The organism is Arenibaculum pallidiluteum, from assembly GCF_017355985.1.
In the GTDB taxonomy this organism is placed as follows: Bacteria; Pseudomonadota; Alphaproteobacteria; order Azospirillales; family Azospirillaceae; genus Arenibaculum; species Arenibaculum pallidiluteum.
In genome coordinates this window covers 632,444-673,023 of sequence record NZ_JAFIQU010000002.1, presented here as the reverse complement: position 1 = coordinate 673,023, position 40,580 = coordinate 632,444, and the positions used below count along the sequence as shown (strand labels likewise).

Here is a 40,580-nt window from a genome sequence, read left to right as displayed (position 1 = left end):
CGAAGTCACGATGTCTTCCTCACTTGCCCGATCCCGCCCAACGCTCTCCGACTTGCGGGCCCCGCCCGCACGCGAACCCTTCCCGGCCCGCTGGGCTGGCTGCCGCGTTCCTGCCACGACGCCGGCGCCGCCCGTCGTCCCGGGGAGGCCCTTTTTCTTTCAGCGGGCCCGCGGGCCCGCCCAAGTTCCTCCCCGGCCGCGGCGGCCGGCAGCCTCGACGGCTTCACCTCCGTCCTGGCGCCGCAGGCCCGGACCGGGGAGGGCCAAACCCCATTGCGCATCGATCCGCGATGCACGCCTGCCCGGCAGCGTCGAATGCCGGCCATCGGAAAAGACGACAAATGAAATCCACCACCAGCCGTCGGCGCATGGCGCCGACGGGACGCGCCCGCTTAGAACGCGTTCCCTACACGCAGTCGCGCGCCCGGGCCATGGGCCCCGTCCCCGGCACGGACGAGGTTCTGTTCCTTCCGCTGGGCGGCTGTTCGCGCATTGGCATGAACATGACGCTCTACGGACACGCAGGAAAATGGCTGATTGTCGATGCGGGCGTCGCCTTCCTCGGCGACGAGGCACCTGGAATTGATGCCGTCATGGCTGATCCAAGCTTCGTCGAGGAGCGCATCGCCGACGTTGTCGGCATGGTCGTCACCCACGCCCATGAGGACCACATCGGCGCGATCCAGCATCTCTGGCCCCGTCTCGACTGCCCGATCTACGCCACCCCCTTCGCCGCCCACGTGATCCGCGAGCGGCAGAAGGAGGCAGGCACGGCTCGGCAGACCCGCATCCGCACCTTCGCGGTCGGCGAGGAGCTCGTCCTCGGTCCGTTCCGGATCGAAACGATCGCCATGACCCATTCTATCCCGGAGCCGGTCGCGCTTGCGATCCGGACGCATGCCGGGACCGTGCTGCACACCGGCGACTGGAAGTTCGATCCCGATCCGCTGGTCGGTCGGACGCCCGATATCGACGCTCTGCGGCGCCTCGGCGACGAGGGTGTGATGGCCATGGTGTGCGACAGCACGAACGCCATGGTCGAGGGCAGCACCGGCTCGGAGGCCTGTGCGCGCGACGGCCTGATCGAGGCCTTCCGCGGCCGGCGGGGCGCGATCGCGATCACCTGCTTTGCCAGCAATGTGGCGCGCATGAAGGCGGTCGCCGAAGCCGCAGCCGCCAATGACAGAAAGGTCGTCCTGGCCGGGCGCTCGCTGCTGCGCATGGAGCAGGCAGCGCGTACCTGCGGCTACCTGGACGGCGTTGCGCCGTTCCTCAGCCTGGACGAGGCCGCGGCGCTGCCGCGGCGTAACCTGGTGCTGATGTGCACGGGCAGCCAGGGCGAGGAGCGGGCCGCGCTCAGCCGCATCGCCCGCGGCGAGCACCGTTCGCTGCGGCTGTGGCACGGCGACACGGTGATCTTCTCGGCCCGGGCTATCCCCGGCAACGAGGAGGCCGTGAATGCGATCCGGCACCTGCTCGAGGGCAGGGGAGTGGAGGTCGTGACGCCGGGCGATGCCAAGGTGCACGTCTCCGGCCACCCTGCGCGCGAGGACCTGAAGCGGATGTATGGCCTGGTACGGCCCCGCATCGCGGTGCCGGTGCATGGCACCCTCGCTCACCTTGAGGCCCATGCGCGCCTCGCACGGGATTGTGGAGTCGAGCGGGCGGTCGTTCCGGAGGACGGCGACCTCGTCCGTATGGCTGCGGTCGGGACGCGGGTTGTCGGCCATGTCGAGCCGAAGCGGCTTGCCTTCGACGGACAGACGATCCTTCCTTGGGCGTTGCCTGCTGCGGAAGCGGATCCCGTCAACTCGGATAGCCGCCGGGCAGCCGCCTGAGCGGGCGCCGGGCAGGCCGCGAGGCTTTCCGATTGCCAGTCCAAAAAGAAGGCCGCCCCTTGGGGCGGCTTTTCTCTTTTGTCGGCCGGGGACTGCGTGCCGGCATCAGATCCGGCCAGCAGGAGTTCGCACCTCTCGCGGACGTGCGCGCACATTGCCCGAGGTCGCTCCGACCATCCCATAGGCACGCAGAAAAGCCTATGGGACAGCTCTGCCCCATAGGCTTCAGGAGAGGCTGCTGGGCCTCGCGGCCGAATGCGATCGCACCGGCTGGAACTGGAATGCGAAGGGCCGCCATCGGCCGGTGGCATGTGCCCAACCCTCATGACCTGCTCTTGCAGGTGGGAACCATGTTCCGGGACCTCGGTCCCGGAAGGGACAGCTCCCCGAGGAGATGATTATCGGCCAGGGGGTTCGTAGCGCCTATCGTACCAGGCAGCCCTCGCAGAGCAGGAAATGGCCCTCCCGGCGGCTCGTTTCAAGGTGCGGCGCGCACCCGGCAGGGGATGCTCTCCTCCGACGCGGCCTTGCAGATCCGATCGAAGACGATCGGATTGGTATTCGCGCCACAGGAGACGCTCGGCCCGTTCCCGATTTCGAGTTGGCCGAATGGGATCATGCTCTGTGAGCGGATCCGATGGAGCCGACATGCTTTCTGTTGGTTCCGATGGTCTTCTGGCGCCAAGAACTGGCGGCTGGTCAGGCACGTGATCCGCGGAGCTTCAGCGCGAGGATGGTTGAGCTCAGGATCAGGCTGAGCGCGCTGAAGACCAGGACGAAGGCTCCCTACGGCAAGTCCATAGCCCGTCCACAACAGAAGGCCGAAGGTTCGCACCGCGAACATGCGCAGGGAGATCGCCGCTGTCTCGCCCGTCCGCCAGCACTTCACGACCTGCGGGACGAAGCTGTAGGTGGAAAGGCAGCCAGCGATGAGCCCAATCAGCATGGGGACCACGGATTCCATGCCTCAGCGCCTCATCTCGTGACCCCGCCCCCGCAGCTTGAGCGCCAGGACGATCCCGGCGAACAGCAGGTTCAGCCCGTTAAAGAGGACGACCGGCATGCTGGCGATCATGAGGCCGTGGACGATCCAGAGGCCAAAGGCAACGAGCGAGACGAGGTACATGCGCCTTGAGATCGCTTCGGTGTCGCCGTCGTTCCACGCCTTGATCACCTGCGGGAGGAAGCTGAAGCTCGTGCAGATCCCCGCTATCACGCCCAGCGCCGTTGGCCACCACGCCTCCATGTCCGACCTCCGCACGATGGGAAACGTGAACAGCCGCTCGTCGTCACGGTTCCGACCGCCCGCCCGCGATATGCCCGCCGGGCGCACCCCCGTGGCGCTTGAGGGTCGCCAAGGCCTGCCCCGCGCCCCGGCCGGCCCTTTGCCACGACCTTGTTCTTCAAAGGCGATGGATCTGCAAAGGCGATGGATCTGCGGCTGAGCGGCTCGATATGACGCGCCGTGCCACGGCCCGTTTCCCGCCCCGCCATGCGGCTGCTCCAAGCCCGAGATGGGAGCGAAACCCGCCGCCCCGGCCTTGATCCTGGCGCATCTCGCGAGCTCAGCGGCCGGGTCGCCGTTTGTCTGCGATCCCGGCTGCGATCGTCCGGCAACCCCGGGCCGCCGAAGGCGGCGAAGCGCATCAGGCCATTTCTCCCGCCCACTTCAAATACTCGGGAAGCAGCCGGTGACGAACTTCACCTCGGACTGTTCCCGGTACAGCGGCCATGGACGAACTCGATCACGGCAGACGCCCGATCTCGACGGAACGAGCCGGAGGAGAGCAAGACCGGTCGCAGAACGGCAGCGGGAGCGGAAGGAGCGGCCGCCGCTGGGATCGAGAACCAGCGGAAGCCCAGTCGCCGTCGCCCGCTGCCACTTCGCCGGGGCCCCAGCCTCCAGCGGCCGGACGGCGTGCCATCACCTGGTTCCCCACTTCACGCCTGCCGAGCGGCATGTTCGGGTGGCGTATGCCAAGCGGGCCCTTCGGCTTCACGCCTGCGCGCCGTGTTGCCCGCCTGTCGCCCCCGGGCCTGCCGGAGCCGACGCAATGACAGCATTGGTGCCGGACGGACCCCGCCATGCCCTTCCTTCAGCTTGACCCGAGACTTCTTGAGACGCTCGAGAACCGCGGCTATGCGGAACCCACGCCCGTTCAGGACGCTGTGCTGAAACCGGAGACGGTCGGTCGCGACCTGCTGGTATCCGCCCAGACCGGATCGGGAAAAACGGTCGCATATGGGCTCGCCGCCGCGCCGGCACTCATGGATCCGGATGGCCGGACCGGCCGGCCGCGCCTGCTCGTCGTTGCCCCGACCCGCGAACTGGCGCTGCAGGTACGTGAGGAACTCGCCTGGCTCTATGCCGGATTCGGTGCGCGGGTGGTCGCCTGCGTCGGCGGCACGGACATGCGGCGCGAACGTCGAGCCCTCGGGATGGGGGTGGAGGTGGTCGTTGGCACTCCAGGGCGGTTGCGCGACCACATCGAACGCGGAAGCCTGGACATTGCTGCCCTGCGCACGGTCGTCCTCGACGAGGCCGACGAGATGCTCGACCTCGGCTTTCGCGAGGATCTGGAAGCCATCCTGGACGCAACTCCCACCGAGCGTCGCACATTGCTCTTTTCGGCGACAGTGCCACGCGGCATCGCGACGCTCGCGAAGCGTTACCAGCGCGGCGCGATGCGGATCGAAGCCACCGCGGGCGGCGAGCCCCACGGCGATATCGAATATCGTGCCATGCGAGTCGCCCCGCTGGAGGTGGAAAGGGCGCTCGTGAACGTGCTGCGCTACTTCGAGGCCAGGGGGGCCCTGGTCTTCTGCGCCACGCGCGAGACGGTGGCGCGCCTTCAGGGCAATCTGATGGAGCGCGGCTTTGCCGCCGTGGCTCTCTCCGGCGAGTTGAGCCAAGCCGAGCGGATCCGCGCGCTGCAGGCCCTGCGCGATGGGCGCGCGCGCGTCTGCGTGGCCACCGATGTCGCGGCTCGCGGCATCGACCTGCCGGACCTCGGCCTCGTCGTGCATGCGGATCTTCCGCGCGACGCGGCGACACTCCTGCACCGGAGCGGGCGGACGGGCCGTGCCGGTCGGAAGGGAACCTGTGTGCTGCTGGTGCCGCTTACGCGCCGGCGTGCCGCCGAGCGCCTGTTGGGCGAGGCGGGCGTCAAGGCTGCGTGGTCGAATCCGCCGACCGCCGACGAGGTCCGGGCGAAGGACCGCGAGCGGCTCGTGCATGAGGCCGCGACGCTGGCCGCAGAGGACGGTCTCGAGGAGGATCTCGCGACGGCCCGGATGCTGCTTGCCGCCTCGGGGCCGGAGGCGATTGCCGCCGCGCTGGTCCGCAGCCTGCGCGGGGCCCGCCCCGCACCGGAGGAGCTGTCATCCCTGGCCGACAGGTCTGCCGAGCGCAGCCGAATGGAACATCCCCGCGCCGCTGCCAGCTATGTCCTGTTCCGGGTGAACATCGGCCGATCCGCGAATGCCGACCCGCGATGGCTTCTGCCTTTCCTGTGCCGGCGCGGGCACGTCTCCCGGCACGAGATCGGCCGCATCCGGGTTCGTGCGCACGAGACCGAGTTCGAGGTCGCGGCCGCCGCGGCCCGGCGTTTCGCCGAGGCCGCCACCCGACCGCCTTCGCGGGACGACGGAGGAGACGGCGACGATGGCGATGTGCGGATCGCTCTTGTCGAAGCTGGACGCGCCTCCCCGCCGGGCGACATGCGCCCGCGCTTTCGTCCGCACCGGCCCCGCGACGGCCGGCAGCACGCGCCGGGATGACGGGGCGAGACTGGTGGGCCGTTCCGGATCCCTCCCGATCTTGGAACGGGCGTGAAGATCGGGCCGGCCCCGACGAAAGCGACCAGGGACGCCGGTTTCCGCGGCGAGGGACCCGAACCGCCGATCGGGTGCGGAAAAGGAGAAAGCCCCGGGGCGTTTCCGCACCGGGGCTTTCGTTCCTGCGGCTTTCAGGGCATCGCCCTGCGCCTTCAAGTGGTGGAGCCAAGCGGGATCGAACCGCTGACCTCTACAATGCCATTGTAGCGCTCTCCCAGCTGAGCTATGGCCCCGAAACTCTGTTGGGCCGGCCTGGGGTCCGGCGCCGTGGAGGCGGATATATCCCCAAACCCGCCCCCCTGTTCAAGAGGAAAATTCGGCCCCGGGCCGATTTTTCCGGGGAGCGCCGGCGGGCCCGCTCGGGAGCCCGCCTGCGGGAGGGGAAGGGCGCCCGGTGAACGGATCCCTTAGCGCTCCTCGTCCTCGCCGGGCTCGAGTTCGACATCGACCATGTCGTCCTCCTCGCCGAGCTCGGAGGCGTCCTCGAGCAGGACCTCGTCCTCCTCCTGGGCCTCGGCGTCGGCGTCCTCCTCCACGTCGAGATCGACGTCGGCATCCGCCTCCTCGGTCTCAGCCTCCTCGCGCTCCAGAACCTCCTCGTCCTCGGTGTCGACCGGGGTCTTGGCGCGGATCTCCTCGACCGGGGCCGGACGTGCGCGGCGAGAGCGCAGCAGCGCCTCGGGATCGAACTGCGTGCTGCAGTTCGGGCAGACCGGCGGGTCCTTGCGCATGTCGTAGTAGCGTGCCCCGCAATTCGGGCAGATGCGCTTGATGCCCCATTCAGCTTTGGCCACGGGGTTCCTCCGTCCGGCAGAAAAGCGGCAATTTCGAAGCGCCGTCCCATGCCACGACCCAAGGGAGATGTCAAACCAAACCGCGGCCGGCCAACGCGGCGGGGCAGGGCGCGTTCCTGCGCTCAGCCGGCCTCCGACGGGTCCGCGCCGCATCGGGCCATGGGCGCGCGGGCGGGCGCGTGGTAGAACCGCCGCGTACATGCCGGCGGCCCGACCCGCCGGCGGCCCCACGCCCAAGCCAACGCCCAAGCCCAGGTCCAGCGGCGCCGAAGGTCCAGCCATGAGCACCAGCACCGTCCCCCGGCCGCATCGCGCCCTGCGCTCCGGACCGGTCTCCGCGCCGCTCTCCGGCAGCGCCAGGGTGCCCGGCGACAAGTCGATCTCCCACCGCGCGCTGATGCTGGGCGCCGTCGCGTCCGGCGTGACCGAGATCCACGGCCTGCTGACGGGCGAGGACGTGCTGCGCACCGCCGCCGCCCTGCGCGCCCTGGGCGCCCGCATCGAAGCCGGCGCCGACGGGATCTGGCGCGTCGCGGGGGTCGGCGTCGGCGGGCTGGCCGAGCCCGAGGGCGTGCTGGACATGGGCAACAGCGGCACCGCCGCGCGCCTTCTGATGGGACTGCTGGCAACCCACCCCATGACGGCTTTCCTGACGGGCGATGCGAGCCTCGCGCGGCGGCCCATGGTCCGCGTCGCGGCGCCGCTGGAGCGCATGGGCGCGTCCTTCGTCGCAAGGGGCGGCGGGCGGCTGCCGCTGGCGGTGATCGGCACGGCACGGCCCATTCCCATCGCCTACCGGCTGCCGGTGCCCTCGGCCCAGGTGAAGTCGGCGGTGCTGCTGGCGGGCCTGAACACGCCCGGCCTCACCAGCGTGATCGAGGCCGAGCCCAGCCGCGACCACACCGAGCTGATGCTGCGCCATTTCGGTGCCACCGTGACGGCCGAGCGGATGGAGGACGGGGCGATGGCCGTCTCGGTCGCGGGCGAGGCCGAGCTGACGGGGCGGCCGGTGCGCGTGCCGGGCGATCCCAGCTCCGCCGCCTTTCCCGCGGTCGCGGCGGCGGTCCTGCCGGGATCCGAGGTGTTGCTGCCCGGCATCGGCGTGAACCCGCGGCGCACCGGGCTCTACGAGACGCTGCGCGAGATGGGCGCCGACATCGCCTTCGAGAACCTGCGCGAGGTGGGCGGCGAGCCCGTGGCCGACCTGCGCGTGCGCGGCGGCCGGCTGAGGGGCGTGGACGTGCCGGCCGGGCGCGCGCCCTCTATGATCGACGAGTACCCGATCCTCGCCGTCGCCGCGGCCTGTGCCGAGGGCGAGACGGTGATGCGCGGCCTGGCCGAGCTGCGCGTGAAGGAGAGCGACCGGCTCGCGACGATGGCCGCCGGGCTCGCGGCCTGCGGCGTTTCCTGCGAGGCCGGGGCGGAGACGCTGGTGGTGCGCGGGACGGGCAAGGTGCCCGGCGGCGCCACGGTCGCGACATCCATGGACCACCGCATCGCCATGAGCTTCCTGGTGCTGGGGCTGGGCGCGCAGGCACCGGTCGCGGTGGACGACGGGGCCTTCATCGAGACCAGCTTCCCGGGCTTCGCCGCCCTGATGAACGGCCTGGGGGCGCGTATCGGGCCGTCGGACACGGCGCCGCCCGCTTGACCCCCCGCTTGACCCCCCGCTTGACCCATGGCGGGGGCGCTCCCTAAATTCAGGGCATGATGCAGCGCCGCATGGGCCCAGGAAGGCGAATTATCGGCCCGGTCCTCTGAGGAGGGCCGGGAAATCCCGCGTCCACGCCGATGCTTCCCGATGATCCCCGGGGATGCGAAGCCTGGACGCGCCCGCCGCCGCGATGGTATCGCTGCCAGCCGCCCGCGACTCCGTCCTTCACCTCCGGGGCCGTCCCGGGGACATCCGCGCCTCTGATCCGCGCCGCATCGGACCCATCCCATGACCCGCGACTACAAGTCCACCGTCTTCCTCCCGCGCACCGACTTCCCCATGCGCGCCGGCCTCCCGCAGAAGGAGCCCGAGCTGATGAAGCGCTGGGACGCGCTGGACCTCTACGCGCGCCAGCGCGCCGACAGCGCCGGCCGTCCCCGCTTCGTCCTGCATGACGGCCCGCCCTATGCCAACGGCAACATCCATGTGGGCCACGCGGTCAACAAGATCCTCAAGGACGTGATCAACCGCTCGTACCAGATGCTGGGGCGCGATGCGCCCTACGTCCCGGGCTGGGACTGCCACGGCCTGCCGATCGAGTGGAAGATCGAGGAGAAGTACCGCGCCGAGGGCAAGGACAAGGACGAGGTGCCGATCCTCCAGTTCCGGGCCGAGTGCCGCGCCTTCGCCCAGCACTGGGTCAATGTCCAGACCGAGGAATTCCGGCGCCTGGGCGTGCTCGGCGACTGGAAGTCGCCGTATACGACCATGACCAACGCGGCCGAGGCGCAGATCGTCCGCGAGATCCACAAGTTCCTGATGAACGGCGGCCTCTACAAGGGCGCCAAGCCCGTGATGTGGTCGACCGTCGAGAAGACGGCGCTGGCCGAGGCCGAGGTCGAGTACCACGACCACACCTCGACCACGGTCTGGGTGCGCTTCCCCGTGGCGCAGGCCTCCGACCCGGCGCTGGCCGGCGCCGAGGTGGTGATCTGGACGACCACCCCCTGGACCCTGCCGGCCAACCGCGCCATCGCCTATGGCGAGGGGATCGAGTACGGCGTCTACGAGGTGACCGCCGCCGCCGAGGGCGCCCTGGCGAAGCCCGGCGACCGGCTGGTCGTCGCGGTGGAGACCTGGCCCGCCACTGCCGCCCAGGCCAAGGTCGAAGGGCGCGAGACCGCGCGCCTGCCGGGCGCGCGCCTTGCAGGAACCGTCGCCGCCCACCCGCTGGCAGGCTCCGGCTACGACTTCGCGGTGCCGCTGCTGCCGGCCGAGTTCGTCGAGGTCGAGACCGGCACGGGCTTCGTGCACACGGCCCCCAGCCACGGCGCCGACGACTTCGAGCTCGGCCGCCGCCACGGGATCGAGCCCACACAGATGGTCGGCGACGACGGCGCGTATCTCGAGCACGTCCCGCTCTTCGCGGGGCGACGCATCTTCACGCCCGAGGGCAAGCCGGGCGACGCGAACGAGGCGGTGATCGCGGCGATCCGGGAGCGCGGCAGGCTGCTCTCGCGCGGCAAGCTCGTGCACAGCTATCCCCATTCCTGGCGCTCCAAGGCGCCGCTGATCTTCCGCGCGACGCCCCAGTGGTTCATCTCCATGGAGACGAACGGGCTGCGGCAGACCGCGCTGGACGCCATCGAGGCCACTACCTGGGTGCCGCCCCAGGGCCGCAATCGCATCCATGCGATGATCGAGAGCCGGCCCGACTGGTGCATCAGCCGCCAGCGCGCCTGGGGCGTGCCAATCGCGCTCTTCGTGTCCAAGCGCGACGGCCAGCCGCTGCGCGACCAGGCGGTGCTCGACCGCATCGCCGACGCCTTCGAGGCGGAGGGCTCGGATGCCTGGTACGCCCGCGAACCGCAGTTCTTCCTGGGCGAGTCCTACCGCGCCGAGGAGTACGAGCAGGTCTTCGACATCGTCGACGTCTGGTTCGAGAGCGGGTCGACCCACGCCTTCGTCCTGGAGAAGCGGGACGAGCTCGGAACGCCGGCATCCCTGTACCTCGAGGGATCCGACCAGCACCGCGGCTGGTTCCACTCCTCGCTGCTGGAAAGCTGCGGGACACGCGGCCGCGCGCCCTATGACGCGGTGCTGACCCACGGCTTCACGCTCGACGAGCAGGGCCGCAAGATGTCCAAGTCCCTGGGCAACGTGGTGGCGCCCCAGGACGTGGTGGCCCAGTACGGGGCGGACATCCTGCGCCTGTGGGTCCTCGGCTCCGACTTCACCGAGGACATGCGGGTCGGGCCCGAGATCCTGAAGTTCCAGGCCGACCTCTACCGCCGGCTGCGCAACACCCTGCGCTACCTGCTGGGCGCGCTCGCCGAATGGCGGGACGAGGAGCGGCTCGGCCATGCCGAGATGCCCGAGCTGGAGCGCTGGGTCCTTCACCGGCTGGCCGAGCTGGATGCCGAGGTCCGCGGCCGGATCCAGGCCTACGACTTCAACGGGTTGTTCACGGGGCTGCACAATTTCTGCGCCACCGACCTGTCGGCCTTCTATTTCGACATCCGCAAGGACAGCCTCTATTGCGACCGCCCCGACGACGTCCGGCGCCGGGCGACGCGGACGGTCATGGACTATCTCTTCAACTGCCTGACCGCCTGGCTGGCCCCGGTGCTGTGCTTCACCGCCGAGGAGGCGTGGCTCGCGCGCTACGGCAACGATCCCGAGGCCCTGCCCAGCGTGCATCTGCGCACCTTCCCCGAGGTGCCGGGCGCCTGGCGGGACGAGGCGCTGGCCGCCCGCTGGGAGGCCGTGCGCACGGTGCGCCGCGTGGTCACCGGAGCGCTGGAGCTTGAGCGCGCCAACAAGACCATCGGCTCGTCCCTGCAGGCCTCGCCCACGGTCTACCTGCCGGAGGCCCTGGCCAGGGCGGTCGAGGGCGTGGACTTCGCCGAGGTCGCGATCACCTCGGAGATCCTGATCGTCCAGGCCGAGCCGCCCGAGGGCTCCTTCACCCTGCCCGAGGTGCCCGAGGTCGGGGTCATCTTCGCCCCCGCCGACGGCGCGAAGTGCGAGCGCTGCTGGCGCGTCCTGCCCGAGGTCGGGACCGTGGCCGAGCACGACACGCTGTGCGTGCGCTGCTCGGACGCCGTCGAGCACCTGCCGGAGGCCGCGGAATGATCGAGGCCGGGACGGCGGGAAGCTTGCCGCGGCCGCGGATCGCGATGGGCCTCGCCGCGGCCCTGGTCTGCATCCTGCTGGACCAGGCCAGCAAGTGGTGGATCCTCGAGGTGGTGATGCAGCCGCCCCGGGTGATCGAGGTCACCTCCTTCTTCAACCTCGTCCTGGCGTGGAACCGCGGGGTCAGCTTCTCGCTGTTCTATTCGCACCACGACGCCATGCCCTGGGTCCTGTCGGCCCTGGCGCTGGGGATCGTCGCCTACCTGCTGAACTGGCTGCGCAGGGCCGAACGCGCCTGGACCGCGCTGGCCCTCGGGCTGGTGATCGGCGGGGCGCTGGGCAACGTCATCGACCGGGTCCGCTTCCAGGCCGTGGTGGACTTCCTGGACGTCCATGCCGCCGGCTGGCACTGGCCGGCCTTCAACGTGGCCGATGCCGGGATCTGCGTCGGGGTGGCGATGCTGGTGCTCGACGGCTTGTTTGTCCGGCCCGAAAAGAGCTAAAGCTACCCGCGAGAACCGGCCGCCATTCGCGGCGCCATCCTATTCTGGACCCCACATGAAGCTCCGCCTCGCCTGCCTCGCGCTGGTCGCCCTGGCCCTAACCGGGTGCAGCGGCGTGCGATCGATGTTCGGGCTGGACCGCAATCCGCCCGACGAGTTCCGGGTGGTCCAGCGCGCCCCGCTGGAGATGCCGCGCCAGCTCGACCTGCCGCCGCCCCGGCCGGGCGCCGTGCGCCCGCAGGAAGGAACGGCTGCCGACCAGGCGGCGGCGGTCGTGTTCAGCCAGGCCGCGGCGGGCGGGCCCGCCGCAGGGCTGGGCAACGGCCAGGGGCTGGGAACGGCCTCGCTGAGCGGGCTGGGCGGCAACGGGTCCGACGGAGCGGCGGCGGCCTCGGCCGCGGGGCTCGCCGCCCTGCGCGGTCGGCAGGCGCCGACCACCGCATCGCCCGCAGAAAAGGCCTTCCTGGCGCGCGCCGGCGCCGAAAGGGCCGACCCCAACGTGCGCACGGCCGTGAACCAGGAAGCCCTGACCGACGTGGACTCGGGGAAAAGCTGGCTGGACACCATCCTGTGGTGGCGCACGCCCGACCAGCCCGGCACCGTCGTCGACCCCACCCGCGAGGCCCAGCGCCTGCGCGGCGTTTCCGCCGCGGGCCAGGGGGTGACGACGGGCGAGACGCCGCAGGTCCAGCGCCGCAGGCGCGCGCCGCTGGAAGGGCTGTTCTAGACCAAACCCGTGCGGGGCGCCCGGCGGGCACCCGCGAGGGCGCACGCCGGGGCTTGTTCTCAAGCCTTGTTCTGGGGCGGGGCGCGTCCCACCTCCGTCCCCAGGTCGCGACCAGGAGGAGGCGTGCGCCCCGTGAAGCCCATACCGACGCTTGCAGCCCTGATGTTCCTCGCCGCGGCCCCGGCGGGCGCCCAGGCCCCGCCATCCCCGGCGCCCGCGCCGCCGGGGCAGCCCGCCCCCGCCCAAGCCTCCGCCACCGCGCAGCAGGGCGTCTTCTTTCCCGAGATCTTCACCCTGCAGAACGGCATGCAGGTGGTCGTGGTCACCAACCGCCGCGTGCCCGTGGTCACGCACATGGTCTGGTACAGGACCGGCGCCGCCGACGAGCCGCGCGGACGCTCGGGCATCGCGCATTTCCTGGAACACCTGATGTTCAAGGCGACCGACGAGCTGGCCGCGGGCGAGTTCTCGCGCATCGTCGCGCGCAACGGCGGGCGCGACAACGCCTTCACGAGCTGGGACTACACGGCCTACTTCCAGAACGTCGCACGCGACCGGCTCGAGCTCGTGATGAAGATGGAGGCGGACCGGATGGCGGATCTCCGCCTGACCGACGAGGTCGTGCTGCCCGAGCGCGAGGTGATCATCGAGGAGCGGCGCCAGCGGACCGAGAACTCGCCCTCGGACAAGCTCAGCGAGCAGCTCCAGGCGGCGCTGTTCGTGCACCATCCCTACGGCACCCCGGTCATCGGCTGGGAGTCCGAGATGCGCAAGCTCGACCGCGAGGCGGCCGAGGCCTTCTACCGGACCTGGTACGCCCCCAACAACGCGATCCTGGTGGTCGCGGGCGATGTCGACGCCGCCGAGCTGAAGCCCCTGGCGGAGCGCTACTACGGCGCGATCCCGGCGCGCCCCGTGCCCGCGCGCGTCCGGGTCGAGGAGCCGGTCCTGACGGCGGAGCGGCGGGTGATCCTGCGCGATGCCGAGGTGCGCCAGCCCTCGCTGCGCCGGCTCTACCAGGCGCCGTCCTACCGGGCGGGCGCCAAGGAGCACGCCTACGCGCTGCAGGTCCTCAGCGAGATCCTGGGCGGTGGGGCGACCAGCCGGTTGCACCGCGCCCTGGTGCTGGACCAGCGGCTCGCCGTCGGGGCGGGCAGCGGCTATTCGCCGACCGCCGTCGACCTCGGCATCTTCGGCCTTTACCTGACACCGGTGCCGGCCGTCGACCTCGACAGGCTGGAGGCCGCCATGGACGCCGAGATCGCGAAGCTGCTGAAGGAGGGCGTCACGGCCGAGGAGGTCGAGACCGCCAAGCTGCGCATGCAGCGCGAAGCGATCTTCGCGCGCGACAGCCTGCAGGGGCCGGCCCAGACCCTGGGCGCGGCGCTCGCTACCGGCGGAACCGCCGAGGAGGTCGAGCAGTGGCCGGCGCGCATCGGCGCGGTCACGCCCGACCAGGTGATGGCCGCCGCCCGCTTCCTTCTGACCCAGACCGGGTTCGCGACGGGCATCCTGCTGCCGGCCGAAGGATCGGCCGTGGCCGGCGCGCCGCGCCCGGGCACCGCCGCCTCGGCCGGCGGCGCGGCCTCGCCCGCCGCCCCATCCGCCGCCGGAGCCGCCCAGGGAGCCGTCCGATGAGATCCGTCCTTCGCACCGTCGCCGCGGCCGGGGCGCTGCTTCTGGCGCTGCTCGCCCCCGCCTCGGCCTTCGAGGTCGAGCGCGTGATCAGCCCGGGCGGCATCGAGGCCTGGCTGATTCGCGACCAGAAGATCCCGATTCTCTCGGTCCAGTTCGCCTTCGAGGGCGGCGCGGTCGCGGACCCCAAGGGCAAGGAGGGGCTCGCCAACCTGGTCTCGACCCTGCTGGACGAGGGCGCAGGCCCGCTGGACAGCCAGGAGTTCCAGCGCCGGATCGCCGATGCGGGGATCACGCTCGGCTTCTCGGCCTCCTCCGACGCCTTCTTCGGGAACCTGAAGACACTGGTCGAGACCGAGGACGAGGCCGTCGAGCTGCTGCGCCTGGCGCTCACCGCGCCGCGCTTCGACGCCGAGGCCGTCGAGCGCATGAAGCAGGCGGTCGGCAGCCAGATCCGGCGCGACCAGGGCGATCCCGACACGATCGTGCGCCAAGCCTTCTACGCCCATGCCTTCCCCGACAGCCCCTACGGGCGCCGCGCCCGCGGCACGCTGGAGAGCGTCGCCGCCATCGGCGCGGAGGACCTCCGGGGCTTCGTGCGCGACCGCCTCGCCAAGGCGAACCTGAAGATCGGCGTCACCGGCGACATCACGCCCGAGCGGCTCGGCGGGCTGCTGGACAGGGTCTTCGGCGGGCTTCCCGCCCAGGCGGCCCCGCTGGAGATCGGCGAGGTCGTGCCCAGCACCGCCGGCGAGACGCTGGTGGTCGAGCGGCCGACCGCGCAGAGCATCGTGCTGATGGGCCAGCCCGGCCTGAAGCGCCGGGACCCCGACTGGTTCGCGGCCTCGCTGATGAACTACGTGCTCGGCGGCGGCAGCTTCAGCTCGCGCCTGATGAACGAGATCCGCGAGAAGCGCGGGCTCACCTACGGCGTCTACAGTTATCTGCTGCCCTTCGAGAACACCGCGCTGATGATGGCCAGCGGGTCGACGGCAAACCCGAACGCAGGCGCCATGATCGGCCTGCTCAGGGAGGAATGGCGCCGCATGGCGGAGCAGGGACCGACCCAGGAGGAGCTCGACGACGCCAAGACCTACCTGACGGGCTCCTTCCCGCTCCAGTTTACCGGCACGGACCGTATCGCCGAGGTGCTGCTCCAGGTCCAGCGCGACGATCTCGGCATCGACTATCTCGACCGCCGCGACGCGCTGATCCAGGCGGTGACGCTGGACGACGTGCGCCGCGTCGCCCGCGAGCTCCTGCAGCCCGGCAAGCTGATGACCGTGGTGGTCGGGCGGCCGGAGGGGCTGCAGGGCGCGACCGTGATCCAGCACGGGAGCTAATGCCGCGTCCGGTGGATCGCCATGCGGTGAATCGCCGTGTGGTGGATCGCCGTGCCAAGATGGCGTGATCCCGCGCGGGATCGGCACCGCACGGCCTCTCGTGCGTTACCGATCCTGAGCCGGATGCGCCCACGGACATCCGCAAGAAGAAAAGGAGGAGCCACCGCCATGACCGCCCTGACCGGATCGCCTGCCTGGCGTGCGCTGCAGGCGCATCGTGACGAGATGGACGGGGTGCGCATGCGCGACCTGTTCGACCAGGATCCCGACCGGTTCCGCCGCTTCTCGCTGGAGCCCGGCGCCGGCTTCCTTGTGGACTACTCCAAGAACCGCATCACGCCCCGGACGGTCGAGCTGCTGCTGGATCTCGCGCGCCAACAGGACGTCGAAGGCTGGCGCGAGCGCATGTTCGAGGGGCGGCGGATCAATTCGACCGAGGACCGCGCTGTCCTCCACACGGCGCTGCGCGACCGCTCGGGCCGGCCGCTCAGCGTCGACGGCCAGGACGTGACCGCCGATGTCGAGGCGGTCCTCCACCGCGTCTGCCGGTTCGCCCAGGCCGTGCGTGACGGCGCCTGGACCGGCCATGCCGGGGGCCAGATCACCGACATCGTGAATATCGGGATCGGCGGATCCGATCTCGGCCCCGCGATGGTCTGCGAGGCGCTGCGCCCCTACGGGCATCCCGACCTGCGCATGCATTTCGTCTCGAACGTGGACGCGACCCACATCGCCGAGACGCTGAAGCGCTGCGATCCTGCCCGCACGCTGTTCGTGATCGCCTCCAAGACCTTCACGACCCAGGAAACGCTGGCCAACGCGCACACGGCCCGCTCGTGGTTCCTGGAGCATGTCGGCGACGAGTCGGCCATCGCTAGGCATTTCGTCGCCGTCTCCACCAACGAGGCGGCGGTCCGCGCCTTCGGCATCGACCCCGAGAACATGTTCGGCTTCTGGGACTGGGTCGGCGGCCGATATAGCCTGTGGTCCGCCATCGGCCTGCCCATCGCGCTCTTCATCGGTCCCGAGCGCTTCGTGGAGCTGCTCGACGGCGCCCATGCCATGGACGAGCATTTCCGCACGGCGCCGCTGGAGCGCAATGCGCCCGTCCTGCTGGGCATGCTGGGCGTCTGGTACGCGAATTTCTGGGGAGCGGCAGCCCATGCGGTGCTGCCCTACGACCAGTATCTCGCCAGGCTGCCGGCCTATCTGCAGCAGGCCGACATGGAGAGCAACGGCAAGAGCGTGAACCGCCGGGGCGAGCGCGTGGACTATCAGACGGGCCCCGTGATCTTCGGCGAGCCCGGGACCAACGGGCAGCACGCCTTCTACCAGCTCATCCACCAGGGCACGAAGCTGATCCCCTGCGATTTCATCGCCCCGGCCGTCAGCCACAACCCGATGGGCGAGCACCACGCGCTGCTGCTCTCGAACTTCCTGGCCCAGACCGAGGCGCTGATGCGCGGCAAGACCGAGGAAGAGGTCCGCGCCGAGCTGGCGGGCCAGGGCCTGTCGGGCGAGGCGCTGGAGGCGCTGGTGCCCCACAAGGTTTTCGAGGGCAACAGGCCCACCAACTCGATCCTGCTGGAGCGGCTGGACCCCGGCCGGCTCGGCATGCTGATCGCGCTCTACGAGCACAAGATCTTCGTGCAGGGCATCGTGTGGGAGGTGAATTCCTTCGACCAGTGGGGTGTCGAGCTCGGCAAGCAGCTTGCGAAGGCGATCCTGCCGGAGGTCCGGGGGCAGAAGCCGCCGGGCGGCCACGACTCCTCGACGGTGGGGCTGGTCAGGACCGCCCTGCGCTCCGCCGCGGGCGCCGGTTGAAGCGCTCCGCCGCGGGCGCCGGTTGAAGCGCTCCGCCGCGGGCGCCGGTTGAAGCGCTCCGCCGCGGGCGCGGGGTGACGCGCTCCGCCGCGGGCGCGGACTGAGGCGGCGGCGCAACGCCCCGCCCCCGCGCGGCGCGGGCGGCTCAGCCGATCAGGCCGGCGTAGCCGAGGCCAAGGACCAGCGCCAGGGTCAGCGCGAGGCCCAGGAGCGCGCTCAGCCGTTCGCCGGGCGTCCAGCGCCACCAGTCCTTCTTGAAGCTCTGCAGGATCTCAGACACGGTCGGGGTCCATAGGCAGCGTTCCCTTGAGAAAAGCACGGGTTGGCCCACGGGATCCGTGTCGTTTGTCACACCTTGGGATGTTGCTCCCTTTCGATCGTGAGTGTGTCCCGCGTGCAACGCGCCTCCGGACCGGCCACGAAATTCCGCTGCCCCTGTCCGCACCTGCCGCCGCGCGGCGCATCCTGGAGCAGGGGATGGCGAAGCGTGACGGCAACGGGGGACGGACGTGCGGGAGGCGAAGGCGGAGACCGGCGACCCGGCGGAGGGCCCGGCAGGGGACTCGACAGAGGACCTGTCAGAGGACCTGTCAGAGGACGCGGGCGGGCGTGACCTCGCCCGGGCGGTCGCGGCGCTCTCCGGCGGCGACCTGCTGCGGCTGCAGGCCCTGGCGCGGCTGCGGGCACGCGGCCTGCCCGGTGTGGAATGGGCGGACATCCTGCACGAGGCCGTGCTGCGCGCCCTGAGCGGCGCCCGCGAATGGCCCCACGACGTTTCGCTCCTGGCCTTCCTGGCCGGGGTCATGCGCAGCATCGCCGACGAGCATGCCCGTCGCGCCCGCCGGGAGCGCAGGGCCGGCTCCGGTGGCGGCGCGCTGGACGAGGCGGAGCTGCTGGCCGACGAATCTCCCGGCGCGGATCCCGAGCGTCTGGTGGCCGGGGCGCAGGCGCTGGCCAGCCTCCGCGGCCTTTTCGCCGGCGACCCGGTGGCCCTCAGGATCGTCGCGGGACTTGCCGAGGGCCTCTCAGCGGCCGAGATCCGGGCGAGGCACGCCCTCGGCGAGACCGAGTACGACACCGCGCGGCGCCGGATGCGCCGGATCCTGCTGCGGCGGGACGGAGGGGGAGGCGATCCATGACCCGCTGGCGGCCCGATCTCGGCCACGAGCTTCTGCTCGGGATCCTGGAGCGCGAGATCCTGGAGGCGGGAGAGGACGAGCTGCGCGAGATCCTCGCCGAGGAGGGCCCCCAGGCGGCGGAGATGGTCCGGCGCCTGATCCGCGCAGCCATGGAGGAGCACGAGACCGCGCCGGGCGCGACCCCGGCCGGCGCGGGCGCCGGCCCCGCCGGAAGCGGCAAAGGGAGGATGGAATGACGCCGCAGGAGCTCGCGATCGTGCGCCGTGCCTATGCCAGGCAGGTCATGGCGGCCGACCGGCCCGTCACGGACGCCCGCATCGAGGAGGCCTTCGCCCGCGTCCCGCGCGAGGACTTCCTGGGCCCTGGGCCGTGGCCAGTCTTCCGCTTCTGGCGGAACGGCTACGCCATCACGCCGGATGCCGACCCCGTGCATCTCTACACCAACGACATCGTGGGCATCGCGCCCGAGCGCGGCATCAACAACGGCCAGCCCTCGCTGCACGCCCATCTGCTGGCCTGCGCCGCCCCGCGGGACGGCGAGCACCTCGTGCATGTCGGGGCCGGGGTCGGCTACTTCACCGCGATCATGGCGCATCTGGTGGGGCCCTCGGGCCGGGTGACGGCCATCGAGCTGGAACCCGACCTGGCAGCCCGCGCCCGGGCGAACCTGGCGGGCTTCGTGAACGTCGCCGTGATCGAGGGCGACGGCAGCGCCGCCGGCTTCGATCCCGCCGACGTGATCTACGTGAACGCCGGCGCGACGCACCCGGCGGATGCCTGGCTGGACGGGCTGCGCGAGCGCGGGCGGCTGGTGCTGCCTCTGACGACGGACCGCGGCTTCGGGGCGGGCGACCCGGCGGCGATCCACCGGCGCGGCGCGGTGTTCGTGATCACCCGCCAGCACGGGGAATTCGCGGCGCGCTGGATCTCGCCGGTCGCGATCTATCCCTGCGCCGGCTTGCGCGACGCGGAGTCCGAGCGGGCCCTCGCCGCCGCCTTCGCCAAGGGCCCGCCCACCGGCGTCGCGCGCCTGATCCGGATATCGGGCGAGGCGCGCGATGTTCCGGACGCGCTTGCGGAGGACCGTTGCTGGCTGCGCGCGCCGGGTTGGGCGCTGGCCTGTGGCTGAGGCCGCCGCTCAGCCCTGCGCGCCGCGCTCGCTGTCGAGATGGGCCATCTGCGCCTCGGCATAGCGCGCGCCAGCGACCGCCTCGGCAGGCACAGCCGCCTCGATGGCGGCCAGGTCCCCGGGTGAGAGCGCCAGGCGGAGGGATCCCAGGGACTCGTCCAGCCGGTCGCGGCGCCGCGCCCCGATCAGTGGCACGATGTCCGTTCCGCGCGCCAGGACCCAGGCAATCGCGACCTGGGCGACGCTGGCGCCGAGCCCTGCCGCGACCTGCCGCAGCGTCTCGACCAGCGCCAGGTTGCGGCCCAGGTTCGCGCCCTGGAAGCGGGGGCTGGTGCCGCGGAAGTCGCGCGCGCCGATGCGTGCCTGCGGCGTCCAGTGGCCGCTGATCAGGCCGCGGGACAGGACGCCATAGGCGGTGACGCCGATACCGAGTTCGCGGCAGGCCGGCAGGATCTCGGCTTCGATTCCGCGCGAGATCAGCGAGTACTCGATCTGCAGGTCGGCGATCGGGTGCACGGCATGGGCGCGCCGCAGCGTGTCGGCTCCGACCTCGGACAGGCCGGCATGGCGGACATAGCCGGCCTTGACCATGTCGGCGATGGCGCCCACCGTCTCCTCCACCGGGACCGCCGGATCCAGGCGTGCTGGGCGGTAGATGTCGACATAATCGGTTCCCAGGCGCCTCAGGGTATAGGCCAGCGCCGTCTTCACCGCGGCAGGCCGGGCGTCGTAGCCGATCCAGTTGCCGGCGGGGTCGCGCTGGGCGCCGAACTTCACGCTGATCTGCACGTCCTCGCGCCGTCGCCCGGCCAGCGCCTCGGCGATCAAAAGCTCGTTGTGGCCCATGCCGTAGAAGTCGCCGGTGTCGAGAAGCGTGACTCCGGAATCGAGGGCGGCATGGATGGTGGCGATGCTCTCGGCCCGGTCGGCGGGGCCGTAGAGGTCGGACATGCCCATGCAGCCGAGGCCGATGGTTGCGGTCTGTGGGCCGGCTGTGCCCAATCTGCGTTGCGGGATCATGCTGGGACCCTGGTCCTGAGGTGGCTATGCGGGGATCAACCGTCGGGACCGCCCATCGTCGGTCCCGGCGCCTTCGCGGCGATCGCCGGCCATGGCAGGCGCCGAGTTCCGCGAGTCGCTTAGCGCGGCGCGGTTCCGGCCGCCGCGATGCCCTCGATGGCAGGCTGCGGCCCGGTATCGCGGTGGGTCGGCCGGCGGGGGCGGCGGGGGCGGAGCTCAGGTTTGCGACGCTTCCCGCCCGTATTCCCCGGGATCGGCCGGCCGGCTGCGTCGGCGTCGTGGTCCGCGGGAATCGCCGTTAAGTCTTCGCTAAGGCGCCATGGCGTCTGATGGAGGGTGGCGACGGCTGCCCGGACCATCCGGCGGCCAGCCGCCTTCCTTCGCCTGTGGAGCACAAACTGGCCCAGCCCTCCGCCGAGAAGAAGCCGCTGACGCGGATGACGCAGGCGCAGCTCGACGCCGTGGTGAAGCGGCACGAGATGTTCCGCAACGCCCGGATGGGCGGGGCGCGGGCGACGCTGTCCTTCTACGACCTCTCGGGGCTGAACCTGGCCGGCCGCGACCTCGCCCATGCCGATTTCGTGGGGTCGTCCCTGAAGGGCGCGGACCTGTCAGGCTCGCGGCTCGACTGCGCGGCCATGTTCGCGGTCGACCTGCGCCAGGCCAATCTCGAGAACGCCAGCCTGATCAAGACCGACCTGCGCGGGGCCTGCCTGCGCGGCGCGGTCCTGATCGGCGCCAATCTCTTCGAGAGCGACCTGCGCGACGGCACGCTGGCCGAGACCGACCGCACGGGCAACCTGCGCGTCGTCCATATGGAGACGCATCCGACCGAGGCGTCGGGGGCGAACCTGACCGGCGCGAACCTGACCAACGCGCGACTCTCGGGGGCCATCGCGCTGCATACCGACTTCACCGATGCGGTGATGCGCGGATGCAAGCTCGTGCGCGCGACCATGCGCGGTGCCAATTTCACGGGCTCGAACCTCGAGGGGGCCGACCTGTCGGGTGCCGATCTGCGCGGCGCCTGCCTGAAGGGCGCCGTGCTGACCGGGGCCACGCTTGTGATGGCCGAGATGGCGGGCTGCGACACGGAAGGCGTGCTGACCGACACTCCGGCCGGTCGGCCGCTGTCCGAGCTCGGCCAGCCGCTGGAGGAAATGCTGCGCGGCCACACGCTGTTCGTGGGCTCCAACGGCGCCGAGGGCCGGTTCCTCGATCTCACGGGCTACGACCTGCGCGGCGGCCCGTCGCTGGCCCGCCTCTGCCTGACCATGATCAAGGCGCCGAAATCCTGCTTCTTCGGCCTCGACCTGCGCGGTGTCCAGCTCCAGGCCGGCAACCTGGAGGAGGCGGACCTGCGCACCTGCCGCCTGTCCGAGGCCGACCTCCGCGGCATCAACCTGCGCCAGGCGAAGCTGAACAATGCCGACCTGCGCGGCGTCGATCTACGTCCGCTGGTCCTCAGCGAGACCCGGACGCTCGCCTCCGACCTGTCGGGCGCGCGGCTGCGCTATGCGGATCTCGCGGGCGCGAATCTCCGCAAGGTGAACCTGGCCGGCGCCGATCTCAGCCATGCCAACCTGGACGGCGCCGACCTGACCGGAGCAAACCTGTCGGAGGCGCAGCTCTCCGGCGCCCGCTACGACGAGCGGCAGCTCGCCGTCGCCTCGGGAGCTTCCCGGTAGCGTTCCCGCCTGCGGCGGCAGTAGCCCCGGCTCGGCCCCGGCATGGGTGACATCGCAGGCCGAACCCCCTAAATCTAGGGGATGCCGATCCGCCTCCTTCCCGAGACCCTGGTCAACCGCATCGCCGCCGGCGAGGTGGTGGAGCGGCCGGCGGCCGCGGCCAAGGAGATCGTCGAGAACGCGCTCGATGCCGGCGCCACCCGGATCGAGGTGGTCGTCCGCGACGGCGGGCGCAGCCTGATCTCGGTCACCGATGACGGCTGCGGCATGGGCCCGGACGAGCTGGAGCTGGCGGTCGAGCGCCATGCGACCTCGAAGCTGCCGGGCGACGACCTGCTGGACATCCGTACCCTGGGCTTCCGGGGCGAGGCGCTGCCTTCCATCGGTGCGGTCAGCCGGCTGACGCTGACCTCGCGGCTGCGCGGGTCCGACGGGGCCTGGCAGCTCACCGTCGAGGGCGGCGCCAAGGGCGCGCCGGCGCCCGCTGCCCACCCGCCTGGCACCCGCGTCGAGGTGCGGGACCTCTTCTACGCGACGCCGGCGCGGCTGAAGTTCCTGAAGCAGCCGCGCACGGAGTTCGAGCACGTCCAGGATACCATCGAACGCCTGGCCATGGCCCATCCGGACGTCGCCTTCACCCTGTCCGACGGGGCGCGCACCGTGCTGCGCCTGAATGCGGGCGAGGGGCGGCTGGCCAGGCTCTCGGCGCTGATCGGACGCGACTTCGCCGACAATGCGGTCGCGGTCGAGGCCGAGCGCCAGGGCGTGCGCCTGTCCGGCCATATCGGGCTTCCGACGCTGAACCGCGCGACCGCGCGCGAGCAGTACCTGTTCGTGAACGGCCGCCCGGTGCGGGACAAGCTGATGGTCGGCGCGGTGCGCGGCGCCTATGCCGACGTCCTGGCCCGGGACCGGCATGCCGTGCTGGCGCTGTTCCTGGAGATCGACCCGCAGGAGGTCGACGTGAACGTCCATCCCGCGAAGGCCGAGGTCCGCTTCCGCGACCAGGCGCTGGTGCGCGGGCTGATCGTGGGGGCCCTGCGGCACGCCCTCGCCCAGGCGGGGCACCGGGCCAGCAGCACGGTCGCCGCCGCGACGCTGGAGGCCTTCGCCCCGCGCGTCGAGCCCGCGCCGTTCCCGGCGATCTCCGGCGCCGCCGCGCGGGCCGGGACGGGCAGCCCGGCGGGTGGCCCGGTCTACCGCCAGGCCTGGGAGTGGGAGCGCCCGGCGCCGGTGCGCCCCGGGCTGGCCGAGGCCGCGCGCGAGTTCCAGGCGCCGCTGGACCTGGGATCGGCGGCGCCGTCCGCGCGCACGCCGGTGCCGGCGGTGCGCGCGGCTCCCGGACCGGGCGAGGCGGAGGCGGGACCCGGCGCCGGGGCGGAGCCCGAGCGCCACCCGCTGGGCGCCGCCCGCGGCCAGGTGCACAACACCTATATCGTGGCCCAGACCGCCGACGGGATCGTGATCGTCGACCAGCACGCGGCCCACGAGCGCCTGGTCTACGAGCGCGTCAAGGACGCGCTGATCGAGGGCGGCGTCCGCCGGCAGATGCTGCTGATCCCCGAGGTCGTGGAGCTGGACGAGCCCTCCGTCGAGCGCCTGGCGCGGCGCAGCGACGAGCTGGCAGAGCTCGGCCTGTGCCTCGAGCCCTTCGGGACTGGCTGCGTGGTCGTGCGCGAGGTGCCGGCCTTGCTGGGCCAGGCCGACGTGCAGGGGCTGGTGCGCGACCTCGCCGACGAGCTGGCGGAGCTCGACGAGGCGCTGAGCCTGCGCGAGCGGCTGGACGCCGTCTGCTCCACCATGGCCTGTCACGGCTCGGTGCGGGCGGGCCGGCCCATGAACCTCGACGAGATGAACGCCCTGCTGCGCCAGATGGAGGCGACGCCCCGCAGCGGCCAGTGCAACCACGGCCGGCCGACCTATGTGGAGCTGAAGCTCTCGGACATCGAAAGGCTGTTCGGGCGGCGCTGAGGGGCATGGCGCCACGCGCTTCGCAGTCCCGGCGGGACCCTGCCCCCGGTGCGGCCGGGTGCCGCGCCGGCCTGCGATCGGCCCGCGCGGCCGCGGGCGGCGGCGCGCAGCGGGCCGTTGCAGGGTCAGCGGACGATGATGCTGTTCCTGACCTCCTTGACGCCGGACGTGCGCTTGGCGATCTCGCCTGCCCGGACCTTGGTCTGCGCCGAATCGACGAAGCCGCTCAACTGGACCACGTTCTGCATGGTCTCGACCCCGATGTCCTTCAGGCCCAGCTCGTCGACGAGGGCCGCCCTGACCTTGGTCGAGACCACCGCATCGTCGGCATACTCGCCAGGCGTCTGGCGCCCCGAGATCGCAGTGCAACCTGTCGCCGACACGACGATTGCCAATGCTGCGAGCATGGTGCGCATCTGACCAATCCTCATGACCATCGCGGACAACTCCTCCAGCTCCGATGAGTGAAGGCACGGCGCGTCGGCCGTGCCGCAACTCGTGCTTATATCGGTGCAGTCCGGCGCACCGGCGACAGCTCATCGGGCCAATGTTTTGAAACTGCGAGTAGCGGGGCCGCCGATCTCGGTAGTCCCTTGGACGAAGACCTCGGATGAACGGGACGTCCGCATTACCGGGGCGGCTATGATGTGCCCCGACACCGAGATCGAAAGGCGCAGCGGACCGGGCCGCCGCGCTCAGCCGGCCACGACCCGCAGGAAGCTGATGCGCGTCTCGCCGTAGCCGCGTTCATCGAGGGCCGCGAGGCCCGACGGCAGGGCCAGCGGGTCGCGCGCGGCGGTCTCGACCACCACCAGCGCCCCCGGGGCCAGCCAGCCGCGGGCCAGGAGCGCGGGCAGGGCGGCCTCGGCCAGACCCTTGCCGTAGGGCGGGTCCAGGAAGGCGAGGGTGCAGGGCTCGGGGGCCGGCGGCGGGCGCGTCGCGTCGGCGCGCAGGATCCGGCAGCGTGCCTGCTCGCCCAGCGCCGCGGCGTTGCGGCGGGCCGCGTCGAGCGACGGCGTCGAGACGTCCATCAGCACAGCGCGCAGCGCCCCGCGCGAGATCGCCTCCAGCGCCAGCGCCCCGGTGCCGCAGAAGGCGTCCAGCACGATGGCATCTTCAATGGCGGCCCCGGCGGACGACGCGTCGTCCGCCCCCCAGGCGGCATGGGCGAGCACGTTGAACAGGGCTTCTCGGGTCCGATCGCTGGTCGGCCGGACGTCGCGGCCCGCGGGCGCCTCGATCCGCCGCCCGCGGTGCCTACCGCCGACGATCCGCACCGCGCCCTCCGCCCGGGCGGCCGCGGCCGGGTCCCTCGCCGCGCGGGCGCCCGCCCGAGGGCGGTCCTTCACCGCGGCCGGGGCGCCCGGCGGGCTGCCGGTCGCCGCGCTGATCGCCCTTTTGGCCGCCCCGCTTGCCGCCGCTCGGGTCAACGCGGGCCGCACGGTCCTGGCGCTCCGGCCGGTCCTGGCGCGAGCCGGTCTCGGCCTTCGAGGCGCCGAAGCGGCCCCGGGCCGGGGCACCGCCCGACGGGGCCGTCCGGTCAGCGGTGTAGCGGGACTCCCTCGGGCCGTGGCCCGCGGGCTCGGCACGCGGCCGTCCGTCGCGGGCGGGCCGTTCGCTGCGGAAGCCTGCGTCCTCGCGCCCGGGACGCTCGCCGTCCCTGCGGCCGCGGCCGGGCTCCGGGGGGCCGTCCTCGCCGCGGCGGCGGTCGGCCACGATGCGCGCCGGGCTGCGCGGGCCCGGCCGCGCCTCGGCTTCCCGGGCGGCGTTGCGCGCCTTCACCTCGGCCAGGGTCGGGGCGCGGCCGCCCGGGACGGCGCGGGGCACGACGCGGGCCTCGGCCGGCGCATCGCGGCGCTGCGCGACGTCCTCGCGCCCGGAGAAGAACTTCGCCGCCTGGTCCCTGAGCACGCGGCGCGGCACCTCCTCGACCTCGCCGCGTTCGAGCTTGCCGAGCTGGAAGGGGCCGTAGGCGGTGCGGATCAGGCGCGTCACCTGAAGGCCCAGATGCTCGAGCACCCGGCGGACCTCGCGGTTCTTGCCCTCCTTGATGCTCATCACCAGCCAGGCGTTGCTGCCCTGCTCGCGCTCGAGCTCGGCCTCGATCGGGCCGTAGTCGACATCGCCGACCCGCACGCCCCTGGACAGGCGCTTCAGCGCGTCGGGGTCGACCTTGCCGTGGACGCGCACACGATAGCGCCGCGTCCAGCCGGTGGCGGGCAGCTCGAGATGCCGGGCCAGCTCGCCGTCATTGGTGAGCAGCAGCAGCCCCTCGGTGGTCAGGTCGAGCCGGCCGACCGAGACGACGCGGGGCATGTCGGGCGGCAGGTGGTCGAAGACGGTCTCGCGGCCCTTCTCGTCGCGCGCGCTGGTCACCAGCCCGTCGGGCTTGTGGTAGCGCCACAGCCGCGTCGCCTCCGGCTCGGGCAGGGGCTTCCCGTCGACCGTCACCTGGTCGCCGGCCTGCACCAGCGTCGCGGGCGTCGTCAGCACGGCGCCGTTGACGGCGACGCGCCCCTCGGCGACCAGCACCTCGGCGTCGCGGCGCGAGCACACCCCCGCGCGCGCCAGGCGCTTGGCGATGCGCTCGCCGGCGGGGGCGGGGCGGGCGTCCTCGGGGGAGTCCTGCTCGGATTTCGTGTTCTTGGCCATGGGGGCGGACTGTAGGCGCCCGAGGGCCCTGCCGCAATCGCGCCGGGGCGGGTTGCGCCGCCGCGGTGGCTGGGGCAAGGTGCCGGCGATGTCCGATGTCCCGGCCGACAGCCAGCCCCATCCGCCCGGCGACCGGCCGATGGCGCTCGCCTTCGCCGAGGCCGCCGCCGCCGCCGCCCGCGGCGAGGTGCCGGTCGGCGCGGTGGTGCTCGGCCCCGACGGACGGGTGCTCGGCCGCGCCGGCAACCGTACCGAGGCGCTGAGGGACCCCACCGCCCATGCCGAGATCCTGGCGATCCGCGAGGCCTGCGCCGCCCTGGGCGAGCCGCGGCTTCCTGGCTGCGATCTCTACGTGACGCTGGAGCCCTGCGCCCTGTGCGCAGCGGCGATCTCCTTCGCCCGGATCCGGCGCCTCTACTTCGGCGCCTACGACCCCAAGGGCGGCGGCGTCGAGCATGGGCCCCGCTTCTTCGGGCAGCCGACCTGCCACCACGCGCCCGAGGTCTATGGCGGCATCGACGAGCGCCGGGCGGCAGCCCTGCTGCGGGACTTCTTCCGCGAGCGACGCTGACCGAAAGTTCGCGTCGCTTTGGTGGCGAAACCTTGCGGGCAGCTCGCCCCATTCGACGTGCCCTCTTGGCAGAGGGCCTTCGCGGAAGAGGAACCCCCTTAGAGCCTCGAGGTTGGGGTGGCGCCGGCCAACGCGCCGGCAGCTCAGACGTCCCAAGTCATCACGAAACCTCAGAGGAACCCAACCATGGCAACTTTGACCACGGGCGCATCCGGCGTGAGCTTCGGCGAGGCCGGAAGTCTCCCGAACCCGGACAGCTACACGGTCGTGACCGCCAGCAATGACGCCGTCGTGGCCGTCGGTGCGGACGGCAGCGTCATCAGCATGGAAGGCGATTTCACGATCTCCGAAGACTTCACCGGCGGCGGGACGGGCAGCGGGACCGGCGCCCCGGGAACCGGCACGGATGACGGAACCGCCGGCGGCGGGACCGATGCTCCAGGGACCGGGGGCGGTGCCACCGACGCTCCCGCAACCGGCGACGGCTCCACCGGTTCCGGCGGCGGCGCGGTCGCCGATGGCGGGACGGGCAGCGGAACCGGGGGCGGCGCGGGCTCCGAGGACACCCCGGGCGGCACCCCCGCTGATGACGGCGCCGATGCCGGCGCGCCGTCCCTTTCGGACGTGGTGACGGACGGCACGGTGCGCTCGCTGGTCTTCAACGACGGCAACGGCGGCGGCTTCTCGCTGGGCAATGCCAACTTCAACTGGAACCGCTTCGAGGCGGCCCTGATCGATGCAGCCGGCGGGGATGCCGGCGGCGGGACTGGCGGCACCGATGGCGGAACCGGGACCGACGACGGAACCGGCACCGATGGCGGTACGGGCGCCACGGATGGCGGCACCGGGACCGGCACGGGCACCGGGACGGGCGGCTCCGCCGATGGCGCAACCGGCGGCGGGACTGACGGCGGCGCGACCGGTGGCACGGGTGCCGATGCGGCGCCGGTCGCTGCCGCGGATGGCACGGCCGAGGGCACGGCGGGCTCCGAAGGGACGAGCGGCGGCGCGGACGGCTCGACGGATGCCACGGACGGCTCGACCGACGGGACTGCCGATGGCGGCACGGATGTCGGCGCCCCCGGCGATGCGCTGCAGGATCTCCTGCAGGGCATCTTCAACGGCGGCGACCTGATGATCGGCGGCGCCGGCAACGACACGCTGAACGGCTTCAACGGCAATGACGTCGTCGTCAGCGGCGGCGGCACCGACGTGCTGGAAGGCGGCGCGGGCAGCGACGTGCTGGTCCTGAACGGGACCCGTGCGAGCTTCACCTTCGCAGCAGCCTCGGATGATGGTGCCGGCGGCGGCACGGGCACCGATGGCGGCACTGGAACCGGCGGTGGCACGGGTGCCGGGACCGACGGCGGCACCGGCGGCTCCGCCGATGGCGCAACGGGCGGCACGGGCGCCGACGCCGCCCCGGCGGCCGTGGCCGACGGGAGCGCGTCGGACGGCTCCGCCGAGGGCACCGCGGGCGATGCCGCAGATGGCTCGGCGGGCGGTTCGACGGACGGCACGGCCGGCGGCTCGGCCGATGGCGCAACGGGCGGCGAGGGGTCGATCGACTTCGCCGACGGCGTCTTCACGGCCACCGGCACCGGCGCCACCGTCGAGTTCACCGAGTTCGAGTCCGTCGCCTTCCAGGATGGCGTGTTCTCGGTGGAGGAGCTGTTCGCCGACGGCGGAACCGGATCCGGCGGCACCGATGGTGGTGCCGGGTCGGGTACCGGCGGCACGGGCGCTGGCGGCGGGACAGGTTCCGGCACTGGCACGGATGCCGGTGCGGGCACCGAAGCCGGCGCGGGGACCGGCGGCACGACACAGGTCCTGGCGACGGACTACTTCTTCGCCTGAGCCCGACGCCACCGGGTGGCCACCGCCACCCGGTGGCGTCACTTGGCACCGGGCGGCCTCGGCCGCCCGGTGCTTCCCCTTTCCGAGGTTTGCGATGAGCGAGGGAGACACGCGGGCCGGCCGCAACCCCGGGGACGAGGCACCGCCGGGATCGCCTCAGAGCGGCGAGGCGGTCTGTCCGGACTGCGGCGGGACCGGGGACAGAGCGGGGTCCCCTTGCCCGGCCTGCGGGGGCACCGGCCGGATCACCGCGATCGTGGGCGACGCCTGATCCCGCCTGCCACCCCGGCGCCCTTGGCCGCCGTGCCGGGACTCAGCGGCCCACGGCGCGCCAGCCGATGTCGCGCCGGCAGAAACCCTCCGCCCAGTCGATCCGCTCCACCGCCTCGTAGGCGAGGGTGCGTGCCTCGCCGACGGTGGGGGCGATGGCCGTGACGCCGAGCACCCGGCCCCCGGCCGCGAGGATCGTGCCGTCCGGCCCCCGGGCGGTGCCGGCATGGAACACCGTGACGTCGGGCAGCGCCGCGGCCTCGTCCAGGCCGTGGATCTCGGTCCCCTTCACCACCGCGCCGGGATAGCCCTTGGCGGCCATCACCACGCACAGTGCGGCATCCTCGTACCAGCGCGCCGACGCGTTGCGGAGCTGGCCCTCGCAGGCGGCCAGCAGGATCGGCAGCACGTCGGACATCATGCGCTTCATCAGGACCTGGCATTCGGGGTCGCCGAAGCGCGCGTTGTATTCCAGAAGCTTGGGCACCGGGCCGTCGGCGCCCGGACAGATCATCAGGCCGGCGAAGAGGACGCCACGGAACGGGTTGCCCTCGGCCGCCATGCCCCGCACGGTCGGCTCGATGATCTCGCGCAGCACGCGCGCCTCGAGCGCCGGGGTCATGATCGAGACCGGCGAATAGGCGCCCATGCCGCCGGTGTTGGGCCCGGTGTCGCCGTCGCCCACGCGCTTGTGGTCCTGGCAGGAGGCCAGCGGCAGGGCGTGGGTGCCGTCGACCAGGGCGAAGAAGCTGACCTCCTCGCCCTCCAGGAACTCCTCGATCACAAGCTCCGCCCCGGCCGCGCCGAAGGCGTTGCCGACCAGCGCTTCGTCGATGGCGGCATGGGCCTCCTCCAGCGTCGCGCAGATGGTGACGCCCTTGCCTGCGGCGAGGCCGTCGGCCTTCACCACCAGCGGCGCTCCCATGCGCTCGGCGAAGGCGTGGGCGGCGCCCGGCTCCGAGAACCGCCCATAGGCGGCGGTCGGGATGCCGTGGCGGGCGCACAGATCCTTCATGAAGCCCTTCGATCCCTCGATGGCGGCAGCTGCCGCGCTGGGGCCGAAGGCCTTGATGCCGGCCGCCTGCAGGCGGTCGACGAGGCCGAGGACCAGCGGCACCTCGGGCCCCACCACGACCAGGTCCACGGCCTGCTCGGTCGCAAAGCGGACGAGCCCGTCGAGGTCGTCGACGGCGATCGGGACGCATTCGGCCTCGCGCTCGATCCCGGCATTGCCGGGGGCGCAGAACAGGCGGTCGCAGAGCGGCGAGGCCGCGATCGCCCAGCACAGCGCGTGCTCCCGCCCGCCCGAGCCGACCACCAGAACCTTCATGGGAACTCCCTTCGCCAGCTTCCGCCCCGCCCTGCCGGGGTTGTATCATGCGCCGGCCATGACTCAAGACGAAGCCGCGCCGCCGGAGCGCAGCCCCGGCCCGCGGCCGGGCTCCAACCTTCCCGAGCTCTCCGTGAGCGAACTCAGCCGGGCGCTCAAGCGCACGGTGGAGGATGCCTTCGGCTACGTGCGCGTGCGGGGAGAGATCTCGCAGCCGAAGTTCCACGGCTCCGGGCATTGCTATCTGCGCCTCAAGGACGAATCAGCGGTGCTCGAGGCCGTGTGCTGGAAGGGCACCGTTCTCCGGCTGTCGGTCCGGCCCGAGGAAGGGCTGGAGGTCATCTGCACCGGCAAGCTCACCACATATCCCGGCCGCTCGCAGTACCAGCTCGTGATCGACAGCATGGAGCTGGCCGGCGAGGGCGCGCTGCTGAAGCTGCTGGAGGAGCGCAAGCGGCGCCTGGCTGCCGAGGGGCTGTTCGATCCCGCGCGCAAGCGACCCCTGCCGTTCCTGCCGCAGGTGATCGGGGTCGTGACCTCGCCCACCGGAGCGGTGATCCGGGACATCCTGCACCGTCTGGACGACCGCTTCCCGCGCCGGGTGCTGGTCTGGCCGGTGGCCGTCCAGGGCGATGCCGCAGCCGGTCAGATCGCCGCTGCGATCGAGGGCTTCAACCGCTTGGCGCCGGACGGCAGGGTGCCCCGGCCGGACCTGCTGATCGTGGCCCGGGGCGGTGGAAGCCTCGAGGATCTAATGCCCTTCAACGAGGAGGTGGTGGTGCGCGCCGCGGCCGCCTCGGGGATCCCGCTGATCTCGGCGGTCGGGCACGAGACCGACACGACCCTGATCGACTTCGCGGCCGACCGGCGTGCCCCCACGCCCACCGCGGCGGCCGAGATGGCGGTGCCCGTGCGCGCCGAGCTGCTGGCCGAGGTGATGGATTGCGCGCGCCGGCTCTACGCCTGCACCACCCGCGGGATCGAGGAGCGGCGCACCCGCGTCGAGGGGCTGGCCCGCGGCCTCGGCGACCCGGCCGCGCTCCTGGAGGGCTGCGTCCAGCGGCTGGACGACCGGGCCGAGCGGCTGAACCTCGCCGTCGGCACGGTGCTGGACCGCAGGCGCACGCGGGTCGGCGAACTCGCGGCCCGCATTCGCCACCCGCGGGAGATCCTGGGCGAGAGCCGCAGCCGGCTCGACGGTGAAGGCCGGGCTCTGGCCATGGCGCTGCGCCAGGTGCTGGCGGCCGAGCGCGGGCGCCTCGCCGCCAGCGCGGGCCGGCTCAGCCTCGTTCCGACCCGCCAGCGGCTGGCCGAGGGGGCACGCCGCTCGGCCGAGCTGGCCGATCGGCTGAAGCGTGCCCACCTGCGCGGCATCGACGTGGCGGGCCAGCGGCTGGAACGGGCTGCCGGCCTCCTCGAGAGCTATTCCTTCCGCCGGGTGCTCGATCGCGGCTTCGCGCTGATCACCGACGCCGACGGCCATCCCGTCTCGGCCGCGGCCGAGACGCAGCCGGGCCAGGCGGTGACGCTGGAGTTCCGCGATGGCAAGGCCGAGGCGGTGATCGGAGGCGTTCCCGCCCCCGGGCCCGCCCTGCCGCCGCCCGCGGGCCGGAAGCCGCGCGAGCGTGCGCAACGGCCACCCGTGCCGATACAGGAAAGCCTGTTCTGACGGAAGGTCGGTTCGTGCTCCGGCGGCTCAGTCCGGCCAGCGCCGATGCAGCCACAGCCACTGGGCCGGCCGCTCCCGGATCCAGGATTCCAGCAGTGCGTTGAAGCGGACCAGAAGCGCATGGGCGGCGCCTTCGGACCCGTCCTCGGTATCACCCTCCGGCACCGGGAGGGGCGGCAGCACCGTGAGGCGAAAGCGGGCGCCCTCCAGCCGCTCGATGCGCGCGGGCAGCATCGGCGCTTTGAAGCGGACGGCGAACTGCGCCGCGGCCGGCGCGGTCATGGCATCGCGCCCGAAGAAGGGCACCGGGACGCCGTCGTTGAACTTCTGATCCATCAGCATGCCGACGCTGCGTCCCGCACGCAGGGCCGCCAGCAATGCGCGGGCGCCGTTCCGGCCCTTCTCGACGTGTTCGCCGTCGATGGCCTCGCGGGCGCGGTCCAGAAGGCGGGCGACCAGCGGGTTGTTGGGGCGCCGGTAGACCAGCGTCAGCGGCAGGCCATGGAGCGCCGCCGCATGGGACAGCAGCTCCCAGTTGGCGAGATGACCCGAGACGAGGATCGCCGGCTTGCCGCTGGCCGCCGCGGCGCGCAGGTGCTCGGAACCGAGGATCTCGACCCGGCAATCGCCCCCGCGGCCCCACAGCCGCGCGATGTGGGGATACTCGGCCGCGACACGCCCGAGATTCTCCCACATGCCGGCGAGGACCTCCTGCCGCGCCGCGGCGTCGAGTTCGGGCATCGCGCGCTGGAGGTTCGAGAGGGCCTTGCGGCTGGCCGCGAGCCGCGGCCCGATGTAGCGCGCGAGCCGGCCGCCGAGGGCCGAGGCGGTGTCCAGGGGAAGCAGCCGGAACAGCCCGTAGAGCAGCCAGAGCGCGGCCGCCTGCAGCGGGTAGTCGAGCCAGCGCTGGCGCCAGCGCGACCGGGCGGACCTATGCGCCATGCCCGTGCTCCCCCGGGTGTTCCGACCGGTTCGCCTCCGGATGCCCGGCGCCGCGCCCGGCGGGGCCGAGAAAGCGGTCCAGCAGCCCGTCCACGGCGCCGGGGTCGTCCCAGACCAGACGCACCGGCAGCACCCGCACGCGGCCGGCCCAGCCGGGCGGCAGGCGAACCGCGTCCTTCTCGGTGGTCAGCAGCGCGGCCCCCGCACGCTCGGCCTCGGCCGCGAGCGCCGCCAGCTCACCCTCGGTGAAGGGGTGGTGATCGGCGAAGGGAACGGCCCGCACGAGATCGATGCCCAGCATCCGGCAGGTCTCGAAGAACTTCCCCGGGCGGCCGATCCCCGCGAAGGCGACCGCGCGCAGGCCGCGCGGCACCCCGGATCCCGGAACGGGGACGAGGCGGGCGCCGAGCACCGGCAGCCTTGCGTCGAGCCGGTGGCGCAGGTCCGTGCGGTCCTCGCCCACCAGCACCACGGCTTGGGCCCGGGCCAGGCCGCGCGCGACCGGCTCGCGCAACGGGCCCGCCGGAACGAGCCTGCCGTTTCCGAAGCCCACGGCGCCGTCCACGACCACGAGGCTGAGGTCCTTGCGCAGGGCCGGGTTCTGGAAGCCGTCGTCCAGGATCACCGCCCGCGCGCCGGCGGCGACCGCCGCCGCCGCGCCCGCGGCGCGGTCCCGGGCGACCCAGGTCGGCCGCGCGCGCGCCAGGAGCAGGGCCTCGTCCCCGACCTCGGCGGGGCCGTGGCGCGCGGGGTCGACACGGGCGGGACCGCGCAGCGATCCCCCATGGCCGCGGGTCACCACATGGGCGCCGGGCAGGCGCTCGGCCAGCGCGATGGCGACCGGCGTCTTTCCGGCCCCGCCGGCGACCAGGTTGCCGACGCAGAGCACGGGCACGCCGACCGCGGCCGGGCTGCCGAGCGCCAGGCGCAGGCGCCCGGCTACGCCGTAGAGCCGGCCCAGCGGATCCAGCGCGCCGGCCAGGGCGCGGGCCGTCCGGCTCTCCGCCGCGTACCAGAAGGACGGCGTCCTCATGGCGCGGCGACGCCGGCCTCGGCCAGGAGCGGCGCCAGGGCTTCCATCACCCGGTCGATCACCCGGGCATTGCGCTCGGCCACGCGCGTGGCGCCCGCGCTCAGGCGGGCGCGCTCGGCGGGATCGTTCAGAAGCCGGTCCACGGCCGCGGCGAGCGCCGCCGCATCGGCGACGGGCAGCGCCGCGCGCTCGGCCTCCAGCTCGGCCGCCATGGCGGCGAAGTTGGTCATGCGCGGCCCGTACAGGATCGCGCAGCCGAGCTGCGCGGGCTCGACGGGATTGTGGCCGCCCCAGACGAAGGAGCCGCCGACGCAGGCGACGGGGCTCAGCCGGTAGAAGAGGCCCATTTCGCCCATGGTGTCGGCGAGCCAGACAGCGTCGTTTCGGGCGGGCAGGGCACCCTGGGACCGGCGCGCGACGCCCAGGCCGCGCTCCGCGAGCATGGCCGCGATCTCGCCGCCCCGCGCGGGGTGCCGCGGCGCAAGGACCGTCAGCAGCCCGGGATGGCGGGCCGCCACCCGTGCGTGGACATCGGCCGCGATCGCCTCCTCGCCGGGATGGGAGCTCGCGAAGAGCCACAGCGGCCGGTCCGCGACCGCCGCTCGCGCGCCTTCCAGCGCCTCGGCCCGCGCGGGCAGCGGCGGGGCGGAGTATTTCAGGTTGCCCAGCACCCGCACGTCGGTGGCGCCGAGGGCGCGCAGGCGCTCGGCCTCGGCCTCGCCCTGGGCGAGGCACAACCGGAACGAGGCCAGCAGCGGCCCGATGAAGCCGGGCAGGCGGCGCCAGCCCTCGAAGGAGCGGGCCGACATGCGTGCATTGACCAGGGCGGTCGGCACGCTGCGCCGGCGCAGCTCGGTCAGCATGTTGGGCCAGATCTCGGATTCCACCCACAGCGCCATGTCCGGCCGCCAGTGGTCGAGAAAGCGGCGCACCCAGCGCAGACGGTCCACCGGGACATACTGGTGGAAGGCGCCGGCGGGCAGCCTCTGCGCCATGAGCCGGGCCGAGGTCACGGTCCCGGTGGTCACGAGCACCGAGATGCCTGGGCGCAGCGCCAGCAGATGCTCGACCAGCGTCAGGATCGACAGGGATTCGCCGACGCTCGCGGCATGGCACCACACCAGCCGTCCCTCCGGGCGGGGCAGCCCGGCAATGCCGAGCCGCTCCTGCTGCCGGTCGGGGTCCTCCTTGCCGGCGGCGAGGCGGCGGGCAAGCAGAAGACGGATCGCGGGTCCGCCGAGGTCCGTCAGCCCGCGGTACAGTCTCTGCAGCATCGTGACGAGCGAAGGTCCGGATCGTTCGGGCCGGGGCGTGCCCGGCGCGGGCGGGGACCTTAGCATGCCGCGGGATCGGGCCTAAGCCCTTTCCGCGCCCACCGGCCGGGCGGACCCAGCCGCGGAGGGGTTCAGTGGAAGGGGCGCAGGTTGTCCAGGAATTGCTGGGCCGAGGCCCGCCAGGAGAAGCGCAGTGCATAGTCGCGGCAGGCCGCAGGATCGATCCCCAGGGCGCCGCGCACGGCGCGCCCGAGATCCTCGTCCAGCACGCCCACGCCCGACCCGTCGATCACGTCGAGCGGTCCGGGGACGGGATAGGCCGCCACCGGAACGCCCGAGGCCAGCGCCTCCAGCAGGACCAGGCCGAAGGTGTCCGTGCGCGAGGGGAAGACGAAGACGTCGGCCGCAGCGTAGTGGCGGGCCAGCTCCTCGCCATGCTTGGCGCCGACGAAGCGGACCTGGGGAAAGCGCTGGCGCAGCTCGGCAAGCTGCGGGCCGTCGCCCACCACGAACTTGGTGCCCGGCAGGTCGAGCGACAGGAAGTCCTCGAGGTTCTTCTCGACCGCGACGCGGCCGACATACATCGAGATCGGTCGTGGCGCGTCCAGGAAATCCTTGTCGCCGGGACGGAACAGTGCCGTGTCGACGCCCCGGCTCCAGCGTCGGATGTTCGAGAAGCCGCGCCGGCGAAGGTCGTCCTCGATGGTCTGGGTGGCGACCATCACCGCATGGGCGGGGGCGTGGAAGCGCCGGACCACCGCGTAGCTCAGCGCCAGCGGCACCGGGGCCCGGTCGCGGATGTATTCGGGAAAGCGCGTGTGATAGGCCGTGGTGAAGGGAAGGCCGTGCCGCAGGCAGTAGCGGCGGGCGGCGAACCCCAGCGGACCCTCCGTCGCGATATGGATCGCGTCCGGATGGAACCCGGCGATCAGCCGGGCCAGGCGGCGGCCTGCCGCCAGCGCCAGGCGGATCTCGGGATAGGTCGGCATGGGCACGGTGCGGAAGCGGTCCGGCCCGATGATCTCGACCGTATGGCCGAGCGCCTCGAGCTCCTGCCGCGTCGTGTTCAGCGTCCTGACCACCCCGTTGACCTGGGGGTGCCAGGCGTCCGAGACGATCAGGATCCTCACGCTGCCGCCTTCAAGGGCGCCCGCAGTCGTGAATCCGCCCAGTGAATGATTTCCAGCACGCCGCTCTCGTGCTCGACGAGCGCGGTGCAGGATTCGACCCAATCCCCGTCGTTGCAATAGAGGACCCCTTCCATGTCGCGCATCTGGGCGCTGTGGATGTGGCCGCACACGATCCCGTCGACCTCGCGGCGGCGGGCCTCCTCGGCCAGCGCCTGCTCGTAGTTGCCGATGTACTCGACGGCGTTCTTGACCTTGTGCTTGAGGTAGGCGCTCAGCGACCAGTAGGTGAAGCCGAGCTTGCGCCGGATCAGGTTGAACCAGGTGTTCACCGCCAGCAGGAGCACGTAGGCGTGATCGCCCACATGGGCGAGCCATTTCGCGTACTTCACCACCGCGTCGAACTGGTCGCCGTGCAGCACGAGCAGCCGCTTCCCGTCCGCGGTCTCGTGGATGGCGTCCTCGACCACCATCACGCCGCCGAACTGCAGCCCGATGTAGTCCTTCAGCCCCTCGTCATGGTTGCCGGGGATGTACAGGACCTTCGTGCCCTTGCGCGCCTTGCGCAGGAGCTTTTGCACAACGTCGTTGTGGGCCTGAGGCCAGTACCAGGTGCGCTTCAGGCGCCAGCCGTCGACGATGTCGCCGACGAGGTAGAGGTATTCGCTGTCGGTGCTCCGCAGGAAATCCAGGAGAAGCTCCGCGTTGCAGCCACGCGTTCCCAGATGGACGTCGGACAGGAAGATGCTCCGATAGCGTCGGACGCCTTGATCGACTTTCATGCGCGACTCCGTCAAGGGTTTGCGCTGTCGATCGGGGTATACATCTAGATATAGCCTTAGATCAATGGTCACTTTATAAGTGATGCGCGTGCTGTGTTTGATTCATGACTTTGAAACACAGACAGTAGTCTTGTTGTCATTAAAGATAACGCAAATCGTAACAATGGGCGGGGTTGGGAAATGCCTGAGGAGAGCGTGCAGCCGCGGCGCCTGCTGGTCGTCCGCAACCCGACCGCAGGTCGCCGGCGGGTGCGCCGCTACCGGGCGGTGCTTGACGCGCTGCAGGATCTCGGCGCCGAGGTCGAGATCCGCGAGACCGCGGGAAGGGGGGATGCCGAGCGTATCGCGCGCGAGGCGGACCCGGCGGCTCATGATGCGCTCGTGGTGGCCGGCGGCGACGGCACGGTGAACGAGGCGCTGAACGGGCTGCTGTCGCGGGCGGAGGGACCGGCACCGGCACTGGGCCTGATCCCGTTGGGCACGGCGAACGTGCTGGCCGCCGAGCTGGGCCTGCCCAGGGGCGCGAAGGCGCTGGCCCGGATCCTGGCGCTTGGCGCGCCGCGTCGGATTCACCCCGGTCTTACGGGAGGGCGTGGATTCTCGATGATGGTGGGGGCCGGGCTCGATGCCCAGGTGGTGGAACGTGTCGACCCCGTCCTCAAGCGACTGAGCGGCAAGGGTGCCTATGTCTGGGAGACCCTGAGCCAGCTCGTGCGGCACAGGCCGCGGCGCTACCGGGTGACCGTCGGCGGGACCTCATGGGAGGTCGGCTCGGTGATCGTCGCCAAGGGGCATTTCTACGCGGGCCGCTTTGTCTGCGCGCCGGCGGCGCGCCTCGACGAGCCGATCCTCCAGGTCTGCCTCTTCCCGCGCATCGGCCGCTGGCACGCCCTGCGCTACACCGCGGCCGTGGTGCTGGGCTTCGTGCACCACCTGCGCGATTACGCCGTAGTCCCCGCCGACCGCGTTTTGATCGACGGGCCCGAGGGCGATCCGGTCCAGGGGGATGGCGACGTGATCGCGCGCCTGCCCGTGGAGGTGACCTTGGCGCCCCGCGGAATTGAGGTGCTCGCCGGTCCGACGGGATTTCCACGGAGTTCCGGGATTCCCTGGGCGCGATTCCGGGTGGCTAGATCCCAGGGCATATGCCCGACCGGGTCGGATGCCACCCATCGGGGGTTATCAACACCGGATCGTCTTGGCCCTTGACAGCCCGTTGGAGCATGGGGTCATGCCAGTGTCGCGGCGGCCGGATGAGTACAGAAGGTGATTCTCTGGGAAAAACAATGGCTTGTGGGAATGCCTATTTAATGGGCAGAAATGCGGCCTCCCAGGGATTCCCTAGGTCCCGGAGAGAAAGCCGCCGATTCATCCAGCGACTTATCCACAGGATCCGGGGATAACCCCTTCGGTTAAGCCCTTCGGCAGGGATTCCCGGGGATTTCCCGGGGGTCACCCTGGCCCGCGCAACGCGTCACCGCATCGCGCGCCAAATTGGTGCGCAAGCCTTGCGGACCCCGGCGGCGCACCGATGCGCGCCGTCAGGCGCCCGCCAGGATCGCCTCGGTCGCGGAGGCGCCAATCTCGCGAAGCTCCTCCAGGGAAGCGCCCGCACGGGCGCGCAGGGCCAACCCGCTCAGCAGGTCGTTCATCAGGCTTGCCCGCCGCTCGACAGGAAATCCGGCCGGCAGCTCGCCGCGTGCGATGCCCGATCTCAAGAATTCGGTGAAGGCCTTGTCGCGGGCCGCGATGCCGGCTTCCAGGATCTCGCGCACGGGAAGCATCGAATGCGCCGACTGTGCCGCGACACAGGTGAGCAGGCAGCCCGAGCCGCCATGCTGCCCGGAGACACGCTCAGCCATGTGGTTGAACACCGCGTTGATACCGGCGCGCATGCTCGGCGCGGCCTCCAGCAGGGCGGTGATCTCGGCGCGGCCGCGTTGCCCGTAGCGCTGGAGCGCCTTGAGATAGAGCTGCTCCTTGTTGCCGAAGGCGGCGTAGACGCTCGGCTTCGTCAGTCCCATGGCGGAAGCCAGCGCATCGGTGTCCGCGGCTTCGAAGCCGAGGCGCCAGAAGACCTCGACCGCACGGTCCAGCGCCGTGTCGGGGTCGAAGCTGCGGGGACGCCCTCTGGGGCGGCCTCCGGCCTCGGTGCAAGATTTTTGTACCATCGAGTATAAATTTCCTTGACGGGGTCCGTGGGTCTTAATATATACCGATCCGTAGCGAATGCAACGGGGCGCCCCGGCGACCCGCTCCTCCCAGAAAGCCCTGCCCGAGGGCAGGCGATACGGAAAGGAAAATGGTTATGAAGGCCCTCTCTTACACCCTGGTCGTGACCGCCCTGCTGGCCACGGCCCCTGCGATGGCCAATGACGGCAACATCGGCGTGAACCAGTTCCACGGCTCGGACACGCTGGCCTCGTACGCCGCCGAGCCGAGCCATGCCTCTCCCGTCCAGGAGGCGATCCGCCGGGCCGCGGCCGAGGCGTCCGCCAGGCCCCAGCGGAACCTGATGGTCTGGGGCGACCGCGCCGTCGATCCGATCTACGCCGAGCCGGCGCCCGCCGTGGGCGTTGCCCACAGCGCGCCGGTGCAGGCCGAGACGGCCTTCGGCGGGACCGACTTCGCCTTGATCTACGCCAACTGACGGCTGCCGCCTGACGGCCGCCATCGACCTGAAATCGAACCCGAGGACACGATCATGAAGACTCTCGCTTACTCCCTCGCCCTCGTCGCCCTGCTGGGCGCCGGCAGCGCTTCCGCCGACGACGGAAGCACCGGGAAGAACCTGTTCATCGGCAGCACCGACCTGACGTCCTTCATGGCGCAGGAG

General features: G+C 71.9%; 34 protein-coding genes, 1 tRNA gene and 1 other RNA gene. 19 read left to right on the top strand and 17 right to left on the bottom strand.

Going from position 1 to position 40,580, the window contains the following annotated elements:
• The first annotated feature begins 341 nt into the window (after nucleotides 1-341).
• On the top strand, nucleotides 342-1,838 hold the full coding sequence (locus JUB13_RS07145; RefSeq protein WP_236024761.1) for a ribonuclease J: 1,497 nt from the start codon (nucleotides 342-344) through the stop codon (nucleotides 1,836-1,838).
• Between the two features lie 284 nt (nucleotides 1,839-2,122).
• Here the strand turns inward: JUB13_RS07145 and ssrS are convergent.
• The 3 genes from ssrS to JUB13_RS07130 all read right to left on the bottom strand — a co-directional run bounded on the left by ssrS (nucleotide 2,123) and on the right by JUB13_RS07130 (nucleotide 3,084).
• Nucleotides 2,123-2,283: non-coding RNA, 6S RNA (gene ssrS, locus JUB13_RS07140), on the bottom strand.
• Nucleotides 2,284-2,316: 33 nt separating this feature from the next.
• Entirely contained in the window at nucleotides 2,317-2,802 is a 486-nt protein-coding gene (locus JUB13_RS07135) for a SemiSWEET family sugar transporter (RefSeq protein ID WP_207478081.1), read from the bottom strand.
• A gap of 3 nt (nucleotides 2,803-2,805) precedes the next feature.
• Nucleotides 2,806-3,084 (bottom strand): SemiSWEET family sugar transporter, encoded by a 279-nt coding sequence (locus tag JUB13_RS07130; protein ID WP_207478080.1) that lies wholly within the window; start codon nucleotides 3,082-3,084, stop codon nucleotides 2,806-2,808.
• A gap of 839 nt (nucleotides 3,085-3,923) precedes the next feature.
• Here JUB13_RS07130 and JUB13_RS07125 point away from each other — a divergent pair.
• Nucleotides 3,924-5,618, top strand: a complete 1,695-nt coding sequence (locus tag JUB13_RS07125) for a DEAD/DEAH box helicase (protein ID WP_207478079.1) — start codon at nucleotides 3,924-3,926, stop codon at nucleotides 5,616-5,618.
• Between the two features lie 214 nt (nucleotides 5,619-5,832).
• On the opposite strand, the gene JUB13_RS07120 is transcribed toward JUB13_RS07125, so the two are convergent.
• Nucleotides 5,833-5,908, bottom strand: a tRNA-Ala gene (locus JUB13_RS07120).
• 174 nt (nucleotides 5,909-6,082) lie between these two features.
• A complete protein-coding gene (locus JUB13_RS07115; protein ID WP_207478078.1) occupies nucleotides 6,083-6,469 on the bottom strand; it encodes a TIGR02300 family protein in 387 nt (128 codons plus the stop codon).
• Nucleotides 6,470-6,749: 280 nt separating this feature from the next.
• Between JUB13_RS07115 and aroA the strand changes: the two genes are divergently transcribed.
• The 7 genes from aroA to pgi all read left to right on the top strand — a co-directional run bounded on the left by aroA (nucleotide 6,750) and on the right by pgi (nucleotide 17,290).
• Nucleotides 6,750-8,120 (top strand): 3-phosphoshikimate 1-carboxyvinyltransferase, encoded by a 1,371-nt coding sequence (gene aroA / locus JUB13_RS07110; RefSeq protein WP_207478077.1) that lies wholly within the window; start codon nucleotides 6,750-6,752, stop codon nucleotides 8,118-8,120.
• Between the two features lie 291 nt (nucleotides 8,121-8,411).
• A complete protein-coding gene (gene ileS / locus JUB13_RS07105; protein WP_207478076.1) occupies nucleotides 8,412-11,258 on the top strand; it encodes an isoleucine--tRNA ligase in 2,847 nt (948 codons plus the stop codon).
• Nucleotides 11,255-11,761 (top strand): signal peptidase II, encoded by a 507-nt coding sequence (lspA, locus tag JUB13_RS07100; protein WP_207478075.1) that lies wholly within the window; start codon nucleotides 11,255-11,257, stop codon nucleotides 11,759-11,761. The genes ileS and lspA overlap by 4 nt, the downstream gene beginning before the upstream one ends.
• 55 nt (nucleotides 11,762-11,816) lie before the next feature.
• Entirely contained in the window at nucleotides 11,817-12,488 is a 672-nt protein-coding gene (locus JUB13_RS07095) for a DUF3035 domain-containing protein (RefSeq protein ID WP_207478074.1), read from the top strand.
• Between the two features lie 132 nt (nucleotides 12,489-12,620).
• Complete coding sequence (locus JUB13_RS07090) at nucleotides 12,621-14,126, top strand: M16 family metallopeptidase (protein ID WP_328702883.1); 1,506 nt, start codon at nucleotides 12,621-12,623, stop codon at nucleotides 14,124-14,126.
• The gene (locus tag JUB13_RS07085; RefSeq protein ID WP_207478073.1) at nucleotides 14,123-15,466 is read left to right on the top strand and encodes a M16 family metallopeptidase; all 1,344 of its coding nucleotides are present in this window, start codon (nucleotides 14,123-14,125) and stop codon (nucleotides 15,464-15,466) included. The genes JUB13_RS07090 and JUB13_RS07085 overlap by 4 nt, the downstream gene beginning before the upstream one ends.
• A 168-nt stretch (nucleotides 15,467-15,634) precedes the next feature.
• Nucleotides 15,635-17,290 carry a glucose-6-phosphate isomerase gene (gene pgi, locus JUB13_RS07080; RefSeq protein WP_207478072.1) on the top strand — a complete coding sequence of 552 codons (1,656 nt, stop codon included), beginning with the start codon at nucleotides 15,635-15,637 and terminating at the stop codon, nucleotides 17,288-17,290.
• Between the two features lie 145 nt (nucleotides 17,291-17,435).
• Here pgi and JUB13_RS31790 read toward each other — a convergent pair whose 3' ends face one another.
• Entirely contained in the window at nucleotides 17,436-17,570 is a 135-nt protein-coding gene (locus JUB13_RS31790; protein WP_268914338.1) for a hypothetical protein, read from the bottom strand.
• A 229-nt stretch (nucleotides 17,571-17,799) separates the two neighbouring features.
• Between JUB13_RS31790 and JUB13_RS31225 the strand changes: the two genes are divergently transcribed.
• Genes JUB13_RS31225 through JUB13_RS07065 form a run of 3 tightly spaced genes read left to right on the top strand, consistent with a single transcriptional unit; the run spans nucleotide 17,800 to nucleotide 19,558 of the window.
• Nucleotides 17,800-18,429, top strand: coding sequence for an ECF-type sigma factor (locus tag JUB13_RS31225; protein ID WP_207478071.1), 630 nt, complete (start codon nucleotides 17,800-17,802; stop codon nucleotides 18,427-18,429).
• The gene (locus JUB13_RS07070; RefSeq protein WP_207478070.1) at nucleotides 18,426-18,665 is read left to right on the top strand and encodes a hypothetical protein; all 240 of its coding nucleotides are present in this window, start codon (nucleotides 18,426-18,428) and stop codon (nucleotides 18,663-18,665) included. The genes JUB13_RS31225 and JUB13_RS07070 overlap by 4 nt, the downstream gene beginning before the upstream one ends.
• Complete coding sequence (locus JUB13_RS07065) at nucleotides 18,662-19,558, top strand: protein-L-isoaspartate O-methyltransferase family protein (protein WP_207478069.1); 897 nt, start codon at nucleotides 18,662-18,664, stop codon at nucleotides 19,556-19,558. Before JUB13_RS07070 ends, JUB13_RS07065 begins: the two co-directional genes overlap by 4 nt.
• 9 nt (nucleotides 19,559-19,567) lie before the next feature.
• On the opposite strand, the gene JUB13_RS07060 is transcribed toward JUB13_RS07065, so the two are convergent.
• The gene (locus JUB13_RS07060; RefSeq protein ID WP_211115476.1) at nucleotides 19,568-20,578 is read right to left on the bottom strand and encodes an aldo/keto reductase; all 1,011 of its coding nucleotides are present in this window, start codon (nucleotides 20,576-20,578) and stop codon (nucleotides 19,568-19,570) included.
• Nucleotides 20,579-20,907: 329 nt separating this feature from the next.
• Here JUB13_RS07060 and JUB13_RS07055 point away from each other — a divergent pair, with 329 nt between their 5' ends.
• Nucleotides 20,908-22,266 (top strand): pentapeptide repeat-containing protein, encoded by a 1,359-nt coding sequence (locus tag JUB13_RS07055; RefSeq protein ID WP_207478068.1) that lies wholly within the window; start codon nucleotides 20,908-20,910, stop codon nucleotides 22,264-22,266.
• Nucleotides 22,267-22,347: 81 nt separating this feature from the next.
• Nucleotides 22,348-24,237, top strand: coding sequence for a DNA mismatch repair endonuclease MutL (gene mutL / locus JUB13_RS07050; RefSeq protein ID WP_207478067.1), 1,890 nt, complete (start codon nucleotides 22,348-22,350; stop codon nucleotides 24,235-24,237).
• Between the two features lie 125 nt (nucleotides 24,238-24,362).
• On the opposite strand, the gene JUB13_RS07045 is transcribed toward mutL, so the two are convergent.
• The 3 genes from JUB13_RS07045 to JUB13_RS07035 form a co-directional block, all read right to left on the bottom strand.
• Nucleotides 24,363-24,674: a BON domain-containing protein gene (locus JUB13_RS07045; protein ID WP_207478066.1), complete on the bottom strand. Its 312-nt coding sequence runs from the start codon at nucleotides 24,672-24,674 to the stop codon at nucleotides 24,363-24,365.
• A 258-nt stretch (nucleotides 24,675-24,932) separates the two neighbouring features.
• A complete protein-coding gene (locus tag JUB13_RS07040; protein WP_207478065.1) occupies nucleotides 24,933-25,514 on the bottom strand; it encodes an RsmD family RNA methyltransferase in 582 nt (193 codons plus the stop codon).
• Nucleotides 25,495-26,889: a pseudouridine synthase gene (locus tag JUB13_RS07035; protein ID WP_207478064.1), complete on the bottom strand. Its 1,395-nt coding sequence runs from the start codon at nucleotides 26,887-26,889 to the stop codon at nucleotides 25,495-25,497. The genes JUB13_RS07040 and JUB13_RS07035 overlap by 20 nt, the downstream gene beginning before the upstream one ends.
• A 139-nt stretch (nucleotides 26,890-27,028) precedes the next feature.
• Here JUB13_RS07035 and JUB13_RS07030 point away from each other — a divergent pair, with 139 nt between their 5' ends.
• A complete protein-coding gene (locus JUB13_RS07030) occupies nucleotides 27,029-27,460 on the top strand; it encodes a nucleoside deaminase (protein ID WP_207478116.1) in 432 nt (143 codons plus the stop codon).
• Nucleotides 27,461-27,646: 186 nt separating this feature from the next.
• A complete protein-coding gene (locus JUB13_RS07025; protein WP_207478063.1) occupies nucleotides 27,647-29,317 on the top strand; it encodes a calcium-binding protein in 1,671 nt (556 codons plus the stop codon).
• 313 nt (nucleotides 29,318-29,630) lie between these two features.
• Here the strand turns inward: JUB13_RS07025 and purD are convergent, their stop codons facing one another.
• Complete coding sequence (gene purD / locus JUB13_RS07020) at nucleotides 29,631-30,917, bottom strand: phosphoribosylamine--glycine ligase (protein WP_207478062.1); 1,287 nt, start codon at nucleotides 30,915-30,917, stop codon at nucleotides 29,631-29,633.
• 58 nt (nucleotides 30,918-30,975) lie between these two features.
• On the opposite strand from purD, the gene xseA reads away from it, so the two are divergent.
• Nucleotides 30,976-32,586 (top strand): exodeoxyribonuclease VII large subunit, encoded by a 1,611-nt coding sequence (xseA, locus tag JUB13_RS07015; RefSeq protein WP_236024760.1) that lies wholly within the window; start codon nucleotides 30,976-30,978, stop codon nucleotides 32,584-32,586.
• A gap of 27 nt (nucleotides 32,587-32,613) precedes the next feature.
• Here xseA and JUB13_RS07010 read toward each other — a convergent pair whose 3' ends face one another.
• The 5 genes from JUB13_RS07010 to JUB13_RS06990 form a co-directional block, all read right to left on the bottom strand.
• Nucleotides 32,614-33,528 carry a lysophospholipid acyltransferase family protein gene (locus tag JUB13_RS07010; protein WP_207478060.1) on the bottom strand — a complete coding sequence of 305 codons (915 nt, stop codon included), beginning with the start codon at nucleotides 33,526-33,528 and terminating at the stop codon, nucleotides 32,614-32,616.
• Nucleotides 33,518-34,561, bottom strand: coding sequence for a tetraacyldisaccharide 4'-kinase (lpxK, locus tag JUB13_RS07005; protein WP_207478059.1), 1,044 nt, complete (start codon nucleotides 34,559-34,561; stop codon nucleotides 33,518-33,520). Before lpxK ends, JUB13_RS07010 begins: the two co-directional genes overlap by 11 nt.
• Nucleotides 34,558-35,835, bottom strand: a complete 1,278-nt coding sequence (locus tag JUB13_RS07000; RefSeq protein WP_207478058.1) for a 3-deoxy-D-manno-octulosonic acid transferase — start codon at nucleotides 35,833-35,835, stop codon at nucleotides 34,558-34,560. Before JUB13_RS07000 ends, lpxK begins: the two co-directional genes overlap by 4 nt.
• A gap of 131 nt (nucleotides 35,836-35,966) precedes the next feature.
• The gene (locus JUB13_RS06995; RefSeq protein ID WP_207478057.1) at nucleotides 35,967-36,965 is read right to left on the bottom strand and encodes a glycosyltransferase family 4 protein; all 999 of its coding nucleotides are present in this window, start codon (nucleotides 36,963-36,965) and stop codon (nucleotides 35,967-35,969) included.
• Nucleotides 36,962-37,744, bottom strand: coding sequence for a UDP-2,3-diacylglucosamine diphosphatase (locus JUB13_RS06990; RefSeq protein ID WP_207478056.1), 783 nt, complete (start codon nucleotides 37,742-37,744; stop codon nucleotides 36,962-36,964). The genes JUB13_RS06995 and JUB13_RS06990 overlap by 4 nt, the downstream gene beginning before the upstream one ends.
• Before the next feature lie 180 nt (nucleotides 37,745-37,924).
• On the opposite strand from JUB13_RS06990, the gene JUB13_RS06985 reads away from it, so the two are divergent.
• A complete protein-coding gene (locus JUB13_RS06985; RefSeq protein WP_207478055.1) occupies nucleotides 37,925-38,953 on the top strand; it encodes a diacylglycerol/lipid kinase family protein in 1,029 nt (342 codons plus the stop codon).
• Nucleotides 38,954-39,285: 332 nt separating this feature from the next.
• On the opposite strand, the gene JUB13_RS06980 is transcribed toward JUB13_RS06985, so the two are convergent.
• Nucleotides 39,286-39,915, bottom strand: coding sequence for a TetR/AcrR family transcriptional regulator (locus JUB13_RS06980; RefSeq protein ID WP_207478054.1), 630 nt, complete (start codon nucleotides 39,913-39,915; stop codon nucleotides 39,286-39,288).
• A 137-nt stretch (nucleotides 39,916-40,052) separates the two neighbouring features.
• Here JUB13_RS06980 and JUB13_RS06975 point away from each other — a divergent pair, with 137 nt between their 5' ends.
• Nucleotides 40,053-40,394 (top strand): hypothetical protein, encoded by a 342-nt coding sequence (locus tag JUB13_RS06975; protein ID WP_207478053.1) that lies wholly within the window; start codon nucleotides 40,053-40,055, stop codon nucleotides 40,392-40,394.
• Nucleotides 40,395-40,580 lie beyond the last annotated feature (186 nt).

Bases quoted from the DNA above. Each gene is read 5' to 3' on its own strand.
- aroA (WP_207478077.1), top strand. From the start codon at position 6,750: ATGAGCACCAGCACCGTCCCCCGGCCGCATCGCGCCCTGCGCTCCGGA.
- ileS (WP_207478076.1), top strand. From the start codon at position 8,412: ATGACCCGCGACTACAAGTCCACCGTCTTCCTCCCGCGCACCGACTTC.
- JUB13_RS07025 (WP_207478063.1), top strand. From the start codon at position 27,647: ATGGCAACTTTGACCACGGGCGCATCCGGCGTGAGCTTCGGCGAGGCC.
- pgi (WP_207478072.1), top strand. From the start codon at position 15,635: ATGACCGCCCTGACCGGATCGCCTGCCTGGCGTGCGCTGCAGGCGCAT.
- JUB13_RS07065 (WP_207478069.1), top strand. From the start codon at position 18,662: ATGACGCCGCAGGAGCTCGCGATCGTGCGCCGTGCCTATGCCAGGCAG.
- JUB13_RS07135 (WP_207478081.1), bottom strand. From the start codon at position 2,802: ATGGAATCCGTGGTCCCCATGCTGATTGGGCTCATCGCTGGCTGCCTT.
- JUB13_RS07030 (WP_207478116.1), top strand. From the start codon at position 27,029: ATGGCGCTCGCCTTCGCCGAGGCCGCCGCCGCCGCCGCCCGCGGCGAG.
- JUB13_RS07055 (WP_207478068.1), top strand. From the start codon at position 20,908: ATGGAGGGTGGCGACGGCTGCCCGGACCATCCGGCGGCCAGCCGCCTT.
- JUB13_RS07035 (WP_207478064.1), bottom strand. From the start codon at position 26,889: ATGGCCAAGAACACGAAATCCGAGCAGGACTCCCCCGAGGACGCCCGC.
- JUB13_RS07095 (WP_207478074.1), top strand. From the start codon at position 11,817: ATGAAGCTCCGCCTCGCCTGCCTCGCGCTGGTCGCCCTGGCCCTAACC.
- JUB13_RS07070 (WP_207478070.1), top strand. From the start codon at position 18,426: ATGACCCGCTGGCGGCCCGATCTCGGCCACGAGCTTCTGCTCGGGATC.
- JUB13_RS06985 (WP_207478055.1), top strand. From the start codon at position 37,925: ATGCCTGAGGAGAGCGTGCAGCCGCGGCGCCTGCTGGTCGTCCGCAAC.
- JUB13_RS07045 (WP_207478066.1), bottom strand. From the start codon at position 24,674: ATGGTCATGAGGATTGGTCAGATGCGCACCATGCTCGCAGCATTGGCA.
- lpxK (WP_207478059.1), bottom strand. From the start codon at position 34,561: ATGAGGACGCCGTCCTTCTGGTACGCGGCGGAGAGCCGGACGGCCCGC.
- JUB13_RS07010 (WP_207478060.1), bottom strand. From the start codon at position 33,528: ATGGCGCATAGGTCCGCCCGGTCGCGCTGGCGCCAGCGCTGGCTCGAC.
- mutL (WP_207478067.1), top strand. From the start codon at position 22,348: ATGCCGATCCGCCTCCTTCCCGAGACCCTGGTCAACCGCATCGCCGCC.
- JUB13_RS07000 (WP_207478058.1), bottom strand. From the start codon at position 35,835: ATGCTGCAGAGACTGTACCGCGGGCTGACGGACCTCGGCGGACCCGCG.
- JUB13_RS06975 (WP_207478053.1), top strand. From the start codon at position 40,053: ATGAAGGCCCTCTCTTACACCCTGGTCGTGACCGCCCTGCTGGCCACG.
- JUB13_RS07060 (WP_211115476.1), bottom strand. From the start codon at position 20,578: ATGATCCCGCAACGCAGATTGGGCACAGCCGGCCCACAGACCGCAACC.
- JUB13_RS06980 (WP_207478054.1), bottom strand. From the start codon at position 39,915: ATGGTACAAAAATCTTGCACCGAGGCCGGAGGCCGCCCCAGAGGGCGT.
- lspA (WP_207478075.1), top strand. From the start codon at position 11,255: ATGATCGAGGCCGGGACGGCGGGAAGCTTGCCGCGGCCGCGGATCGCG.
- JUB13_RS07125 (WP_207478079.1), top strand. From the start codon at position 3,924: ATGCCCTTCCTTCAGCTTGACCCGAGACTTCTTGAGACGCTCGAGAAC.
- JUB13_RS07130 (WP_207478080.1), bottom strand. From the start codon at position 3,084: ATGGAGGCGTGGTGGCCAACGGCGCTGGGCGTGATAGCGGGGATCTGC.
- JUB13_RS07085 (WP_207478073.1), top strand. From the start codon at position 14,123: ATGAGATCCGTCCTTCGCACCGTCGCCGCGGCCGGGGCGCTGCTTCTG.
- JUB13_RS06990 (WP_207478056.1), bottom strand. From the start codon at position 37,744: ATGAAAGTCGATCAAGGCGTCCGACGCTATCGGAGCATCTTCCTGTCC.
- JUB13_RS07145 (WP_236024761.1), top strand. From the start codon at position 342: ATGAAATCCACCACCAGCCGTCGGCGCATGGCGCCGACGGGACGCGCC.
- xseA (WP_236024760.1), top strand. From the start codon at position 30,976: ATGACTCAAGACGAAGCCGCGCCGCCGGAGCGCAGCCCCGGCCCGCGG.
- purD (WP_207478062.1), bottom strand. From the start codon at position 30,917: ATGAAGGTTCTGGTGGTCGGCTCGGGCGGGCGGGAGCACGCGCTGTGC.